Source organism: Nocardia sp. NPDC050697, assembly GCF_040654395.1.
Classification (GTDB): Bacteria; Actinomycetota; Actinomycetes; order Mycobacteriales; family Mycobacteriaceae; genus Nocardia.
Genome location: NZ_JBFAHY010000002.1, coordinates 453,331 through 510,303, shown reverse-complemented (window position 1 = coordinate 510,303; position 56,973 = coordinate 453,331). Strand labels below are relative to the sequence as shown.

Annotated in this window: 50 protein-coding genes and 4 pseudogenes (2 of these 54 cut by a window edge); 26 read left to right on the top strand and 28 right to left on the bottom strand. The window is 72.4% G+C overall.

Annotated elements, in window-relative coordinates; all coding sequences use genetic code 11:
- The 8 genes from AB0H71_RS09905 to AB0H71_RS09870 form a co-directional block, all read right to left on the bottom strand.
- A protein-coding gene (locus tag AB0H71_RS09905; RefSeq protein WP_357017384.1) for a hypothetical protein crosses the window boundary here: on the bottom strand, positions 1-422 show its 5' portion. 187 nt of this gene lie to the left of the window's left edge; the window shows 422 of its 609 coding nt (coding positions 1-422); its start codon is at positions 420-422; its stop codon lies beyond the left edge, outside the window.
- A gap of 203 nt (positions 423-625) precedes the next feature.
- The gene (locus AB0H71_RS09900) at positions 626-958 is read right to left on the bottom strand and encodes a hypothetical protein (RefSeq protein WP_357017381.1); all 333 of its coding nucleotides are present in this window, start codon (positions 956-958) and stop codon (positions 626-628) included.
- A gap of 52 nt (positions 959-1,010) precedes the next feature.
- The gene (locus AB0H71_RS09895; RefSeq protein WP_357017378.1) at positions 1,011-1,547 is read right to left on the bottom strand and encodes a hypothetical protein; all 537 of its coding nucleotides are present in this window, start codon (positions 1,545-1,547) and stop codon (positions 1,011-1,013) included.
- A 16-nt stretch (positions 1,548-1,563) separates the two neighbouring features.
- A complete protein-coding gene (locus AB0H71_RS09890) occupies positions 1,564-4,056 on the bottom strand; it encodes a hypothetical protein (RefSeq protein ID WP_357017376.1) in 2,493 nt (830 codons plus the stop codon).
- A 289-nt stretch (positions 4,057-4,345) separates the two neighbouring features.
- Positions 4,346-5,074 (bottom strand): hypothetical protein, encoded by a 729-nt coding sequence (locus AB0H71_RS09885; protein ID WP_357017374.1) that lies wholly within the window; start codon positions 5,072-5,074, stop codon positions 4,346-4,348.
- Complete coding sequence (locus AB0H71_RS09880; protein WP_357017372.1) at positions 5,071-5,853, bottom strand: PE-PPE domain-containing protein; 783 nt, start codon at positions 5,851-5,853, stop codon at positions 5,071-5,073. Before AB0H71_RS09880 ends, AB0H71_RS09885 begins: the two co-directional genes overlap by 4 nt.
- Position 5,854: 1 nt before the next feature.
- The gene (locus AB0H71_RS09875) at positions 5,855-6,106 is read right to left on the bottom strand and encodes a hypothetical protein (RefSeq protein WP_357017369.1); all 252 of its coding nucleotides are present in this window, start codon (positions 6,104-6,106) and stop codon (positions 5,855-5,857) included.
- Between the two features lie 128 nt (positions 6,107-6,234).
- Positions 6,235-6,366: a hypothetical protein gene (locus AB0H71_RS09870; RefSeq protein ID WP_357017366.1), complete on the bottom strand. Its 132-nt coding sequence runs from the start codon at positions 6,364-6,366 to the stop codon at positions 6,235-6,237.
- A gap of 234 nt (positions 6,367-6,600) precedes the next feature.
- On the opposite strand from AB0H71_RS09870, the gene AB0H71_RS09865 reads away from it, so the two are divergent.
- On the top strand, positions 6,601-6,861 hold the full coding sequence (locus AB0H71_RS09865; protein WP_357017363.1) for a helix-turn-helix transcriptional regulator: 261 nt from the start codon (positions 6,601-6,603) through the stop codon (positions 6,859-6,861).
- 40 nt (positions 6,862-6,901) lie between these two features.
- Here the strand turns inward: AB0H71_RS09865 and AB0H71_RS09860 are convergent, their stop codons facing one another.
- The 3 genes from AB0H71_RS09860 to AB0H71_RS09850 form a co-directional block, all read right to left on the bottom strand.
- Positions 6,902-7,144: a hypothetical protein gene (locus AB0H71_RS09860; protein ID WP_357017360.1), complete on the bottom strand. Its 243-nt coding sequence runs from the start codon at positions 7,142-7,144 to the stop codon at positions 6,902-6,904.
- A gap of 271 nt (positions 7,145-7,415) precedes the next feature.
- Positions 7,416-7,745 carry a hypothetical protein gene (locus tag AB0H71_RS09855; protein WP_357017357.1) on the bottom strand — a complete coding sequence of 110 codons (330 nt, stop codon included), beginning with the start codon at positions 7,743-7,745 and terminating at the stop codon, positions 7,416-7,418.
- Between the two features lie 295 nt (positions 7,746-8,040).
- Positions 8,041-9,990 (bottom strand): VanW family protein, encoded by a 1,950-nt coding sequence (locus AB0H71_RS09850; protein WP_357017354.1) that lies wholly within the window; start codon positions 9,988-9,990, stop codon positions 8,041-8,043.
- Positions 9,991-11,159: 1,169 nt separating this feature from the next.
- Here AB0H71_RS09850 and gnd point away from each other — a divergent pair.
- Positions 11,160-12,188: a phosphogluconate dehydrogenase (NAD(+)-dependent, decarboxylating) gene (gene gnd, locus AB0H71_RS09845; RefSeq protein ID WP_357017351.1), complete on the top strand. Its 1,029-nt coding sequence runs from the start codon at positions 11,160-11,162 to the stop codon at positions 12,186-12,188.
- A 36-nt stretch (positions 12,189-12,224) separates the two neighbouring features.
- Here gnd and AB0H71_RS09840 read toward each other — a convergent pair.
- From AB0H71_RS09840 to AB0H71_RS09830, 3 genes and pseudogenes are all read right to left on the bottom strand, one after another.
- Positions 12,225-12,416, bottom strand: a pseudogene (locus AB0H71_RS09840) (hypothetical protein); the annotation flags it as partial.
- Positions 12,417-12,685: 269 nt separating this feature from the next.
- A pseudogene (locus tag AB0H71_RS09835) lies at positions 12,686-12,871 on the bottom strand (hypothetical protein); the annotation flags it as partial.
- A gap of 130 nt (positions 12,872-13,001) precedes the next feature.
- Positions 13,002-14,300, bottom strand: coding sequence for an acetyl-CoA C-acetyltransferase (locus AB0H71_RS09830; protein ID WP_357017348.1), 1,299 nt, complete (start codon positions 14,298-14,300; stop codon positions 13,002-13,004).
- Between the two features lie 107 nt (positions 14,301-14,407).
- Here AB0H71_RS09830 and AB0H71_RS09825 point away from each other — a divergent pair, with 107 nt between their 5' ends.
- Positions 14,408-15,772 carry a 3-oxoacyl-ACP reductase gene (locus AB0H71_RS09825; protein WP_357017346.1) on the top strand — a complete coding sequence of 455 codons (1,365 nt, stop codon included), beginning with the start codon at positions 14,408-14,410 and terminating at the stop codon, positions 15,770-15,772.
- A 2-nt stretch (positions 15,773-15,774) separates the two neighbouring features.
- On the top strand, positions 15,775-16,647 hold the full coding sequence (locus AB0H71_RS09820) for a MaoC/PaaZ C-terminal domain-containing protein (protein ID WP_357018473.1): 873 nt from the start codon (positions 15,775-15,777) through the stop codon (positions 16,645-16,647).
- A 108-nt stretch (positions 16,648-16,755) separates the two neighbouring features.
- Here the strand turns inward: AB0H71_RS09820 and AB0H71_RS09815 are convergent, their stop codons facing one another.
- The 3 genes from AB0H71_RS09815 to AB0H71_RS09805 form a co-directional block, all read right to left on the bottom strand.
- Positions 16,756-17,895, bottom strand: coding sequence for a DUF5685 family protein (locus tag AB0H71_RS09815; protein WP_357017343.1), 1,140 nt, complete (start codon positions 17,893-17,895; stop codon positions 16,756-16,758).
- An 8-nt stretch (positions 17,896-17,903) separates the two neighbouring features.
- On the bottom strand, positions 17,904-18,503 hold the full coding sequence (locus AB0H71_RS09810; RefSeq protein ID WP_357017340.1) for a TetR/AcrR family transcriptional regulator: 600 nt from the start codon (positions 18,501-18,503) through the stop codon (positions 17,904-17,906).
- A 90-nt stretch (positions 18,504-18,593) separates the two neighbouring features.
- On the bottom strand, positions 18,594-19,745 hold the full coding sequence (locus tag AB0H71_RS09805) for a glycoside hydrolase family 3 N-terminal domain-containing protein (protein WP_357017338.1): 1,152 nt from the start codon (positions 19,743-19,745) through the stop codon (positions 18,594-18,596).
- Positions 19,746-20,072: 327 nt separating this feature from the next.
- Between AB0H71_RS09805 and AB0H71_RS09800 the strand changes: the two genes are divergently transcribed.
- The 11 genes and pseudogenes from AB0H71_RS09800 (at position 20,073) to AB0H71_RS09750 (ending at position 33,365) form a co-directional block, all read left to right on the top strand.
- Positions 20,073-20,612 carry an MSMEG_0572/Sll0783 family nitrogen starvation response protein gene (locus tag AB0H71_RS09800; protein ID WP_157103992.1) on the top strand — a complete coding sequence of 180 codons (540 nt, stop codon included), beginning with the start codon at positions 20,073-20,075 and terminating at the stop codon, positions 20,610-20,612.
- Positions 20,613-20,620: 8 nt separating this feature from the next.
- Positions 20,621-21,677: pseudogene (locus tag AB0H71_RS09795) on the top strand (MSMEG_0568 family radical SAM protein).
- Between the two features lie 37 nt (positions 21,678-21,714).
- Positions 21,715-23,136, top strand: coding sequence for an MSMEG_0567/sll0787 family protein (locus AB0H71_RS09790; RefSeq protein WP_357018470.1), 1,422 nt, complete (start codon positions 21,715-21,717; stop codon positions 23,134-23,136).
- Positions 23,133-24,035: a carbon-nitrogen hydrolase family protein gene (locus AB0H71_RS09785; RefSeq protein ID WP_357017336.1), complete on the top strand. Its 903-nt coding sequence runs from the start codon at positions 23,133-23,135 to the stop codon at positions 24,033-24,035. The genes AB0H71_RS09790 and AB0H71_RS09785 overlap by 4 nt, the downstream gene beginning before the upstream one ends.
- Positions 24,028-25,311, top strand: coding sequence for an MSMEG_0569 family flavin-dependent oxidoreductase (locus tag AB0H71_RS09780; RefSeq protein ID WP_357017333.1), 1,284 nt, complete (start codon positions 24,028-24,030; stop codon positions 25,309-25,311). Before AB0H71_RS09785 ends, AB0H71_RS09780 begins: the two co-directional genes overlap by 8 nt.
- An 8-nt stretch (positions 25,312-25,319) precedes the next feature.
- Positions 25,320-26,168: a carbon-nitrogen hydrolase family protein gene (locus AB0H71_RS09775; RefSeq protein WP_357017330.1), complete on the top strand. Its 849-nt coding sequence runs from the start codon at positions 25,320-25,322 to the stop codon at positions 26,166-26,168.
- Positions 26,168-27,220, top strand: coding sequence for an MSMEG_0565 family glycosyltransferase (locus AB0H71_RS09770; RefSeq protein WP_357017327.1), 1,053 nt, complete (start codon positions 26,168-26,170; stop codon positions 27,218-27,220). The genes AB0H71_RS09775 and AB0H71_RS09770 overlap by 1 nt, the downstream gene beginning before the upstream one ends.
- A gap of 30 nt (positions 27,221-27,250) precedes the next feature.
- Positions 27,251-27,718 (top strand): universal stress protein, encoded by a 468-nt coding sequence (locus AB0H71_RS09765; protein WP_357017324.1) that lies wholly within the window; start codon positions 27,251-27,253, stop codon positions 27,716-27,718.
- 29 nt (positions 27,719-27,747) lie between these two features.
- Positions 27,748-28,833 carry an isochorismate synthase gene (locus tag AB0H71_RS09760; protein WP_357017321.1) on the top strand — a complete coding sequence of 362 codons (1,086 nt, stop codon included), beginning with the start codon at positions 27,748-27,750 and terminating at the stop codon, positions 28,831-28,833.
- A 102-nt stretch (positions 28,834-28,935) separates the two neighbouring features.
- A complete protein-coding gene (locus AB0H71_RS09755) occupies positions 28,936-29,109 on the top strand; it encodes a DUF2613 domain-containing protein (protein WP_233015057.1) in 174 nt (57 codons plus the stop codon).
- Between the two features lie 110 nt (positions 29,110-29,219).
- A complete protein-coding gene (locus tag AB0H71_RS09750) occupies positions 29,220-33,365 on the top strand; it encodes an alpha-(1->3)-arabinofuranosyltransferase (protein ID WP_357018467.1) in 4,146 nt (1,381 codons plus the stop codon).
- Between the two features lie 73 nt (positions 33,366-33,438).
- Here AB0H71_RS09750 and AB0H71_RS09745 read toward each other — a convergent pair whose 3' ends face one another.
- Positions 33,439-34,608 carry an acyltransferase gene (locus tag AB0H71_RS09745; protein WP_357017318.1) on the bottom strand — a complete coding sequence of 390 codons (1,170 nt, stop codon included), beginning with the start codon at positions 34,606-34,608 and terminating at the stop codon, positions 33,439-33,441.
- 198 nt (positions 34,609-34,806) lie between these two features.
- Here AB0H71_RS09745 and AB0H71_RS09740 point away from each other — a divergent pair, with 198 nt between their 5' ends.
- Positions 34,807-35,964: a DUF3068 domain-containing protein gene (locus AB0H71_RS09740; protein WP_357017315.1), complete on the top strand. Its 1,158-nt coding sequence runs from the start codon at positions 34,807-34,809 to the stop codon at positions 35,962-35,964.
- A gap of 44 nt (positions 35,965-36,008) precedes the next feature.
- Here the strand turns inward: AB0H71_RS09740 and AB0H71_RS09735 are convergent, their stop codons facing one another.
- Positions 36,009-36,338, bottom strand: a complete 330-nt coding sequence (locus tag AB0H71_RS09735) for a TfoX/Sxy family protein (protein WP_357017312.1) — start codon at positions 36,336-36,338, stop codon at positions 36,009-36,011.
- 30 nt (positions 36,339-36,368) lie between these two features.
- Positions 36,369-37,598: a polysaccharide biosynthesis protein gene (locus AB0H71_RS09730; protein WP_357018464.1), complete on the bottom strand. Its 1,230-nt coding sequence runs from the start codon at positions 37,596-37,598 to the stop codon at positions 36,369-36,371.
- Between the two features lie 266 nt (positions 37,599-37,864).
- Between AB0H71_RS09730 and AB0H71_RS09725 the strand changes: the two genes are divergently transcribed.
- Positions 37,865-39,604 carry a hypothetical protein gene (locus AB0H71_RS09725; protein ID WP_357018462.1) on the top strand — a complete coding sequence of 580 codons (1,740 nt, stop codon included), beginning with the start codon at positions 37,865-37,867 and terminating at the stop codon, positions 39,602-39,604.
- On the opposite strand, the gene AB0H71_RS09720 is transcribed toward AB0H71_RS09725, so the two are convergent.
- Positions 39,561-40,742, bottom strand: a complete 1,182-nt coding sequence (locus AB0H71_RS09720) for a glycosyltransferase family 4 protein (RefSeq protein WP_357017310.1) — start codon at positions 40,740-40,742, stop codon at positions 39,561-39,563. The genes AB0H71_RS09725 and AB0H71_RS09720 overlap by 44 nt on opposite strands.
- A gap of 120 nt (positions 40,743-40,862) precedes the next feature.
- On the opposite strand from AB0H71_RS09720, the gene AB0H71_RS09715 reads away from it, so the two are divergent.
- A complete protein-coding gene (locus AB0H71_RS09715) occupies positions 40,863-41,657 on the top strand; it encodes a class I SAM-dependent methyltransferase (protein WP_357017306.1) in 795 nt (264 codons plus the stop codon).
- 10 nt (positions 41,658-41,667) lie between these two features.
- On the opposite strand, the gene AB0H71_RS09710 is transcribed toward AB0H71_RS09715, so the two are convergent.
- Complete coding sequence (locus AB0H71_RS09710) at positions 41,668-41,985, bottom strand: hypothetical protein (protein ID WP_357017303.1); 318 nt, start codon at positions 41,983-41,985, stop codon at positions 41,668-41,670.
- 206 nt (positions 41,986-42,191) lie between these two features.
- Here AB0H71_RS09710 and AB0H71_RS09705 point away from each other — a divergent pair, with 206 nt between their 5' ends.
- Positions 42,192-43,637: an aldehyde dehydrogenase gene (locus AB0H71_RS09705; RefSeq protein WP_357017301.1), complete on the top strand. Its 1,446-nt coding sequence runs from the start codon at positions 42,192-42,194 to the stop codon at positions 43,635-43,637.
- 6 nt (positions 43,638-43,643) lie between these two features.
- Here the strand turns inward: AB0H71_RS09705 and AB0H71_RS09700 are convergent, their stop codons facing one another.
- Positions 43,644-43,811 carry a hypothetical protein gene (locus tag AB0H71_RS09700; protein ID WP_357017298.1) on the bottom strand — a complete coding sequence of 56 codons (168 nt, stop codon included), beginning with the start codon at positions 43,809-43,811 and terminating at the stop codon, positions 43,644-43,646.
- A 137-nt stretch (positions 43,812-43,948) separates the two neighbouring features.
- The gene (locus AB0H71_RS09695; RefSeq protein WP_357017295.1) at positions 43,949-44,899 is read right to left on the bottom strand and encodes a helix-turn-helix domain-containing protein; all 951 of its coding nucleotides are present in this window, start codon (positions 44,897-44,899) and stop codon (positions 43,949-43,951) included.
- An 82-nt stretch (positions 44,900-44,981) separates the two neighbouring features.
- Here AB0H71_RS09695 and AB0H71_RS09690 point away from each other — a divergent pair, with 82 nt between their 5' ends.
- Positions 44,982-45,704 (top strand): phosphohydrolase, encoded by a 723-nt coding sequence (locus tag AB0H71_RS09690; RefSeq protein WP_357017292.1) that lies wholly within the window; start codon positions 44,982-44,984, stop codon positions 45,702-45,704.
- 52 nt (positions 45,705-45,756) lie between these two features.
- Here the strand turns inward: AB0H71_RS09690 and AB0H71_RS09685 are convergent, their stop codons facing one another.
- From AB0H71_RS09685 to AB0H71_RS09670, 4 genes are all read right to left on the bottom strand, one after another.
- Entirely contained in the window at positions 45,757-47,589 is a 1,833-nt protein-coding gene (locus AB0H71_RS09685; protein WP_357017289.1) for a phosphoenolpyruvate carboxykinase (GTP), read from the bottom strand.
- A 240-nt stretch (positions 47,590-47,829) separates the two neighbouring features.
- Positions 47,830-49,440 (bottom strand): hypothetical protein, encoded by a 1,611-nt coding sequence (locus tag AB0H71_RS09680; protein WP_357017286.1) that lies wholly within the window; start codon positions 49,438-49,440, stop codon positions 47,830-47,832.
- Positions 49,427-50,542: a hypothetical protein gene (locus AB0H71_RS09675; RefSeq protein WP_357017283.1), complete on the bottom strand. Its 1,116-nt coding sequence runs from the start codon at positions 50,540-50,542 to the stop codon at positions 49,427-49,429. The genes AB0H71_RS09680 and AB0H71_RS09675 overlap by 14 nt, the downstream gene beginning before the upstream one ends.
- A 73-nt stretch (positions 50,543-50,615) precedes the next feature.
- Entirely contained in the window at positions 50,616-51,398 is a 783-nt protein-coding gene (locus AB0H71_RS09670) for an SDR family oxidoreductase (RefSeq protein WP_357017281.1), read from the bottom strand.
- A 157-nt stretch (positions 51,399-51,555) separates the two neighbouring features.
- On the opposite strand from AB0H71_RS09670, the pseudogene AB0H71_RS09665 reads away from it, so the two are divergent.
- The 6 genes and pseudogenes from AB0H71_RS09665 to AB0H71_RS09640 all read left to right on the top strand — a co-directional run.
- Positions 51,556-51,636, top strand: a pseudogene (locus tag AB0H71_RS09665) (ethanolamine utilization protein); the annotation flags it as partial.
- Between the two features lie 32 nt (positions 51,637-51,668).
- On the top strand, positions 51,669-52,136 hold the full coding sequence (locus tag AB0H71_RS09660) for a dimethylamine monooxygenase subunit DmmA family protein (protein WP_357017278.1): 468 nt from the start codon (positions 51,669-51,671) through the stop codon (positions 52,134-52,136).
- The gene (locus AB0H71_RS09655; protein ID WP_357017275.1) at positions 52,133-53,494 is read left to right on the top strand and encodes a heme-dependent oxidative N-demethylase subunit alpha family protein; all 1,362 of its coding nucleotides are present in this window, start codon (positions 52,133-52,135) and stop codon (positions 53,492-53,494) included. The genes AB0H71_RS09660 and AB0H71_RS09655 overlap by 4 nt, the downstream gene beginning before the upstream one ends.
- Before the next feature lie 38 nt (positions 53,495-53,532).
- Positions 53,533-54,345, top strand: a complete 813-nt coding sequence (trmB, locus tag AB0H71_RS09650) for a tRNA (guanosine(46)-N7)-methyltransferase TrmB (RefSeq protein WP_357017273.1) — start codon at positions 53,533-53,535, stop codon at positions 54,343-54,345.
- A complete protein-coding gene (locus AB0H71_RS09645) occupies positions 54,342-55,052 on the top strand; it encodes an NYN domain-containing protein (RefSeq protein ID WP_357017270.1) in 711 nt (236 codons plus the stop codon). The genes trmB and AB0H71_RS09645 overlap by 4 nt, the downstream gene beginning before the upstream one ends.
- Positions 55,052-56,973, top strand: partial view of an MMPL family transporter gene (locus tag AB0H71_RS09640; RefSeq protein ID WP_357017267.1) — the 5' portion only. Its footprint extends 1,387 nt past the window's final position; the window shows 1,922 of its 3,309 coding nt (coding positions 1-1,922); it begins with the start codon at positions 55,052-55,054; its stop codon lies off the right edge, out of view. Before AB0H71_RS09645 ends, AB0H71_RS09640 begins: the two co-directional genes overlap by 1 nt.

Below are 56,973 nucleotides of genomic sequence, written 5' to 3'. Positions count from 1 at the left end.
TCCTCGACATCGGGGACCGGCCACTGGCCGTTCTCATCCCTGGTTACGTGGATGCCGATGTCGAAGGCACCGGGCTGGCCGCCCGGCGTCGGCGCCCAGCGGAGCTCCTCCAGCTCGGCGTGCACCCGGACACCGCGTCGCACCAGGTAGGCGGCCACTCTGGTGGCCTGCTTGATCCCGGTGACGGTCGGCTCGGCCCGTTTCCGCCCGACCTCGTCGTGCCACTCCGGCAGGTGGATCACCGACAGCTCCTCGGCCAGCGCCCGCACCTGCGGGTCGAGTTCGGTGACCCGGGTCTCGTCGAGCTTGCCGGTCAGCGCCTGCTGCAGGAAGGCCAGGAACTCCGGTGTCACCAGCTGCCGGTCGCCGGTGCCGGAATCCTGCGGTGGTGGTTGATGATTCGAGAAACTCACGGTTCTCACGACTTCGTCGTCGGACATGTCCGATTCCCAGACCTTCGTGTCGGGCGCCGCGGCGCGGGTTCGGCACTCCGGCGCCGCGCGCCGGAGGGGTCGGTAGGGCGGCCCCACCCCCCGGGGGTCAGGGGGTGGGGCCGGGGCGCCCCGCGGCTGGCGACCCTCAGCGGCCGTTTCCGGGCGAGGGGAGCCGGCGGGGCGAGCCGGGGTCAGCGCAGACGCGCCGAGTCGGGAACGATCCGGCCCGCTGCGATGAGAACGCGCAGGGCTTGGCGCTTCCGACCACAGTGGTCGATGCCGCAGCCGCGGTGTACCCGCATGGTGCGGTGCGCTTCCGCCACGGCCGGAGCTGTCGGATGGGCGTTGTGCGAGGTCATTTCGAGCAGACCGCGCATGATCTCATCCACAAGTGCCCCCTTCGGATCACCGATGGAACGGCCGCGGCCCCGCACGTTGGGCAACGTGCGGGGCCGCGGAAGAAAGTGGGAATTTCCGGCGATCTCCGGATGGAGGCGCAGCTCTGGCGCTGCACCGATCTTCACCTATCGCATCCGGCCTTGTCAACAGGTTTCGACGCGGCCGCGGGTTCACATATCACGGCAAACGATTCCACAGCGACATCCACGGCGCTATCGCCTCGTCGATTTCCACCGCGAATGGGGCAAGCCTTTTCAGTACGGACAGTTCGTTCTTGAGGAGACGCAGCTCGAGAATTCGGGCTCTGGGAAGGTCTCGCCACTGGCCGGCATCGGAATCGACCGAGTCGTATCGACCGGACCACCGCTGCGTGAATTTCCGCAGCACATCTCGGCAATCCAACAGAGAACTGTCCGATCGCGCTCCGTGTCGTTCCACCATCTCCGCACGCAACCGCACACCGCTCAGATACTGCCGCCTCTGCTCGGATTCCGAATCAGCCCGCCGCTCCAACCGGTTCCTTACAGCGAGAGCCACTTGAGCCCAAGCTAGATCTACCGCACGAGTACCCGCCATCGCTTCCGCTCCAGCAACTTCTGCCAGACCTTCCCAGTTGAACGTCGACAGCGGCCGATCGACGTCGAGCACCCACTTCTCGATCTCGGCCGGTGACATGGATATGACCGAATCGAAGAGTTCGGGTACATGTTCCATAACTCAGCCCTCCACGTCACTCAAAAAATATGATCCCATACCGCTGGAATGCTTCACGTCCGACTTCCAGGCTCTCCAGGCTCGGCTGGAAATGACCGGAATGCGGCGTTATCTCCAAACCGATGTATCCGTCGGTCGCATTTCCTGCTATCTGCGCTTCTCCCGCGGCCAGCACGGAGCCCTCTCGAACAAGAACAGAATGCGGCACCTCATCGTACCCAGGAATATCGTGCGGAATCACTCGCAGCTCGCCATTTGTTGTGACTGCCCATTTTATTCGCTCACCGCTGTTGATCATATCATCGAACTCTCGACCTTCGGGAGACCTCGGCCTGATCCCGGCTGCATCGGCCCGCGCCAGCTCATCGTCGAGTCGGTCCGCCATCTGATTGGGGAACGGGCCACGACCGTACCGGGCCACGTAGTCTTCGCCCTTACCCGGCACCATCTTCTGTCCGCTCGGGACGAGCTGCCGAGACCTGGCGTGAAGAAGTCTCGAATAATCCCGAATGCGCTGTGCGATGGCTCGGATCAGCACGGCTGTTTCAGCTGGGAACGTGCCCGGCGTACTGATTCCTGCCATAGCGGCGCGCTTGATCGCCACAGCGGAAGCCGCTCCACCGTCGACGATGGCGTGGTACCTGGTGGTCGTACTCCGCAAGACAACGATCGCTGCGTCCAAGGCGCCTGTCGGGGCATAGGCACCTGCGGGCGGCAGAGGTCGAATGAACCGAGTCAAATCGTCCGCCAGGCCGGTGCCGCCGCTGAGGGCAGACACCCCCCGGGCGCTGGCCGACCCGAGAAATGCGGTCTCGCTCCGTAGTCCGAGATTGCCCAATGCCAATTCGATGCCGGCTCGGGAGGTTCCCTGCGCCGCGAGTTGCCGCGTGAGCAGGCGGGTGGTGATTGTGCGGGCGAGTGCGGTTCCGAGCGAGGGCACGCCGGTGAACATGAAGATGGCCTCGAAGACCATGGCCGATTCGTCCTCGACGCGGCCCGAGTCGAGGAAGTTGGAGCTGCTGGGCACAGTGACCCCGTCGAAGGTCTCGAAGTTCCTGACCGCGAGCCCCGTGTAATCGAGCGTCTCCAGCAGGACGAGGTTGCCGGCCGCGTCGAACCTTGCAAGGCTCTTGCGCTCAGCGCCGTCCGCGTCGCGGGAGAACCACTCCTGCTCGCTGGTGCCGTCCGGCTTCGTGGTGATCGGGCCGCGCCGGTGGAAAGGGTCCGATCGCCAGGTTCCGGTGAACGGGTCGAACTGGTTTCCGTAGTTCGGGCTGCCGATGGCGTTGTTGTAGCGATCGATCGGCACGGCGGTGCCGTCCGGGTAGACGACGCTGCGGGACGAGTCGGGGCGGGTGACGATGCTCAACAACTCACCGTTCGTCAGACCGCGGACAGTGGTGACCGAGAAGCGGGAGCCGTCGGAAATCGCGATGTCGCTGGTCGGCGGGCCGGCGATCCCGGGCCTGAAGGCAATCGCGTAGGTCGTGCCGTCCGAATTGACACCTTCGGCCCTGCCGCTCAGCCCATCCGGCGAGAGCTGCACGACCTCGATCGGCGCACGGGCGCGCTCCCTAATGATCGTGCCGTCCGGGTACTGAACCGAATGCGTGCCATCGGGATTTGCGGTCCAGGTGGTGACTCCGCCGGCACCATTCGAGGCCGAGCGCACCTGCGACGTGCCCCTGGCATCGGTGATGACGGTGTCCCTGCTCATCCCGTTCGTGCCGGGCACCACCTGCGATACGGCCGTCGAGATGACGACGCCGTTGGACATGACGTCGGTGTGGATGGCGCCGGTCTTCGGATCGGATCGCGATACCGATGTGGTTCCATCGGGGTTGGCCGTCATGATGTAGCCGGTGGGCAGTACTCGGCTCTGCCCGGGCTCGAGAGGGGCTTGCACGCCGAGGAGGTCGAGGGTGGCCATCGAGGTCGAGCCGGGGGTGGCAGCAGGCGCTGGCTGCGCAGTTCCGGGGCCGGTACCCAGTGGTTGCGTCTGCGCGCCCGCACTGTTCGGCGCGGGGGGCGGCGGCGGCGGGGGAGTGCTCTGCTGGGTCGCCGGTGGCGGAGGGGTCGCCTTGGGATCACCCGGGGGCCGCGTACCGGCGCCCGGGTTCGGCACGGTGCCCGGCTGCGGCACCACGAAGCCCTCGTCGTCCAGTACCGACCCCGCTTCGGGATCGACGATCGGCTTGACCTGCGATGCCGTACCCGAAAGCTGGCTAGCGAGCGCCTCACCGAGCTTCGACCATGGCGTTCCAGGCGTACCCGAGGCCGCGGCAGCTGTCGGCAGGGCGCTGTGCGTCAACCGGCGACTCGCGTCGATCCGGTCGAGCGCGCGGGCCGCCGCCTGCGGCGTCATCTTGTAGAAGTCGTGCACCCGGGTCGGCTCGCCGGAACCGGTATTGTCTTCGGGCTTCAGCACCGGCGTCGCCGCCAGAATCCAGCCCACACGCTGCTCGATCCAGCTTTCCGGAGACCGACGGCTTGTGGCAGGAGTGGTCATGGGTCACCTCGAGGGTCGACGGGCTGAGTATGAAGGGCCCTGACCGGCGCCGGCAACGCGGAGGCCACGGCGGAGGGCCTCGGTGCCGCGGATGGAGCCGCCAGCTATGTGGGCGAGCCGGAGGCGGGCTCGACCTGCTTGCCGACAGACACCGCAGGGAATTCCGGAGTGTGTCGCAGGTTCGAACGACCGTGGCCCCGCACCTTGGACAAGGTGCGGGGCCACGGAGAAATCTGAGGATTTCCGGTGAGTTCCGGATCGAGGCGCAGCTCTGGCGCTGCACCAATCTTCACCTATCGCGACCCGCCCTGTCAACTATTTCCTCCGAAATAGAGTTTGAGCAGGCGTTTTTCGAGCCGGTGCGTTGCCGGACCGGATGCGCGAGGTGCTGATCGAGCACCGCGCCGACGACGAACATCTCCGGCCAGCCCGGCGCCCACGGGCCGGGCACCGGGGCAATCCGTCCCGCGTCGCGCAGTGTCTGCACCCGCCGCACGGTCAGCGTCCGGTACTCGGCGCCGAGTTCCTTGGCAAGCGTGGCGATGCCGGAGGCATTGAGCCGGCCGGCGCGGGCCCGCTCGATCATGCCCTCATCCCACTCGGTCGTGGCTACGGGCGGACAGACGACGTCGGTCGCGATTCGGACCGCTCGGCCGATCTCGAGCGGGGCGCCCTGCACGCCGTCGGTCATGGCGAGGGCGATCAGGTTGCGGTCCAGCCAGCGCGCGAGGTCGGCCGTAATCGGGGCGCCACGGTAGTCGAGGGCGCGCTGTTCGCACACCAGCCGGACCCAGCCACCGAGCACCGCATGCAGGTGGTCGGCGGCGGTGGCCGCCGCCGGGTCGTACGGCAGCGGCTGCTCGCCGGGGCGCCGGCGCATGCGGAAGTCGGTGCGGCTGCTTAGCTTCGCCTGCTTGGACCGGGCGATAACGAGATCGTCGGCCAGCTCGGGGATTTCGCGAAGCAACTCAGCCAGCTCGCGAAGTTCGGTGCGAGTCAGGAAGAGGCCGTCGGTCACGCCCGCCGCTCCGTCCGGAGCGTGTCGAGCTCGGTGCCGAGCCGTTCGGCGAGCCGGGCCACATGGCCGTCCCGCAGGTAGTCCGAGGTGTGCCTGCCGTCGATGAGGTAGCCGCGGGCGTAGGCGGCGGCCCCGGCCCAGCTGCGCCGATGCTCGGGCGACCACCAGCGCTGCAGTTGCCGATGGGTCGCCGCGTCGAGCAGGCTGCGGCCCCAGCGCCAGGCGGCGCGGGTGCTGCTCAAGCTGAAGTAGCCGCTCAGATCGGCGACGGTCCGGAGTGGGTTTCCCGCGGGCAACGCGGTAATCGGGTCACCCGGTGCGGCCGCCCAGAAGGTGGGGATCCGCGGGACCGGGCGCTGCCCGGCGATCCCGTAGCCACCCGGGTCGGGGCCGACGGCCATGCCCTGCGGCCGGAGCGGGTCGGCGATGAGCGCGCAGGCGAGCACGGCCGGGCAGTCGAGATCGTTTCGGCCGATCGCGCCGGCGACGTTGCCCGCGACGGCGGCGCCCTGGGAGTAGCCGGCCAGGATCAGGTCGCCGGGCGTGGACCGGATCGCCGCGATCAGCGCGGCCTCCCCTGCGGCGACGCTGTCGGCGTAAGGGACGGATCGGCCGTAATCCGCTGGATACTCAACGATTCGGGTGACGAATCGGGCGGTGTCGAGGTGCTCGGCGAAGGCGGCGCCGATGGCGTCGCCGCGCGGATTCCAGGTGCCGCCGAGCAGGAGAACCGTCACCTTGCCGGTGCGCAGCCGCCTGAGCCTCGGGAACAGTCGCATGTCAGACCTCCGTACTCGGGGCGCAGCGCGGGCAGTGGGCGTCGGCGGCGGTCCCGAACCGCAGGTTGGCCGGGTGCGTGGCAATCGCATTGCCCAGTTCGGGCCGGACTGGATTTGGGTAGCCGTAATCGACGAAGACGACGCGGTCGTTCACCGCGATCACCACTCCGCGCTCGGTCGGGCCGCCCGGCCCCGAGCCGGGGGCGCTGTAGCAGACCTCACGGCCGATAGCGCTCCGGAAGCGATCGAGCATGTGCGAGATCGCGGTAGCTGATCGATCGCTAAACACCGGACACGGCGCTTCAAAGCTCAAGTGATTTGCATCACAACGATGTTGGGAAGATCCGGTTGCGAAATGTCCGAAACCGGGCGCGGGCGCCGTCACCGCGTCGAATCCGTCGGCGGAACAAGGGCGGCGGGCTCCAGCCCGAGCGCCGTGGCGATGCGGACCACCTCGTCCAGCAGGAAGGGGCTGCGTAGCTCCAGGCGATCTTGCAGCACGGAAGCCGGCATCTGCGCACGCTCGGCGAGCTCGACACCTTCCATCCCGGCCTCGCGAAGTAGCATCGCGACGCGTTGCGCTACCCATGCACTCAAACACTCCATACGGAGCAGATTATGGTCCGTATGGACCTGTTGCAACTCCATGCGGACGCTGCGGTCACGTCGGCCACTTGCGTGAGGTTGCGAAGCTCGTCCTCGACTCGGCGTTTGCCAGGTAGCCGTTCGGACCTCAGAATGGTCCGTATGGGTGCTAATGATTCGGTGGGCAGTATCAATCGTGCGGTCGGGAACGAGCTCCGAGCCGCGCGGGCGCGGCGTGCGCTCACCCGTCAGCAGCTGGCGGAGCTGACCGGGCTGGCCGTCAGCACGATCCAGCGCTTCGAGAACGGCGACCGCTCACCGGATATGCAGCAACTGCACGCGCTCTGCCAGGCACTGGAGATCCCGATGCGGGACTTCGTGTCGCTGGCCATGAAAGATATCGAGCGGCCGCCGGTCGAGTGACCATCCCCCTGTGCCCACTCGACCACTCGTTGCCGTTTCGTCAGGCGCAGCGCGAATCTTTGCCGTTCGGAATCACCGCGCCGAGCACAATGTCGGCGTAGTCCATGACCGCCTGCACCGAGTCCGCACCGACCACCCATGAGGCCAGTACTACGTCGCAGAGTGTCCCGGCACCCTGCTGAATTCGGTGCGCTGCTTCTTCACCGATCGCCGTTCCGAGCGTCACCACAACCCCTGCACTCTCGGCTACCGGCAACGTCGCCACCGAGTCGATCCGTTTCACAACCACAATCCCCCTGACGTCCTCGCTGCTCAATCCGAGCAAGAATCCGGGGTAGTTATATCCCATCGGTTGCCCCGAAGCGTGTCAAAGTCGCGGTGCTACAGCGTGGTTCGCACGAGGTCCGTTGCTATCGGTTACTTCCGAGTGGTAGCTGATCATTCGCGGCAAACGGCGGATGCCCCGCTCTCGAATCGAGAGCGGGGCATCCGGATGATCGCCCACCGCCTGCCGTGGGGGCCCTCCGCGGCAGGCGGGGATCGGGGTATGCGTTCTACTCGCCGTCGCCCGTCGGGGTGTCGGTGCCCGCGGAGCCGGTGATCAGCGCCTGGATGAGCGCGGGGAGGCCCTCGGCGGAGCCGGTGCCGGGCTCCTCGTCCTGAATGGCTGCGGCCGTGCTGGTCGTGGTCGTGGTCGTGGTCCCGGTGCCGGCGCCGGTACCCGCGCCCGCCGAGCCGGTGGAGAGGAGTTCGATCAGCGCGGGCAGCGCCTCGGCCGAACCGGTGCCCGGGGTCTCATCCTGCGCGGCCGCCATCCCGCTTCCCGCGATCGCGATGCCCGCCGCAGCGGCGAGAGCGAATCCGAACGAACGAATCTTGGTCATGTCCTGTGCCCCTCGAAGGTTGCCCTGAACGCCCGCCGTGTGCGGGCGACGAGCTTTTCTACCACGAAGTTTCGACAAAATCGCCAGCTCTTCAACCGTCGATTGCCGGTCAGTAACCAAGGGTTCGGAGTGAAATCTTTCAGATCGATGAATCCGGCTTCTTCGAAAGCTTCGAAAATCGATCTACCAGCGGTTTTTCAGCTCCGCCCCGAATTCGGGGGGCAGCAGGTAGTCAAACCAACTCGGAGTTCACTGCGAACCGTGCCCCAATAAGTCATGGCCCCCGGCAAATCCCCTACTCCCCCTCTTTGTCCTCGTCCTTCTTCTCACACTTGACCACGGGAACCGGGTCGTACTTCACGGTACGGGTGTGCCGGGAGATCTCCTGACCAGTCTTGGCATCGCGAATGATGCGGGTGTCGGAGATGGTGAAGCCGGGGGCGCCGGCGGAGGCGATGCAGTCCTTGCCCTCGGGGAGGGTGACGGTGGTCGGCTCGGTGGGCTTGCTGCGGTCGCCGGTGATGGATTCGACGTTCACGGTCTTGGTGCCCCAGAGGCGGACGGTGATATCCGAGCCGCCCGCGAGAGTTTCGATATAGATACCGTTTTCGGTGTTGTTGCGGAATTGCAGATCGATGGCGCCGTCGAAGACGGTGGCTTCGCGGGCGGCGGGGTAGCGGGAGATGTAGTAGCTGTGCTCGGTGTGGCCCGCGTCCTCCATTCCGGCGAAGTACGCGGCGTTGTAGAGGGTGGTGGCGAACTGGCTGATGCCGCCGCCGACGGCGGTGCTCGGCCTGCCGTGGTCGATGATGCCGGATTCCACATAGCCCTCGGCGGCGCCGCGGGGGCCGGTGAATTCATTGAGCGAGAAGGTGTCTCCGGGTTTCACTACGGCGCCGTTCACCTTCGCGGCGACGGTGCGGATATTCACGCCGGAGGGGCCGCTGAAGCCGCTGGTGGTGAATTGGCCGACCGGCTCGACGATGCGCAGTGCCTCGGCGGCCTGCGTCGTGAGTTTCGGCTCGACCTTCTCGTACACCGCCTGGCCGGTGCGGCCCTGGCCGGAGGCGACTGCGAGGGCGGCGAGCTGCTCGAGGGTCTTGGGCCAGTTCACCTTCTCGCCCACGATGCCGGGGACCACCCTGGCGGTGCCGCCGCCGACGGCGAACGAGGCGTCCTTCGGCTCCACCTCGGACTTGGCCAGCTGCGGGGCGAGCAGGCCGGTGAGCGCGGGCACGTCGAAGACCGGGGCGAGGCCGCCGGAGCCGTCCGGGGCGAAGGTGAGGACGGTGGCGGTCTGGGCGGGGGTGAGTTCGGCGTCGCCGTCGCGGCCCTTGAAGTGGATGGGGGCGCCGACGGCCGGCTGCGCGAAGGCGCGCAGGGTCTCGTCGACGGCTTCGGGCCGGACGGTGAGGGGGGCGGGCATGACGGGGAGGTCGAGGGTCTGGGCGGTGACCCAGCCGGCGAGCAGGGTGTCGCGGGCGCCTGCGCCGTCGAGCACCCGGCCCTGGACCGGAGGGACGCCGATCGGGCGGGTGCCCTCGAAGCGGATGGTGCCCTCGACGGTCGGGATGTCGTGGACCCGGATCTCGGTGAAAGTGCGGTCGAGGGCGGCCTCGTCCACGGCGGTGGCCATGGGGACCTCGCGGGTGGTGAAGAAGGAGGCGAGGCGGGTGAACGGGTTCGCCGGTTGGTCGCCGACCCGGGCCCAGGTGCCGTCCCAGTCGATCTCCAGGCCGGCTTCGGCGGGCACGATCTGCTCGCGGACGTCGGCGATGGTCAAGTCGAGCGGCTGGGTGGAGCGGGCCTCGAAGCGGGAGCGGAGGACGACGTCGGCCTTGGCGGTGTCCATGCCGCCGACGTCGATGCCCGCGACGACGGTGCCGCGGGGGACCTGGCCGGAGGAGAGGAACCAGTCCGCCGCGTAGGCGAGGGCGGCGACGGCCAGTACCGCGCCGGCGGCTACGCCCGCTTTGCGGGCGGCGTTGGACTTCAGGAAGTCGGTGAACGTTTTGGGGGTTTGGCCGTTGCGCGGGGGGCGCTGGTTGGGGGTGCGGGAGCGGGTGGGGGCGCCCGGGCGGTTGTTGCCCGGGGCGGGGCGGGGCGAGGTGGGGCGGGCTTCGCCCGGGCGCGGGCGGGTGTCCGCGTGAGGGCCGGCATCGGCGCGAAGCGCGCTGTTCGCGCGGGGATTGCCGTCCGCGCGCGGGCCACCGTCCGCACGCGGACCGTCTGCGTAGAGACCCACCTCCGAGCGGAGACCACCGTCTGCACGAGGACCACCATCGGTGCGCGAGCCGTCCGCGTAGGGACCCGAATCCGCGCGAAGACCACCGTCTCGAGGACCACCCTCCGCGCGCGGAGCGTCCGTGTAGGGACTCGCGTCCGCGCGAAGGCCGCCGCCCGCGCGCGGGCTGTTGTCTCTGCGAGGGCCGCCCTTGTAAGCACCGGCCTCCGCGCGGAAGCCATCGCCCGCGCGCGGGCTGCTGCTTGCGCGAGAGCCGTCCGCAAAAGGACCACCGCCTGCGCGAAGACCACTGTCCGGATGGGTACCGTCCGCGTAAGAACCGGCATCGAAGCGCGGGCCGTTCTCGGGCTGTGCACCGCCGTGCGAACGCAGGCCCGCAGCCTCGGCGCCCTGCGGACGACCACCTGCGGCGGAGCCACCGTCACCACGAGCGCCGGGCCTACCAGCACCGTCCGCCCCACCGGCCCCCTCCGGCTCCCCCCAGAAGGCGAACCCGGCCCCGGCACTCCGCACCGGCGCCCCACGCCGCGGGCCCTGCACGGGCTGCGTGGAAGCCCGCGGATTCCACGCCTCCAGCTCCTCGGTCTCCGGTTCCCCGGCGATCGGCGGGCCGTCGACCCGCCCGCGCGGCACCTGCGTCGGATTCCGAGGGTTGGCGAACTGCTCGGTCGGGTATTGATCGGTGGGTGACACCGGAGCGGAGGGAGCACCCGGATCGGGCACCTGGGTACCTTCGAGGAGCCTGCGCAACCCCACTTCGGTCCCGGAACGGCGGTCGCGCCGCCCCGAACTCGACTCGTCGGTCACGAACGGTCCTCCCCGCTGGGATGCACTTGTGGGCCCCGCACGGCGCGGGTCCTCGCCCACGATAATGGGCCACCCCGACGTCAGCAGCACGGGCGAGCGGTGGCAAATCACCCGCAACGCCGGTGGCCGACACGCCGAAGGGCTCCGCGCAGTTGCCGGGTCGGGGGTCTGGCAACTACGCGGAGCCCACCTGCATATCGGCACCCCACACGGGGCGTTACACCCCGGCGCGAAATTTCTTCGGGTTCCGCTCGATCACACCGGCGTGCGAGTTCCCGCCCCCGCGCGGAAGAATCGAGGCCACGGCCCCGGTGGTGGTCGCAGCGCGGACTTCGGCACCGACGAACGAGGAGTGGAACGGCATGCAGCTGGGAATGATCGGCCTCGGCCGGATGGGGGCGAACATCGTCCGCCGGGTCGTCGCGGACGGGCACACCGCCGTCGGCCTCGACAAGCAAGGCAGCAACATCGAGGCGCTCACCGGCGAGCTCGGTGCCGACTTCGTCGGGACCACCGAGTTGGCCGACTTCGTCGGTGCGCTGGAGGCGCCGCGGGTGGTGTGGGTGATGATCCCGGCCGGTGCGACGAGCGCGGTCATCGACCAGGTCGCCGAGCTGCTGGAGCCGGGTGACATCGTCATCGACGGGGGCAACAGCCGGTATCACGAGGACATCGTGCGGGCCGCCAAGCTGCGGCCGCTCGGGCTGCACTACGTGGATATCGGCACCTCGGGCGGGGTCTTCGGCCGCACCCGCGGGTTCTGCCTGATGATCGGCGGTGAGGCGGAGGCGGTCGCGCACCTGGACCCGCTGCTGAAGTCGATCGCGCCCGGTTTCGAGACCGCCGAGCGGACGCCGGGGCGCACCGGTGCGCCCGCGCCCGCCGAGCAGGGGTACCTGCACTGCGGTCCGGCCGGGGCGGGGCACTTCGTGAAGATGGTGCACAACGGGATCGAGTACGGGGCCATGGCGGCGTACGCCGAAGGGCTGAACATCCTGCACCGGGCGAACCTCGGGGCCACCGAGGCCGGGGAGTTCTCCGCCGAGGAGACGCCGCTGGAGCGGCCCGAGCTGTACCGGTATGACCTGGACGTGCCGGAGATCACGGAGGTGTGGCGGCGCGGGTCTGTCGTCGCCTCCTGGTTACTCGATCTCACCGCCGCGGAGTTGCACGGCGATCCGAATCTGGACGCGTTCGGGGGGCGGGTCTCCGATTCCGGGGAGGGGCGGTGGACCCTCGATGCCGCGATCGATACCGGTGTTCCGGTCCCGGTGCTGGCCTCGGCGTTGTTCGCGCGGTTCTCCTCGCGGGGGGAGGCGCAGTATGCGGACAAGGTGCTTTCCGCTATGCGGAAGGCGTTCGGGGGGCATGAGGAGTTGGCCGGAGGGTGATTCCGGCGGTTCCGCTGACCGCTCTCAGCTCGCCCTGGTACCGCTCGGGCGACCGGGGCGACGATCCCAGGTCTTCGCGAAGGCGGCGATGGCGACGGCGTCCCAGACCGGGCCGGTTCGGAGGCGGTAGAGCGGGGCAGGGAAGCCTGGTGCGCTCTGCAGCTGGTGGACCCGCTGGCGGGAGACGCCGAGCCGGACGGCGACGTCGGGAGCCGAGACGAGGTCGGGGAGGTTGGCGCGGTACGCGGCTTCGAGGTGTGCGTCCTCATCGGTGACGGCGACGCCGATGGGAGTCTCGGCGGTGACCGGCGCGGCCAGAGCGGCCGCTTCGCTCGCTGCCGCGATCGGGTCGGTGGTGTCGACGTACAGCGTGAGCGTGACCCCCGCTCCTCGCTCGACAGCGGTGGCGGCATCGAACGCTTCCAGCGCGTCAGCCCAGCTCTCCAGGACCTCGGGGTCACCGGCCGACCGGTAGCGCAATGTGACTGCCCACATCGTCATGCCTCCTCCGTGCTGTTCGCCCGCCGCAGCGCGCGGAGTTCCTTCTTGCTCGGCGGCGGCATCAGCAGACCGGCCCGCTTCAAGGCGACGCGGAGGTCGGCCATTCGGCGGCGCGGATTGCTCGGGGTCGCCGGGTAGCTCGCGATGTATTCCCCGCCGGGATCGTAGAACCGGGTGTAGCCACGCGTCGTGTCCTCTGCGGTATGTCAATGATTAATCAGTGATACCGAGGGAGCATCGTGCCAGGCGGGCCGAGGAACGAAAACGGCACCCGGGCGAGAACCCGAGTGCCGCAACGAGAAAGGCGATGAGCTAGCGCTCGATGATCGCCACGACCCCCTGCCCACCGGCAGCACAGATGGAGACCAGCGCCCGGCCCCCACCGTTCTCCGCGAGCAACTTGGCGGTAGAGGCCACGATCCGCCCGCCGGTGGCGGCGAAGGGATGCCCGGCGGCGAGCGAGGAGCCGTTGACGTTCAGCTTGCTGCGGTCGATGGAACCGAGCGCACCGTCGAGGCCGAGCCGCTCCTTGCAGTAGGCGTCCGACTCCCAGGCCGCGAGGGTGCAGAGCACCACGGAGGCGAACGCCTCGTGGATCTCGTAGTAGTCGAAGTCCTGCAGGGTCAGGCCGTTGCGGGCGAGTAGCCGGGGCACGGCGTAGGTGGGGGCCATGAGCAGGCCGTCGGGGCCGTGGATGTAGTCGACGGCGGCGACCTCGCTGTCCACCAGGTGCGCGAGGACGGGCAGGTTGCGCTCGGCGGCCCACTCCTCGCTGGAGAGCAGCACGGCGGAGGCGCCGTCGGTGAGCGGGGTGGAGTTGCCCGCGGTCATGGTGGCGCCGCCCGCCTTGACGCCGAAGACCGGCTTCAGGGTGGCCAGCTTCTCGACGGTGGAGCCGGGGCGCAGGTTGTCGTCCCTGGTCAGGCCGAGGAAGGGGGTGATGAGGTCGTCGAAGAAGCCGCGGTCGTAGGCGGCGGCCATGTTCCGGTGCGAGAGGTACGCGAGCTCGTCCTGCGCCTCGCGGGCGATGCCGAACTCCTTCGCCGTGATGGCGGCGTGCTCGCCCATGGAGAGGCCGGTGCGCGGCTCGGCATTGCGCGGGATCTCGATGCCGACCATGCCGGGGCGCAGCTGGCCGACGAGCTTGGCGCGGTCCTTGCCGGTCTTGGCGCGGTTGATGTCGAGCATCCACTCGCGCAGCCCCTCGCTGACGCCGATGGGGGCATCCGAGGTGGTGTCGGTGCCGCCGCCGATGCCGGCCTCGATGCGGCCGAGCGCGATGGCGTCGCCGACGGTGACCACGGCCTGCAGACCGGTGCCGCAGGCGAGCTGCAGGTCGTGCGCGGGGGTGTACGGGGAGAGGGTGCTGCCGAGCACGCTCTCCCGGATCAGGCTGTGCTCGCCGACCCGCTTGAGCACCGCGCCGCCCGCCACCATGCCGAGCCGCTCGCCCTGCAACCCGAACCGGCTGACCAGCCCGTCCAGCGCGGCGGTGAACATGTCCTGGTTCGAAGCGTGCGCGTAAGCCTTGTCGGAACGGGCAAACGGAATGCGGTTGCCGCCCACGATCGCGACCGGGCGCGTGGACGTGTTCTTGGCTGAGGTGGTCACTCGAGTCTCCCCGGGGTGGTCGGTGTTTACACTAAACTTACTCTGGAGTAAGTTATTTGTCGAACAGCAGCCAAACACGCCGACACCCGAGAGAATAGGTAGGAACAGTGGCCAAGTCCTCTGCCGCCAAAGGTGCGCCCAACCTCTACGGCTCCTTCGTCCACTCCGGCCCCGGCAAGTTCCTGGCGGGGAAGCTCGGGCTGCCGCAGCCGGAGGCGCTGCGCCGCTACCAGCAGGGTGAGCCGGCGCTGCCGGGCCCGGTGCTGCTCGGCGGCAAGGGCCGGGTAGCCGAGCCGATCCGCGCGCTGCTCACCGACTACACCTTCGCCGACACGCTCGCCCAGGGCACCAAGTACGGCGCGCTGGTCTTCGACGCCACCGGCATCGGCACCGTGGAGGAGCTGTCGCAGCTCTTCGAGTTCTTCCAGCCGGCCATGCGCAGCATCGCGCCGTCCGGCCGGGTGCTCGTCGTCGGCACCACCCCGGAGTTGACCGCTTCGGCCGACGAGCAGATCGCGCAGCGCGCGCTGGAGGGCTTCACCCGCAGCGTCGGCAAGGAACTGCTCCGCGGCGGCACCGCCCAGCTGGTCTACCTGCACCCGGAGGCATCCCCGGCCGCGACCGGGCTGGAGTCGACGCTGCGCTTCGTGCTCTCCGCCAAGTCCGCCTTCGTGGACGGGCAGGTCATCCGGGTGGGCAAGGACGACGCCGCGGTCACCGGGCTGGACTGGGATCGGCCGCTGGCGGGCAAGATCGCCGTGGTCACCGGTGCGGCGCGCGGTATCGGCGCGACCATCGCCGAGGTCTTCGCGCGGGACGGCGCCACCGTGATCGTGGCCGACATCCCGGCCGCGGGCGAGGCGCTCTCGCAGACCGCCAACAAGGTCGGCGGCACCGCGCTGGCGCTGGACGTCACCGCGCCGGATGCCGCCGAGAAGCTGGCCGAGTTCGTCACCGGCCGCTTCGGCAAGCTCGACATCATCGTGCACAACGCCGGCATCACCAGGGACAAGCTGCTCGCCAATATGGACGAGGGCCGCTGGAACGCCGTCATCAACGTGAACCTCGCGGCGCCGCACCGGATCACCGAGGGGCTGGTGGCGAAGGGCGCGCTCGCCGAGGGCGGCCGGGTGATCGATGTCTCCTCGATCGCCGGCATCGCGGGCAACCGCGGCCAGACCAACTACGGCGCCTCCAAGGCCGGCGTGATCGGCATGGTGAACGCCGAGGCGCCGAAGCTGGCGGAGAAGGGCATCACCATCAACGCGGTGGCGCCCGGCTTCATCGAGACCGCCATGACCGCGGCCATCCCGGTCGCCACCCGCGAGGGCGGGCGGCTGCTCAGCTCGCTGCTGCAGGGCGGCCAGACCGTCGACGTCGCGGAGGCCATCGCCTACTTCGCCGGCCCGGCCTCGAACGCGGTGAACGGCAATATCCTCCGCGTCTGCGGCCAGGCCATGATCGGGGCGTGACGGTGCCCGTGAGCAAAGGGACCCACGTGATCACCCTGGACCAGCCGAAGTCGAACGGCAGCCTCTACCTGAAGGCGGCGCTCGGCACGGTGCCACTGGGCAAGCGCAGCTCGAATATCCCGGACCGCGCGATCAAGCTGGACGGCCTCCGGGTCGATCCGGAGCACCTCGCCGCGTACTGCCGGGCCACCGGGCTGCGCTTCAGCGACGCGCTGCCGCTGACCTACCCGTTCATCCTCACCTTCCCGGTGGTGATGCAGCTGGTGGTGGCGCGCGACTTCCCGTTCGTCGCGGTCGGCGCGGTGCACGCGGAGAACCTGATCGAGCGGACCAGGGACATCTCGGTCGCCGAGCCGCTCGACGTCACCGCGCACATCGAGAACCTGCGCGAGCACCCGAAGGGGCTGCTGGTCGACGCGATCAGCGAGCTCCGGGTGGGGCGCGAGCTGGTCTGGCGGCAGGTCACGACCTTCCTGCACCAGCAGCGCACCTCGCTCTCCGGCGGGCCGAAGGCCGAGCCGAAGCCGGACGAGGTCCCGCCGCCGCCGCTGCTCACCTGGCGGCCGGATCAGCAGCAGATCAACCGGTACGCGGCCGCCTCCGGTGACCGCAACCCGATCCACGTCTCGGCGCTCGGCGCCAAGGCATTCGGGTTCCCGCGCCCGATCGCGCACGGCATGTGGTCGGCGGCCAAGATCCTCGGTGCGGTCGAGGGGCGGGTGCCGGGCAAGGTGGCGTACGCGGTGAAGTTCGGGAAGCCGATCCTGCTGCCCTCGTCGGTGAACGTCTACGCCGACCGGGCGGAGGGCGGGTGGGATCTCGCCCTGCGGCACCCGAAGAAGGGGTATCCGCACCTGACCGGCACCCTGCGCTGAGTTTCGCCGCCGGTCCGGGCGGCGAGAGACGAAGGGCCGCACCTCCAGGGGGAGGTGCGGCCCTTCGCGGTCGGTGCGAAGCGGCCGGGGCGGCGGGGAGCGGCCTGGTCAGCAGTCGCAGCCGCAGCCGCAGTCGCCGCAGTCGCAGCAATCGCAGTCGCAGCAGCAGTTGCTGCAGTCGCAGCACTCGCAGCCGTCGCCGCAGTCCCCGCAGTCCATGCGGGAGAGCCAGGAGTCCTTGCGCTCGCCGCTGCACGGGCGCCGGTGCGAGGCGAAACAGGCGTAGCCCGAGGGGTATTGGAAGAGCAGGCCGATGCCCTCGAGGAGGTTGGGCTTCTGGCCGGGCGCCTCGGGGAAGACCGCGACCGGGTTGTGCCGGGGCGCCCGCTTGGCGTGCAGCACGCCGAGTTCGTGGCCGAGGCGGTGCAGCAGCCCCTCCAGCGGGTCGAGCAGCACCCAGCGCACCGCCGGGGTGGTGTCGAGGCCGGCGTCGGTGACGGCGGTGTGCAGGCCGCGCTCGGCCTCGCGCATAGCGCGGTACGCCTCGACGCGGCTGGTTCCGGTGGCGGCGAGCGGGTTGAACTTGCCCGCGGCGAGGTCGTCGTCGAGGTCCTCGACGGCGTCGGCGAGGTGTGCCAGCGCGCCGAAGTGCCTGCCCGCGGCGCGCAGCGCTTCGGCGTTCTCCGGCTTGCCCGCCAGCACGGCGGTGTGCGCGACGAGCTCGCCCGCGCAGAAGGCGCTGGGCGCCAGCAGATCCTCCAGGGTGAGCTGCGAGTGTGCCTCCAGCCGGCCCTGTTCGGCGATGGCCGCGACCATCGGCCCGATATCCAACCCGATCGACCCCGCCTGCGCGGCGGCCCGCTTCGCCCAGCGATTCGAGACCGCGGCGACCGGCCGCCGGGCACCGCGCCGGATATCACCGTCGCGGACGTGGTCCTCCAGCTTGGCCGAGCCGAGCAGCAGCGAGGCGGTGCTCGCCAGCCGCACCCCCGGCGACACAGCCACCTCGGCCTTCCGCATACCGCGCAGCGCGCACGGCCCGACCCCGGTGCGCACCGGAGCGACCCCGGACTGCGCCTCGGTGAGCACGGTGAGCGCCATGGCGTCGGTATTGGTCGCGGTCCTCGCCAGCTGGCCGTGCTCGTCGCGCAGCCCGAGGCAGAGGCCGCAGAGCTGGGCGTACCACTCGCCGGGAGCTATCCCGTGTCTGACCGCGCCGTGCGGACACGGCGTGAGGACTCCGAACATCGCAACCTCTACTCGGACTTCTTGCGGCCCGCCAGGCCGCGCCAGGCCAGGTCGTCGAGGAGGTCGACGGCCTCGGCGACCTCGATGCGGCCCCCGGCGACGCGGTCGGCGATGGCCTCGCCCGCACCGATCACGGCTGCGGCGACGATATCGAAGTTGGTGCCGGGTTCGGCATACCTGGCACTGGATTCGAGCAGTTTCGCGGTGAGTTCGATAACCCGTTCCCTGGCGTTCTCGATCTCGGAGGCGAAGGACTCCTGCCCGATCGCCTGCCGGTAGAGCACCTGCCAGGACTTGCGGTTGCTGTCGACGAAGCCGAGAAAGCCCTCGAGCGCGGTGCGGAGCTGCTCGTGCGGAGTGAGCTGAGGATTTCCCGCGGGCACGACCGACTCGATGAAGCGCAGCCCCTCGCGCTGGATGCAGGCGCGGAAGAGCTCGTCCTTGGAGCCGTAGTAGAGGTAGAGCATGGGCTTGGAGATCTTCGCCTCGGCGGCGATGGCATCCATCGAGGTGTCGTGGAAGCCCTTCCGCGAGAACACCTCGACCGCGGCGTCCAGCATCTGCTGCTCCCGTACCGCCCGAGGGAGCCGCTTCGTTCCGCCCGCCATCCACTCTCTCCTACCGCATGGTGAGGCTCCTATATTACTCCAAGGTAAGTTCGCGCGAACCCGGAATAGCCCAGCATTCGCCGGGCGCGCTCAGCAGGCCGGGAGCGCGCCCTTGTAGGCGGCCATGCGGAGCACCGAGGCATCGACCCGGGAAATCGGGAGCGTTCCCGCGGTGACGGCCTGCTCCAGCCGGTCCAGCACCGAGGGGACGGCGTCGGTGCTGATCCACAGGGCATTGTCGGCGCCGGCGACCAGGGCGGCCTCGACGGCGTCCTCGATCGACATCCGGTCGGTGATGGCGGCCATGCCGCCGAGGTCGTCGGTGAAGATCGGGCCGGTGAACGGGGCGGCGCCGTAGCCGGTGCCGTTGCGCAGCAGCGCCATCACCTCGGGGCTGATGCTGGCGGGGACGTTCGCGGTGGTCAGCCCGGGCACGTCCAGGTGGCCGATCATGACGCCGAGGCCGGAGCCGACCAGGGCGCGGAACGGCACCAGGTCGCTGGCCTGCAGCTGGGCGAAGGGCGGGGTGCGCACGGCGCCGGTGTGCGAATCGCCGGAGCCGGAGCCGTGGCCGGGGAAGTGCTTGAGCACGCCGCCGACGCCGGTCTCGTGCAGCGCGCGGATGTAGGCGTCGGCGTAGGCGGTGACGGTCTCCGGATCGGCGGAGAACGAGCGGTCGCCGATCACCGAGTCGTCCGGCTGGCTGCTCACGTCGACGTCGGGGGCGAAGTTCACGGTGACGCCGAGGTCGCGCAGCTTGGTGAGGCGCTGCACCGAGGCGGTGTAGAACTCGTCCGGGCTCATGGTCTGCGCGACCACGCGGGAGGACGGCGCCACGCCGATGAGGTCCTTCACCCGGGAGACGCGGCCGCCCTCCTCGTCGATGGTGACCATGAGCGGGATCGGCGATGCCGCCTTGACCGGCTTGATCTGCCCGCCCGCGAGCAGCGCGCGGTCGGTCCAGCCGCCGATGAAGATGCCGCCGACCTGCTCGGTGCGCACCACGTTGGCCGCGTCCGCCGCGTCGGTGACGCCGACGGTGAGCAGCTGGGCCAGCTTCTGCCTGGTGCTCAGGGTGGCGAGGAACTCCTTACCGCAGTCGCGGGCGACGGTGGTGGCCGCCGGGGGCGCCGGGGGCGCGACGGAGGTGGTGGTCTCGGTGGCGGTGCGGGTGACGTCGCCGCTCGCGCAGGCGGTGGTGACCGCGGCGACGAGGGCGAGAAGGAGCAGTGGTCTCCGCATGGGGGTCCACGGTAGTGGGGAGTGCCGCCACGGCCCGCGGCGGGTGGATTTCGGGGACGTTTCGCGCGGGGGCGCGGGCGTGACATTCGAGTCCGCCGGGGCCGGGGCCGGTGTTTCGCGGTCGTTTCCCGCGGGTCGGCGGTGGTCACGCCCTACGGGCGGGGATGCACGAGAAGCGTTGCTGTGCAGCGCAATTACTAACCTCCGAGGCTCCGTGTGGCGGTGAGATAGCGGCAATCGGCACTTGTTCCCGACGTAACCATTCGGCAATGCCGCGCTCGTGTACTCGATGTCATCCCGACCCGCACTATTCCCCGAGGAGTCCCGGTGTCCGCACCCACCACCACCGATATCGACAAGGCCATCGAGGCGAATATCGCCGCCTCGCTGGCGGAGATTCCGCACCCGGCGCTGCCGAAGGGCAGCAATATCTACGGCGCCACCAAGATCTTCCCGGATTACAAAGCCGAGGCGGGCGAGACCTACTTCACGCTGGTGCACGGCATCGCGCACGAATCCTCGGTGAGCTTCGTGGCGATCCTGCAGGCCACGCGGGCGCTGCGCAAGGGGTTCGAGTCGGCCATCTACTTCTACGGGCCGGGCGCGATCAACGCCATTGCCACCCGCGGCTTCCCGACCACGGGGGACAGCGGCTTCCCGGGCGAGCAGAACATCAACGACGCGCTGGCGACCTTCATCAAGGAGGGCGGCAAGGTGTTCGCCTGCCGGTTCGGGCTCGCGCTGCACGGTGCGCGCGAGGAGGACCTGATCGAGGGCGTGATTCCGGCGCATCCGCTGGACGTGCAGGACGCGCTGATCCACTACGCCCGCAAGGGCGCCATCATCAACTCCACCTACCAGCTGTAGGGCCTGCGATGAGCAATCTGTCCACCCGGATCGATCTGGCGCTGCTGGGGGTTCGCGTCGACGCGCCGGTCTCGCGGCGCGCGGGGGCCGGGCCGAGCGACGACGGCCACGTGCTCATCGGCGGTGTCGGCGCGGCGATCCCGCTGCGCTCGGACAGCCCGTATCTGGTGCGGGACAACAGGTTGCTGCTGGACGGCGCCGATCTGGGGCTCGAGGTCGAGCCGGTGCGCAGGCCCGCCTTCTACGACCTGCGCACCGCCGACGGCGTGGGCTACGACAAGATCGCGCGGCTGCACGGCAAGGACGTGCTCGCCACCACCGTGGTGCAGACCTGCATCCGGTACGGGGCGGAGCAGCGCTGCCGGTTCTGCGCCATCGAGGCGTCGCTGGCCGCGGGCGACACGATCGCGGTGAAGCGGCCGGAGCAGCTGGCCGAGGTCGCGGCGGCCGCGGTGCGGCTGGACGGGGTGCGGCAGCTGGTGATGACCACCGGCACCTCGGCGGCCAGGGACCGCGGGGCGCGGCACCTGGCCCGCTGTGTGCGGGCGGTGAAGGCGGCGGTGCCGGAGCTGGCGATCCAGGTGCAGTGCGAACCGCCCGGCGACCTGGCGACGCTCACCGAGCTGCGCGCGGCGGGAGCCGATGCCATCGGCATCCACGTGGAGTCGCTGGACGACGCGGTGCGCGCCCGCTGGATGCCGGGCAAGGCGACGGTGCCGCTGGCCGAGTACCGGGCCGCCTGGGCCGAGGCGGTCCGGGTCTTCGGCCGCAACCAGGTCTCGACGTATCTGCTGGTCGGGCTGGGTGAGGATCCGGACGAGCTGGTGGCGGGGGCGGCCGAGCTCATCGAGCTCGGGGTGTACCCGTTCGTCGTCCCCTTCCGGCCGCTGGCCGGGACGCTCGCGGTGGAGGTCGACCGGGCGGTCGCGCCGCCGGCCGAGCTGGTGCGGGAAGTGACCGTGCGGGTCGGGGCGCTGCTGGCGGCCGCGGGGATGCGGGGGTCCGGGCAAGCGGCGGGCTGCCGCCTGCGGGGCGTGCAGTCTCCTGCAGAACGCGGGTGGGTGAGATGACCGCCGTCTCCGACCGCGTAGCGGGCCGCGCGATGAGCTGGAGCGACCTGCTCACCGGGCAGCACCCGGCCAACGCGCCCGACTTCAGCGTGCTCACCGGCCCGGCGCCCGACCCGTTCCTGATCCACCCCGCCGACCGAGCCGACCTACTCGCCTACCGGACCCTGCGCCGCGAAGCCTTCGTCCACGACCAGGGCCTGTTCACCGGCTCGGATCGCGACGACCTGGACGACGACCCGCGCACCATCGTGCTGGTCGCCAAGGCCACGGACGGCACCGTCCTGGGCGGCGTCCGGCTGGCCCCCGCCACCGACCCCGATATCGGCTGGTGGACCGGCAGCCGCCTGGTGGTGCACCCCCGACTGCGCACCGCGGGCGTCGGCGCTGCCCTGGTCAACGCCGCCTGCGCACACGCCGAGACCGCCGACGTCCTCCGCTTCGAGGCCACCGTCCAAGCCGCGCACGCGAAACTCTTCGCCCGCCTCGGCTGGGAACGCCTGGGCACCACCGCGATCAACGGCCGCCCGCACGTCGCCATGCGCTGGCCCATCGACCGCGTGGAACGGCTCACCAACTCTACGAAAGCGCTGCTCGCCGACGTCCTGGCCCCGCTCGACAGCGCGACGAACCTCGGCGGCACCGGCTTCCGCGGCGACGACGGCGCCCCGGTGCCGGGCAGCGACCTGATCGCCGCCTGCGACGCCATCCTCCCGTCCATGGCCGAGCGCGACCCGGAGTGGGCGGGCTGGTGCGCGGTGCTGGTCAACCTCAACGACCTCGCCGCCATGGGCGCCGAACCGGTCGGCCTGCTCGACGCCGTCGCCGCCCCGACCCGGGCGACGCTCACCGCCATCATGCGCGGCCTCGCCGCCGCGGCGACCGCGTGGGACGTCCCGGTGCTCGGCGGCCACACCCAGCTCGGCGTCCCGGCGGCGCTCGCGGTGACCGCGCTCGGCCGCACCGCGAAACCGGTGCCGGGCGGCGGCGGCCGGCCCGGCCACGAACTCCGGCTCACCGCCGACACCGAGGGCGGCTGGCGCCCCGGATACCACGGCAGACAGTGGGATTCGACCTCCCGGCGCACCGGCGCGGAGCTGCGCGCGCTGAACCGGGTGGTCGCCTGGGCCGCACCGGCCGCGGCGAAGGACGTCAGCATGGCGGGCATCGCGGGCACCACCGGGATGCTCGCCGAGGCGAGCGGGCTCGGCGCGGAGCTGGAGGTCGCCCGGATTCCGCGGCCCGCGGGCGCCGCGCTCGGCGCCTGGCTCACCTGCTTCCCCGGCTTCGCCGTGCTCACCGCCGATCGGCCCGGCACCCCCGCCCCCGCCACCGGCCCCGCCCGCTCCGCCGTCTGCGGACGGCTGCTCCCCGGCGCCGGGGTGCGGCTGCGCTGGCCGGACGGCGCGACGACATCGGCGGTGCCAGGCACCGTCACTGGATTGGGAGAATCATGAACGACATCACCATCTCGGTGGCGGCCGCCGAATTCGGCCGCGACCTGGAGACCTGCTACCGCACCATCGCCGAACTCGCCGACACGGCGCGGGCACGCGGCAGCAGCCTGCTCGTGCTGCCCGAGGCCTGCCTCGGCGGCTACCTGCCCAGCCTCGGCGGCGGCGACGAGAGCGCGGAGGCCAGGGAGCGCCGCCTGCGCAGCCTGCCGCCCGCGCTGGAGCTGGACGGCCCCGAGCTGCGCCGGGTCGCCGAGATCGCCGGCGACCTGGTGATCACGCTCGGGTTCTGCGAGGCCGACGGCGACACCAGGTACAACGCCGCGGTGACGCTGTACGGCGACGGCGTGCTCGGCAGCTACCGCAAGGTGCACCAGCCGCTCGGCGAGAACCTCTGCTACAGCGCGGGTTCGGAGTACCGCGCCTTCGATACGCCGGTCGGCCGGATGGGGATGCAGATCTGCTACGACAAGGCCTTCCCCGAGGCCGCGCGGGCGCTGGCGCTGGACGGCGCCGAGATCGTCACCTCGCTCTCCGCCTGGCCCACCGCGCGCACCGCGACGGTGGCGAACCTGGAGGACGACCGCTGGCTGCACCGCTTCGACATCTTCGACCGGGCCCGCGCGGTGGAGAACCAGCTGGTCTGGGTCGCCTCCAACCAGGCGGGCACCTTCGGCTCGCTGCGCTTCGTGTGCAGCGCGAAGATCGCCGGGCCGGGCGGCGAGATCCTGGCCACCACCGGCGTGCACCCCGGGCTGGCGACCGCCACCGTCGACGTGGCCGAGGCGCTGGAGCGGGCGCGCGGCGGCGGCATGTACAACCTGCGCGACCGGCGGCCGGAGCTGTACCACAGCGTGGTGCGCGAGCACGGCGTCACCGGACGGCTGGCCGTCCATGTCTGAGCAGCTCGCCCCCACGCTCTGCCCGCCGCGGGTGCGGCAGCACGAGGTGATCGTGGTCGGCGCGGGCCAGGCCGGGCTCGCGGTGAGCTGGCACCTGACCCGCCGCGGCATCGACCACCTGCTGCTGGAGCGCGACACCGTCGCGCACGAGTGGCGCGACGGCCGCTGGGACAACTTCACCCTGGTCACCCCGAACTGGCAGTGCGTGCTCCCCGGCTACGCCTACGACGGTCCCGACCCGGACGGCTTCATGGCCCGCGACGAGGTGTACCGCTTCGTCCGCGGCTACGCCGACAGCTTCGGCGCGCCGGTGCTGGAGCACGCCGGGGTGCACGCGGTGACCAGGGCGCCGCGCGGCGGCTACGACCTGGAGACCGCGGCGGGCAGCTTCCACGCGAACCAGGTGGTGGTCGCGACCGGCGGCTACCACGTGCCGACCATCCCGCGGTTCGCCGAGCGGCTGCCCGCGGCGATCACCCAGCTGCACTCGGCCGAGTACCGCAGCCCGGCGGCGCTGCCCGCGGGGGCGGTGCTGGTGGTCGGCACCGGGCAGTCCGGCGCGCAGATCGCCGAGGACCTGCACCTGGCGGGACGCGAGGTGCACCTGGCGGTCGGCAACGCGCCCCGGGTCGCCCGCTTCTACCGGGGCCGCGACTGCGTGGCCTGGCTGCACGACATGGGGCACTACGACGTCCCGATCGAGGACCAGCCCGGCGGCATCGGCAAGCGGGAGAACACCAACCACTACGTCACCGGGCGGGACGGCGGCCGCGATATCGACCTGCGCCGCTTCGCGCTGGAGGGCATGGCGCTCTACGGCCGGATGATCGGGCTCGACCCGGACGGCACCGCCCGCTTCGACAGCACGCTGGAGCGCTCCCTCGACGCCGCCGACGCGGTGGCCGACGGCATCAAGAACGCCATCGACGGCTATATCGACCGCGCGGGCATCGACGCGCCGATCGAGCCGCGCTACACCCCGGTGTGGCGGCCGGAGCACGAGCGCACCGCGCTCGACCTGCGCGCGGCCGGGATCTCGGCGGTGGTGTGGTCGGTGGGGTTCCGCACCGATTACCGCTGGCTGCGCGCGGGGGTCTTCGACGGCGAGGGGCACCCGTGCCACAACCGCGGCGTCACCACCTCGCCCGGGCTCTACTTCGTCGGGCTGCCCTGGCTGCACACCTGGGGGTCGGGGCGGTTCGCGGCGATCGCGCGGGATGCCGAGTACCTGGCCGAGCGGATCGTCGTCGCCGCCACCACCACCGCCGCGGCCTGAGGCGCACCGTGCCGACCACCAGGATCGCCGCGCTCGCCGGGCATTTCGGCGCCGATATCGGCCGCGCGCTGGAGAAGCTCCACGGCATCGTCGAGCGGCTGCACGCCCAGCGCGTCGAGCTGCTCGTCCTGCCGGACGCCACGCTCGGCGGCTACATCGGCGACCTGCGCAACCCGGACCCGGCGACCGGCCCGGAGGCCATCGACCCGGACGGCCCCGAGCTGCGCCGAATCCGGGAGATGGCGCGGCACATGACCATCTGCGTCGGCTACGCCGAGCGCGACGGCGAGCGCAGGTACAACGCCGCCGTCTGCCTGACCGGCGACGGCATCCTCGGCAGGCACCGCAAGGTGCACCAGCCCGCCGGCGAGCACCTGGCCTACGCCCCCGGCGACGGCTTCCACGCCTTCGACACCCCGGTCGGGCGGATGGGGATGCTCATCGACTACGACAAGACCTTCCCGGAGGCGGCGCGCACGCTGGCACTGGACGGGGCGCAGCTCATCGCGGCGCTCTCCGCCTGGCCGGCCAGCGTCACCGACCGCGCCTCCCGGCTGCCGAACGACCGCCAGGCCCGGCTCTTCGACCTCTACGACCAGGCGCGGGCGGCGGAGAACCAGGTGGTGCTGGTGTCGTCGAACCAGACCGGGGTCACCGGGAACCTGCGCTTCCTCGGGCAGGCCAAGGTGGTCGGGCCGGGCGGCGACGTGCTGGCCAAGACCTGGTCCAAGGGCGGGCTCGCGGTGGCCGACATCGACGTGGCCGGCGAGGTGGAGCGGGCCCGCCGGGTGCTGCACCACCTGGCCGAGCGGCGGGTGGGGAGCTATCCGAACCTGCTCTGGGAGAAGGCATTCTGATGCGGGTCGCGCTGCTCACCTACTCGACCAAGCCGCGCGGCGGGGTCGTGCACACCCTGAACCTCGCCGAGGCGCTCGCCGACGCCGGGGCCGAGGTCACCGTCTGGACCCTCGGGCGCGGTGGTGACCAGGCGTTCTTCCGGCCGGTGCGGCCGGGGGTGCGGGTCGAGGTGGTGCCGCTCGCGGCGCGCGAGGGCGAGGGCGTCGGGGCGCGGATCCTGCGCTCGATCGCGGTGCTGCGCGGCGCCTTCGACCCGGCCGGGTACGACGTGGTGCACGCCCAGGACTGCATCACCGCCAATGCCGTCGGGCGCTGCGTGCGCACCATCCACCACCTGGACACCTTCAGCACGCCGGAGCTGGTGCGCTGCCACGAGCGCGCGGTGGTGGAGCCGTACGCCCGGATCTGCGTCTCCCGCGCGGTGGCCGACGAGGTGCGGGCGGGGTGGGGGCTGACGCCGACGGTGATTCCGAACGGGGTGGAGTACGGGCGCTTCGCCGCGGCGGTGCCGGATCGGCGGCTCGGGCGGTACGTGCTCGCCGTCGGCGGGATCGAGCCGCGCAAGGGGAGTATCGATCTGCTCGAGGCGTTCGCGCGCATGCCCGCGGGCCCGCGGCTGGTGTTCGCCGGGGGCGAGACGCTCTTCGACTACCGGGCGTACCGGGCCGAGTTCGACCGGCGCGCCGCGGAACTCGGGGTCGAGCCGCTGGTACTCGGGCCGGTGCCGCACGACGAGCTGCCCGGGCTGGTGGCGGGGGCCGAGGTGCTCGGGTTCCTCTCCACCAAGGAGGGATTCGGGCTGGCGGCCATGGAGGCGCTGGCGGCCGGGGTTCCGGTGGTCGCCCGCGAGCTGCCGGTATTGCGGGAGGTGTTCGGTGCCGCGGTCACCTACGCGCGGGACGCCGCCGAGGCGGCCGTGCTGCTCGATCAGGCGCGCGAGCCATCGCCGGAGCGGCGGGCGGCCGGGCGCGCGCTGGCCCGGAGCTACGACTGGGCGGCCGCCGCCGCGGCGCACCTGGCGTTCTACCGCGAGCTGGTGCCGTCGATGTAATCTGGATCACACAAACACCGGGAGGTCCCCGTGCCCTGCGATCGGATGCTCATCGCCTACGACGGTTCCGAGAACGCCAAGCGCGCCATCACCTACGCGGGCCGCTTCCTCAGCGCCGAGCGGGCGGTCGTGCTCACGGCGTGGGAACCCATGGTGCGCCAGGCCGCGCGGCTCTCCGGGCTCTCCGGCGTCATGCAGCCGGAGTGGGTGCCGGAGGACGAGATCGAGGACATCGCCTACCGGGAGGCCAGGGCGGTCAATGCCGAGGGGCTGCACCTGGCCGAGCTCGCCGGGCTGAATGCCGAGGCGCGCACCGAGGAGTGCGGCACCACCATCTGGAACGCCATCGTGGAGTGCGCCGACGAGCTCGACGTCGACATCATCGTGGCGGGCACCCGCGGCTCCACCGGGCTGCGCGCGCTGCTGCGCAGCAGCGTCGCCGACGCCGTGCTCAGGCACTGCCACCGCCCTGTGTTGCTGGTCCCACCGGGGCGGTGACCCCTTCCGGCCGTTCTAAGGTCGGAGCTATGACATCGTTCCTGCTCGCCACCCCGAGCGAGGTGCTGCGCGCGCACGGGACGCGTGCCGGGTTCACCGACCCGGCGGCGGCCGCGGCGGCGCTGCGCGGCGGTGACCCGGTGGTCGGCGCGCTGCCCTTCGACCCGCGCAGGCCGGCGGCGCTGATCGTGCCGGAGCGGCTGGAGCGCGGCGCCCCCGGCCCGGTGCCGCCGGTGCGGCTGCCGCGGCTGCGGGTGGTGGCCGAGCTGCCGTCGCCGGACGAGCACATCGCGCGGGTGACCAAGCTGATCGAGCAGATCGGCGACCCGGCCGACCCGCTGCGCAAGGTGGTGGCGGCGCGCTCGGTGCTGGTCGGCAGCGAGACCGAGCGGATCGACCCGCAGGACGTGGCCGCGCGGCTGCGGCAGCGGCATCCGGGCGCGCACGTCTTCGTGGCGGATCTCGCGGTGGCGGGGCGGCCGGGGGACGCGGTGGTCGGGGCCTCGCCGGAGGTGCTGGTGGCGCGGCGCGGCGGGGTCGTCTCGCTGCGGCCGCTGGCGGGCACGGTGCCGAGGCTCGCCGATCCCGAGGCCGACGCCGCGCGGGCCGAGGCGCTGCGGGCCGATGCCAAGAACCTGGAGGAGCACGCCTACGTGGTGGAGTGGATCCGGGAGCGGCTCGCGCCGGTCTGCCGCACGCTGCGCATCCCGGAGCGGCCGGAGCTGGTGCGCACCGACGCCGTCTGGCACCTGGCCTCGCCGATCGACGGCACGCTCGCCGACCCGGCGCCGAGCGCGCTCGACCTCGCGGTGCTGCTGCACCCGACCCCCGCCGTCTGCGGCACCCCGACCCAGGCCGCGCTGGACCGGGTGGTCGACGCCGAGGAGGATCGCGGGTTCTACGGCGGGGCGGTCGGCTGGTGCACGCCGGACGGGGACGGGGAGTGGGTCGTCGCCATTCGCAGCGCCGAGATCGCGGCCGGTGGGCACACGCTGCGCGCCTTCGCCGGCGGGGGCATCGTCGCCGGCTCCGATCCGCGCACCGAGCTGGACGAGACCACGGCGAAACTGCGCACCCTGCTCGGCGCGCTGGACTGCCCGGTGACGACGGGCTGACGGGGAACGCGGGCAAAACCGGCCCGTATCCCCGCGCGAACGCCACGGGCTGCTAGGTTGACCCGGAACACGTGCCTGCCCCTGTCGTATTGGAGTGCCGCGATGAAGTCCTTTGCCGTTCCCGGTCTCGTGAGTGCGGTCGCGGGCGCCATCATCGGCGCGATCGCGGTCTTCGTCATCACCGCCGCGGCGCAGCAGAACTCGCGGCCGGAGATCGACCGCAGCGGTGACGCCGATTCCTCGCTGCTCAACAACGTCGAGTACGGCAGCCGCTGACCTCCGCTCCACCCGTCGTCGGCACCCGCGCGCCCAGCGCCGCGGGCGCCGCCGACGACACCGCGCCGCTCGGCAGGCGCTGGTTCCTCGGCACCGTCGTCGCGGCGTTCCTGCTCTCCTTCCTGCAGACGCCCGGCCTGACCGTCGCCGACACCAAGTACGACCTCGCGCAGAACCCGCTCGGCTTCCTCGACCGGGCCGCGCACCTCTGGAGCAGCCAGGCCCCGATGGGGCAGGTGCAGAACCAGGCCTACGGCTACTTCTTCCCGCACGGCGCCTTCTTCTCCGCCGGGCACTTGCTCGGGCTGCCCGCCTGGGTGACCCAGCGGATCTGGTGGGCGCTGCTGCTGCTCGCCGGGTTCTGGGGGGTGATCCGGCTCTGCCAGACGCTCGGCATCGGCAGCCGCGGTTCCCGGGTGATCGCCGCGGTGGCCTTCGCGCTGAGCCCGCGGGTGCTGACCACGCTCGGCTCCATCTCCTCCGAGACGCTCCCCATGATGCTGGCGCCGTGGGTGCTGCTCGCCCCCGCCGCGCTCGGGGTCGCGGTGGTGCGGCGCCGGGCGGGCGGCGCCACCTCCCCCGCGGGCAGCGCGCTCGCCCTCGCGCTCATGGGCTCGGTGAACGCCGTCGCCACGGTCGCCGCCTTCCTGCCCGCCCTGCTCTGGTGGGCCTCCTACCGCCCGGACCGGCGCTGGCTCCGCTTCACCGCCGCCTGGATCCCGCTGCTCGTACTCGCCACCCTCTGGTGGGCGGTCCCGCTGCTGCTGCTCGGCCGGGTGAGCCCGCCGTTCCTGGACTACATCGAATCCTCCGGCGTCACCACGCAGTGGGCCTCGCTCGCCGAGGTGCTGCGCGGCACCGACAGCTGGACCCCGTTCGTCTCCCCGGAGCGGATCGCGGGCGCGGTGCTGGTGACCCAGCCCGCCGCGGTCCTCGCCACCGGGCTGATCGCCGCCGCAGGCATCGCCGGGCTGGCGCTGCGCTCCATGCCGCACCGCGGCAGGCTCACCCTGATCCTCTTCGCCGGGCTGGCCGGGATCTGCGCGGGCTACCTCGGCACCATGGGCGGCCCGTTCGCCGAGCCCATCCGGGTCTTCCTCGACTCCGGCGGCGCCCCGCTGCGCAATGTGCACAAACTGGAGCCGCTCATCCGGCTGCCGCTGGTGCTCGGGCTGGCGCACCTCTTCGCCCGGATCCCGCTGCCCGCCTCGGTGCCGCTGCGCAGCTGGCTGAGTGCGTGGGCGCACCCGGAGCGGGACCGGCGGGTCGCGGTGGCCGCGCTGGTGCTCACCGCCATCGCGCTCGCCACCTCGCTGGCCTGGACCGGCAAGCTGGCCCCGCGCGGCGCCTACGACGCCGTGCCGCCGTACTGGCAGGAGACGGCCGAATGGCTCGCCGCCAATGCCGCGGACACCAGGGCGCTGGTCGTCCCCGGCGCGCCCTTCGGCAGCCAGGTCTGGGGGCTGACCAGGGACGAACCGCTGCAGGCGCTGGCATCGACGCCGTGGGCGGTGCGCGACGCCGTCCCGCTGAACCCGCCGGGCACCATCCGCGCCATGGACTCCGTGCAGCGGCTGATCGCCGACGGCAGGCCGTCGGCCGGGCTGGCGCCGACGCTGGCGGCCCAGGGCATCGGGGTGCTGGTGCTGCGCAACGACCTGGACCCGGAGACCTCCCGCTCCACCCGGCCCATGCTGGCGCACCGCGCGCTGGACGGCTCGCCGGGGCTGCGCAAGGTCGCCGAGTTCGGCCCGGCGATCGAGGCCACCGCGATCGCCGAGGGGCTGGTGGTCGACGGCGACCTGCACCCGGCGTACCCGGCGATCGAGCTCTACGAGGTGGATACCCCGGGCACCGGAACCCCGGAGCGGGTGGAATCCGGTGCCGGGGCGCCGGAGTCCTTCCCCGGCGCGTACAGCGTGGCGCTCGCCGACGTCCCGGTGGTGCAGGGCGGCCCCGAGGTGCTGGAGCGGCTGCGCCGCGATCCCGGCGCCCCGGTGCCCGCGCTGCTCGCCGCCGACGCCGCCGCGGCCGGGCTGCCCGCCGGGCCGGTGACCGTCACCGACACCCCCGTGGCGCGGGAGACCGACTTCGGCCGGGTGGACAACCACAACTCCGCCGTCCGCGCCCCGGACGACGCGCGCCGCACGCACAACCTGGTCCCCGACTACCCGGTGCCGGGCGCGGCCCCGGTCGAGGGCGCCTGGAGCGGCGCCACCGTGACCGCCTCCGGCTCGGCGGCGGACGCCACCCAGATCGGCGGCGCCGCGCCGGGCAGCTCCACCGCCGCGGCGGTGGACGGCGACCCGTCGACCGCCTGGCTCAGCAATGGCGGCGAGTACGCGCTCGGCCAGTGGCTGCGGCTGGAGCTGGACCACCCGATCAGCACCGGGCTGCTCCGGGTGACCACCAGCCCCGCCGCGCTCGGCGACCCGGTGAAGTGGATCGAGGTGCGCACCGAGCGCGGCAGCGTCTCCGCGCGGATCACCGAACCCGGTGCGCCGGTCTCGGTCTCCCTGCCCGCCGGGAGTACCGGGTGGGTCAGCGTGACGGCGATCCGCACCGAGGGCAGTACCCGCGGCGGGCAGTTCGGGATCAGCGAGATCGCGCTGGACGACTACTCGGTGCGGGAGGCGCCGGTGCGGGTGCCGATCCGGCACACGGTCGCGCTGCCGCCGGTCGCCGGCACCCCCGCCGCCTGGGATCTCGGCCAGGAATTCCCCGGCCGCAGCGCCTGTTTCGACGCGCCGGACCGGATCCGCTGCCACAAGGGGCTGGCGCTGGCGCCGGAGGAGCCCGGCGCCTTCCAGCGCACCCTCGCGGTGCCGGCGCCGACCGAGGTGACGCCCCGGCTTACCGTGCGCACCAGGCAGAGCCCGGAGCTGGAGGCGCTGCTCACCGACCCGGCCCGGCCGGTCGCGCGCGGCACCGGCGACGTCGGCGACCTGCGCGGCTCCGCCTTCGCCGCCACCGACGGTGATCCGAGGACCAGCTGGACCGCACCGGAGAACACCGTGCGGGACAGCCCCGACGGGCCGCCCACGCTCACCCTCGAACTGCCGGAGCCCGCGCTGGTCACCGGGCTGAACATCACGCCGTCGCGCGGCGCGCTGCCCGCCGCGCCCACCGCGGTCACGGTGAATCTCGGCAACGGCCCGCAGGTGCGCACGCTGCCGGGCAGTGCCGGCGAGGGGCAGGCCGAGCCGAGCCGGATCGAGCTGTTCCCCACGGTCACCGACCGGATCGAGGTGAGCGTCACCGCCTGGCGCGCGGTGCTCGACCGCACCGCGCTCGGCTTCACCCTGGCCCAGCCGGCCGGGTTGGCCGAGGTCGATGTGCTCGGCCCCGACTACCCGGCCCCCGCCCCCCTCGACCGGGTGATCACGGTGCCGTGCGAGCTGGGTCCGGTGATCGCGGTCGGCGGGCGCGTCCTGCAGACCTCGGTCACCGCCACGGCGGCGGAGTTGCGCTCCGGCGCCCCGGTTCCCGCCGAGGTATGCGGGGCCGATGCCGCGCCGGGCGCAGCGGTCGACGACGCGGAATCCCCCGTCCCGGTTTCGGTACCCCTCCCCCAGGGCGCGACCGAGGTCAACGTCGCCCCGACGGCGCTCTTCACCGTCGACCGCCTCCGCCTGGACAACACCACCCCGCCCCCGCCGCCCCCCGGCGACGGCACCCGCCTCCTCGTCCTCCCGCTCAGCACCAATATCGGCTGGTCCGCGCAGACCCCCGACGGCACCGAGCTGCGCCCAATCGTGGTCGACGGCTGGCAACAGGGCTGGCTCGTCCCCCCGGGCGAGACCGGCCCGATCACCGTCTCCTTCCCGGCGGACCGCTGGTACCGCCTCGGCATCTTCGGCGGCCTGCTCCTCCTGATCCCGCTCCTGCTCCTCGCCCTCCCCCGCCGCACCCCGGCCGCGGCCGCGGAACCCTGCTCGCCCTACAACTCCCGGATCGCCGCGGGCATCGGCGTCCTCGCCGTCACCGGCCTGATCGCGGGCCCGATCGCCCTCGCGCTCGCCGCCACCGCCTGGGCCGCCCTCGAGTTCGCGGACCGACGCGGCCTCGAAACCGCCCGCACCCTCGCCGTAATCGCGGGCACCGGCACCCTGCTCTCGGCCGCCGCCCTCTCCACCGGCCCGTGGCGCCACCCCGACGGCTATATGGGCGGCGCCCTCCTCACCCAGCTCCCCGCGGTGCTCGCGGTGATCGCGCTCGGCCTCGCCGCCCTGCCCGCCCGCCGCCCCCGCCGCTAGCCATTGATATAGCCCGCCAATTGATCCCCGCACGCCGCCACGCGCCGCGGCACCACCCGCTCGATATCGAGCGTCAGGGCCTCGGCCGGTCGAAGCGCCGGGCGAACTGCCGGCACGGCTCCTCGATCAGCGCGTAGCTCGCCGCCGCCACCGGAAGCGTGAAGGCGACGGTGAGCAGCAGGATCTTCGGGAAACTGCCGCTGAACGGCAGGATGCCGAAGACCGGGAAGATCACCCACAGCACCGCGAGATGCCAGATGAAGATGCCGTAGGACCAGCGCCCCACCGCCAGCGCCACCGGCGAGGAGAGCAGCGGCCGCGGCGAATCGCGCAGCACCAGCGGCGCGAGCAGGCCGAAGCCGATGAGCGCCCCGAGCGCCATCTTCACCACGTACTGCCACGGCTCGGCGCGCACCAGCCCGGCCGGGCCGGCGAGCTCGGTGGCCGAGAGCAGGAAGGCGAGCAGCGCCAGCGTCCACATCCAGCGTCTGCGCCCGGCGTACCGATCCCAGCGGGAACCCGGCTGGACGACGAAGACCAGTTCGGCCAGCAGCATCCCGACGGCGAACCACGGCAGGTAGCCGGGCAGCCAGTTGTCGGCATTGATGGCATCCGGGGTCGGCACCGGGAGGAGGTTCCAGCTCAGCGTCACCAGCCCGAGCGCGAGCACCGCAGGAACGCGGCGGCGAGCGGCCGCGCCGCGCAGCCGCACCAGCGCGAGCGCGAGCGCGAGCAGCGGAAGCACCAGATAGAAGGCCACCTCCACCGAGAGGCTCCACATCTGGGTCAGTCCGTCGGTGAGTGTCAAGGGGACGAACACCTGCAGCAGCAACAGGTTGGAGACCCAGACCCGGAGCCCGGCGGTGGCCGCCGCGTTCGGCAGCAGCACCAGCACCACCGCGACCACCACCCAGTAGGCGGGCAGGATCCGGGCGGCCCGGTGCCGGAAGTAGTACCCGGCCGTCGGCGCGGCGCCGAGCCCGCGCGCGGCGGCGGCGTGCGGGCGCCAGAGCAGGAAGCCGGAGAGCCCGAAGAACAGCGCCACCGCCATGTCGAAGCGCGACAAAAGCGGCCCGACCACCGGAATCGCGGTGGTCGCGGTCTGGAACGCCACGTGCGTGAGCAGCACGCCGAGCGCCGCGAGGCCGCGCACGCCCTCCAGCGCGGGGACGAAGGACCGCGGCCGCGCCGGCGCGGGCGCGGCGGCGTCCGGGGCCGGATCGGTGCGGGCGGTGGCGGTCACGGCACTCCAGTCTGCCCGGCGGCGGGGCACTCGGCATCGCCCGATTGATCCCGATTACGCGACTAGCACGTTTTCTCCGTCCAATCCGGGCTCGGCACCGCATGGTAAGACATCGGGCTGTTAGTGTCTGGGCTCACGAGCAACGCGGCCCGCCTCGCTGCTCGGCCGGAACGTCTGTTCTACGACGAGGAGAGTTGCATGGCACTGAGTGCCGGAACCCGAAGGACGGTGGCCTGCCTGCTCGTGGGTCTCGGCGCGTTGCTGATCGTCGCGGCGCTGCTGATCCCGACCTACACGGTCGGCAAGGTCGCCAAGACTCCCCTCGACCTGGAGATCACCACGATCGCGGCGAGCCAGGAGGGCGAGGAGAGCCTGGTGCTCGACTCCAAGTCGCTCACCGCGCCCGAGGGATCGGCCAAGGTGGACAGCAACGTTCCGCTGATCTCGCAGCGCTTCCTCACCGTCGAGGACCCGTCGAACGCCGACGAGATGACGGTGCAGGCCGGCCAGACGCTGCGGCGGATCGACAAGCAGGGCGACACCGGCCTGCTCACCGCCACCGTCGACCGGGTCACTATCGACCGCGTCACCGGTGAGCCGGTCAGCACCGAGCCGAACGGCTCGATCGCCGTGACCACCACCAAGGAAGGCGAGAGCATCGCCGACCCGGTGCAGCACACCGGCCTGCAGTACCGGTTCCCGATCGGCACCGAGAAGAAGACCTACCCGTACTTCGATCTCAACGCGCGCAAGACCTCCGACATGAACTTCATCGAGGAGACCGAGATCAACAACACCAAGGTCTACCACTTCCAGCAGGTCGTCCCGCCGACCAACCTGAACGATGTGGTCGCGTCGCCGACCAACAAGCTGACCCTGCCCGCCGCCAAGTGGGGCGTCGAGGGCGGCGACACCCCGGTCACCATGTACCGCTGGTACAGCAACACCCGCGACGTGTGGGTGGAGCCGGAGACGGGCACCGTGGTCAAGGGCGGCGAGGCGCTGAACATCTTCTACGGCCGCACCGGCGACAAGCCCGAGGTGACGGCGCTCAAGACGCACGTGGTCTTCGACGAGAACACGGTCGAGTCGCAGCTCGCGGTGGCCAAGGACAATATCGACCGGCTCTCGCTGTACGGCCGGATCCTGCCGATCGTCTTCGGCGTGCTCGGCGTGATCGCGCTGATCGCCGGTGTGCTGCTCGGCCTGCGCAGCGGCGGCAACGCCCAGCCCGCGGTGCAGCGCGCCGCGCCGTTCGGCGGAGCGGGGCCGTCCACCGCGCCGCTGGCCGGCGGCAGGCCGCGCGGCAACCCGGATGCGCCGACCGAGCGGATCGACATCAACAAGCGGCCCTGAGTTCGCGGTAGGAAGGCCCCCGGTGCGCGCACCGGGGGCCTTCCTCATTTCGGGGGCAGGGTGGCGACGAAATCGGTGCCGCGCGCCACCCAGGTGCGCAGGGCGGCGTCGTCGGCGACCGCCGCGGCGGTGACCCGGAGCCAGCCGTCCAGTTCCCGGCCCGCCATGACCATGGGGGTCACCGCGGCGCCGTCGAGCAGCCGGTGGCCCTCGTGCGGGTCGACCCGGACCATGATCCCGCCCTTCCCGCTCACCGCCACCGCCATGTGCCCGCGGATCAGGAAGGCGAGGCCGCCGAACATCTTCTTCTCGGTGAACGGCCCCGGCTCGAGGAGCGCGCGGACCCGGTCGGCGAGTTTCTCGTCGTACGCCATCGGCCCAGTGTGCGCCTCGGCACCGACACCTCAGGTGGTGTTCCGCGCGGCGGTGCGCAGGACCACCGCCGCGACCAGCGCCGTCGTCACCGCCGCGGTGCAGGCGGCCACGGTGACCAGCGCGGGCACCGAGTGCGCGAGCGTCGCCATGAGCACCACCTCGGCCGCGAGCCCGACCCAGGTGAGCGCGGCCGGGGCGGTGCGGTCCACCGCGATGGCGGAGAGCAGGGCGCCCTGCAGTACCGCGAGGATCGCGCCGTGCAGCGCGAAGAGCCAGAGCAGGTTCTGCACCGGGGCGTAGTCGGCGCCCGCGAAGAGCGGGGCGAGCGGCGCGGCGAGCGCGGCGCCCGCCACCGCGGCGACGCCGATCCCGGAGAGCACGGCCAGCGCGTCCCGGATAGCTTTCGCCGAGTGCGCGGGCTGCGCCATTCGCGGGTACAGCACCACGCCGACCGCCTGCGGGAGCCAGAAGGCGATCTTCGTCGCGATGGTGCCGAGGGCGTAGCGGCCGGCGTCCGCCTCGTCCAGGACGATGCGGGCCAGGATGAGGTCCGCCGAGGAGAGTGCCATGAGCGCCGCCTGCACCTGCGCCGCCCGCAGGACCGCGGTGACGCCCGCCGTATGGTCCCGGACGGCGGTCCGGGCCCCTCCGATCGCGGAAACGGCCGCTCCGGCGGTGGGGATCGCGGCCACCGCCGCATCCGTCACGCCGCCGGCCCCGGACTCGCCCGGCTGGACCGGCACCCCACCGCCCGCGGTGTAGCGGGCGTAGGCCGCGGCGGCGGCGAGGCCGAGGGCGGCCGCGGCCAGGGCGGCCGCGGCTCCGGCGCCGAGCGCGAGGACCGTGAGGGCGGGGACGACCCGCGCGATCCCGGTGCAGCCGAGCACCACGGCGAGCGCGCGGAACCGGCGCTGCCCCTGCAGGATCCCCTGCTCCCCGGAGACCAGGACCAGCGCGGGCGCGGCGACCAGCGCCGCCGCGCAGGCGAGCGCGCCGATATCGAGCGCCACCGACACCACCGGCACCAGCAGCGCGGCGAGCACCGCCACGATCACGGCGCACCGGGTGCGGGTGGCGCGCAGCGCGGCGACCGGAGCCCCGCGCACCAGCTCCCGCGCGATCACGTTCTGCAGCGCCAGCGCGGGCACCGCGCACAGCAGCTGCACCGCGAGCAGGCTCGCGAACTCGCTGTACCCCGCCGCCCCGAGCCACCGCCCGGCCAGCAGCTGCAGCAGGTACCCCGCCGCATTGGCGATCATGGCGCCCGCCGTCACCAACGTCAGATCCGCCACCAGGGGAGGACGACGCGCATCGGACACGGCCCCATCGTCGCACCCGCCCCGCGGCCAGTGCCGCCCCGGCCCACCGCCGGACCGTAGGGTGATCCGGCGTGAGCGAGTCAGGGCCGGAAGCAGGGGCGCAGAGCCCCGGTGGGGCGCCGCCCCCGCCCGGGGAGCGCGAGCCGAGCGCCGACGCGCGCCCCAGCTCCGCGACATCCGGCGCGGAGGCGCCCGCTCGCCCGCGGCTGCGTGCCGCGGCGGTACCGGCCTACAGCGCCCTGCTCACCCTGCTGATCCTCGCCCCGCTACTCGCCCCGGGGCACCTCCTGCTGCGCGACGCCGTGAGCACACCGCGCTCGTACCTGACCGATTCCGCACTCGGCCTCGGCGACGCGGCACCGCGGGCCGTCCCGCAGGATGCCGCGCTGGCGGTGCTCTCCACCGTGGCCGACGGCGGGCTCGTGGTGAAGGCGGTCCTGCTGCTCGCGCTCTGGGCGGCGGGAATCGGCGCCGCCGCGCTCGCACGCCGGCTGCTGAACGCACCCCTGTACGCGCAGCTGGTCGCGGTGACGGTGGCGATCTGGAACCCCTACGTGGCCGAACGGCTCCTGCAGGGCCACTGGAGCCTGCTCACGGGCTACGCCGCCCTGCCGTGGACGGTCCTCGCGGCACTGCGCCTGCGCGACCGGCACGTCACCGGCCGAGCTCGGTTCGCCGCCTGGGCCGCGCTCACCCTGTGCCTGGCGGCGGCGGGCCTCACCCCGACCGGCGCGCTGCTGGCGGGCGTCCTCGCCCTGCTCACGGTGGGCCCGCGCCGCATCCCGGGCACCGCCCTGCTCTGGCTCGGCACCGCCGCCCCGTGGCTGGTGGCGGCGGCGCTTTCCGGTTCGGCGGGCGAGCACTCCGACCCCGCCGGAATCGCCGCCTTCGCCGCCCGCGCGGAGCCGGGGCTCGGCACGCTCGGCGCGCTGGCCGGGCTCGGCGGCATCTGGAATGCCGACGCCGTCCCGGTCACCCGCACCGGCCCGCTCGCCCTGATCGGCACCGCGCTGCTGCTCCTGCTCGTGCTGTGCGGCCTGCGCCGCCTGCTCGGCGCCGGGCTGCGCGACGAGACGGTGCTGCGCCGGACCCTCGCCGGCGTCGCGCTGGCCGCGATCGCGCTGCCCGCCCTCGGCGCCACCGCCTTCGGCCTCGACCTGGGCGAAGACCTGGTGACGGCGATCCCCGGCGCCGGGCTGCTCCGCGACACCCAGAAGTACGTGGCGCTGGCCGTCCCCGCCTACACCCTCGCGGCGGCGGCGGGCGCGGTGGTGGTTGCCCGGCGGGCACCGGCCGCCATCGCGGCGCTGCTCATCGCCCTGCTCACCCTGCCGCTCGCCGATCTGGCGTTCGGCGCGAGCGGGGCGCTGCGCCCGGTGCGCTACCCGGCGGGGTGGGCACGCGCGGCGGCGACGATCGACGGGGCCGGGCACCCCGGCGATATCGCGGTGCTCCCCGGCGGCATGTTCCGCCGCTTCCCCTGGTCCGGCGAGCCGCCGGTGCTCGACCCCGCCCCCCGGCTGCTCCCGGCCGACGTGCTGCAGACCGGCGAGCTCCCGGTGCGCGGCGGCACCGTCACCGGCGAGGGGCGGCGGGCGGCGCGGGTCGAGCGGGCGCTGCTCGCCGGTGCGCCTGCGGCGGAGATCGCCGGCTCCGGCGTCGGCTGGATCCTGGTCGAGCACCGCACCCCCGGCCCGCTCGGCGCCTCCGCGGGCACCCTCGCGCAGCTCGGAGCCCCGGTCTACACCGACGCGGACCTCACCCTCTACCGCGTCCCCGAGCCCGCCGCCATCGACCGGCCCGACCCGAACGCCCGCCGCATCGCGGGCTTCGCCCACCTGCTCTGGGCCGCCCTCCTCGTCGGTGGCGCCGCGGCCACCGCCGCACTCCACCCGAAACGGGTCACCCGAACTCGGACGTCTCCCGCGTCCCGATCAAGCCACTGACATACCCACCGCGAGCCGCCGCGTCCAGCACGGTGTGCACCCCGTCCCCCGTCTGCTCCCAGGAGAACTCCCGCGCCCGCGCCCGCGCCTTCTCCCCCATGACAGCCCGCCCCGGCCCGTCCCCGAGCAGCTCCGCCGCGGCCTCCGCGAGCTGCTCGGCATCGTCGACCAGCACCCCGGTCACCCCGTCGACGATGGAGTCGGTCAGCCCGCGCGAACTCCGGTACCCGATGGTCGGCACCCCGTGCTGCGCCGCCTCGATGACGGCCAGCCCCCACCCCTCCTTGCGCGAGGGCAGCACCTGCACCCAGGCCCGGCCGAGCAGCTCGTGCTTGCGCTCCTCGTCCACGTGCCCGTGGAAGGTCACCGCGTCGGCGATGGCGAGCTCGCGCGCGTACGCCTCCAGGTTCTCCGCCCACCAGCCGCCGCCGATGACGTCGAGCCGCAGCCCGGGGAAGCGGCTGCGCAGCGCGGCGGTGGCGGCCAGCGCGTCCTCGATCTGCTTGTGCGGCACCAGCCGGGAGAGCACCACCAGCCGGGGCGCCGCCGCCCTGGTCTCCCGGTCGCCCGGCCGCACCCCGGCGGGCACCGGCTCGGCGCCATTGCGCACGACCGCGATCCGCTCGCGCCGCACCCCGAGCGTGGCGAGCTCCTCGGCGGAGGGCAGCGAGACGGTGAGGTACTGATTCCGCCGGTGCACCCGCGGCGAGAGCCGGGACTCGATCCACCAGCCGATCCGCCCGACCAGCGCACCCGCCACCGGCCACTGCTCGCGGTGCCCGTGGTGCACCAGCACGACGGCGGGCGCGCCCGCGGCGAGGGTGGCGAAGAAGGGGATGCCGTTCTGGGTGTCGATCACCGCGTCCGGCCGCAGCCCGCGCAGCGGCCCGAGCCCGACCCGGCCGAGCAGGATGGCGGCCAGCGCGCGCGGGTAGACGGTGTAGCGCCCGCCGCCGCGGCTGATCTCGATCCCGTCGACCCGTTCCCTGCGCTTCGCACCCCGGTACTTGGCGGTGCGCAGCGTGACCTTGACCCCCTGCGCCGCCAGCCGCGCTCCGACCCGCTCCAGGTACCGCTCGCTGCCGCCGCCCTGCGGGTGCCCGGTGTCGCGCCAGCAGAGCAGGAGCACTTCGCGCACGATGGAGCTTCTCTCGTCGTCGTCGGCCGGGAATGTCGAACCACCCTATATCCCCGGCTCCGCCCCGGACCGGACATCTCCCGGGCGGCCGCCGCGCGCCGCTGTGCGAGACTCGGCGCCGTGCTCCGAGCCGTGAACACCGACCGCGCCCCCCGCTTCGCCCGGCGCGCGACGCTGCGCCGCTCCCTGCGGCTGCTCGGCAGTTTCCGCTTCGAGCAGTCCGACCCCGCCGTCTTCTACGGCGGCCTCGCCACCGACACCGCGGCGCTGATCGCCGACTTCTACCTGGACGCCACCGGCCGCGACCTGGCCGGAAGGACCGTGCTCGACGTGGGCGGCGGCCCCGGCTACTTCGCCGACGAGTTCGACCGCGCCGGCGCGCGCTACCTGCCGGTGGAGCCGGACCCCTCGGAGCTGCACGCCGCCGGGCTCTCGGTGCCGGGCGCGGTGCGCGGCTCCGGCATGGCGCTGCCCTTCCGGGACGGCGCGGTGGATATCTGCCTGTCCTCGAATGTGGCCGAGCACGTCCCCGACCCGTGGCTGATGGCGGACGAGATGGTCCGGGTGACCCGGCCGGGCGGGCTGGTCGTGCTCTCCTACACCGTGTGGCACGGCCCGTTCGGCGGCCACGAGACCGGGCCGTGGCACTACCTGGGCGGCGAGTACGCGGCGCGCAGGTACCGGCGCAAGCACGGCCGGGAGCCGAAGAACCGCTTCGGCCGATCGCTCTTCGCGGTCCGCGCGGCGGCCGGGATCCGCTGGGCTTCCCGGACTCCCGCGCAGGTAGAAGCGATTTTTCCGCGCTACCACCCACACTGGGCGTGGTGGCTCGTCCGCGTTCCCATAATCCGAGAGCTACTCGTCAGCAATCTGGTGGTGGTGGCCATTGCACCGGACCGACCGGACGGTCGCTGAAAGTTGGCTGTCAGGCCCGCTGGGCCACCGCGGAGACCAGCCCGCGCAGCCGCGCCGGGCGGACCGCGGGCTCGGCGGCCGGGGCGGGCCACGGCGGCTCCTGCATCGCCAGCCCCACGGTCTCCATGGCGGTGAGGCCGACGTGACCGGCCAGAGCGCCGACCGTCACCACCGCCTCGGCCGCCTGCATCGCCGCGGTCGCCTGCTCCAGCGTGAGGGTGCGACCGGGCAGAAACGAGACCACCCACCCTCCGGTGCCGACGGACTTGGCCTGATGGTCGGTCCGGTCGCTGGTCATCAGCGACCGTCCGATCACGTGCACCGCCATGTCGCGATCTCCCCAATCGGTCTCGGTTGTGTCTCGATCGAGCGGACTTTCAGTTACCAGCATCCATCGATCAGCAACAAAACGCAATAGTGCGTTTGACGAAAAGCGAACCGGGAGGTCGGAATTCACACCCGCCGGAGCTGCGACGAAACGAGAAACTAGAACACGTTACAGACAATCCGGACCCGGAAATGTAACGTGTTCCCATGCATTACGACAGCCTGTTCATCGGCGGCCAGTGGACCGCTCCGGCCGGTTCCGAGCGGCTCCAGGTCATCTCACCGGCCACCGTCGAGCCGGTGGGCAGCGTTCCCCGCGTCACCACGGAGGACGTCGACAAGGCGGTCGCCGCCGCGCGCGCCGCCTTCGACTCCGGGCCGTGGCCGCACACGCCGCCCGCCGCCCGCGCCGCCGTCCTGACCAGGGCGGCCCGGCTGATCGAGCAGCGCTCCGGCGACCTGCTCGCCGCGCTCACCGCCGAGATGGGCGCCACCGCGCTGGTCGGCGGCACGCTGAACCAGATCCCCGCGGTGGCCGCGCTGGACGCCTACGCCGGGCTAGCCGAGACCTTCCCCTGGAAGGAGACGCGCACCGGCGCCTTCGGCACCTCGCGGGTCTCGCGCGAGCCGCGCGGGGTGGTCGCGGCGATCACCGCCTGGAACGTGCCGCTCTTCCTGGCCGCGAACAAGCTGGCCCCCGCGCTGCTGGCCGGCTGCACGGTCATCCTCAAGCCCTCCCCGCTGACGCCGCTCAGCGCGAATATCGTCGCCGACATCTTCACCGAGGCCGGGTTGCCCGACGGCGTCCTCTCGGTGCTGCCGGCCGAGCCGGAGGCGGCGGAGTACCTGGTGACCCACCCCGGCGTGGACAAGCTGACCTTCACCGGAAGCACCGCCGTCGGCCGCAGGCTCGGCGCGCTCGCCACCGAGCAGCTCAAGACGGTCTCGCTGGAGCTGGGCGGCAAGTCGGCGGCGATCGTCCTGCCCGATGTCGACCTGGCCGCCAGCGTACCCATGCTGACCTTCGCCGGGCTGATGAACAGCGGCCAGGGCTGCGTGGCGCAGACCCGCATCCTGGCTCCGCGCAGCCGGTACGACGAGGTCGTCGACGCGGTGGTGGAGAACGTGCGCGCCATGAAGACCGGCGACCCCACCGACCCGGCCACCGTGCTCGGCCCGCTCATCTCCGAGCGCCAGCGCGACCGGGTGGAGAACTACATCGCCATCGGGCAGAAGGAGGGGGCGCGGCTGGTGCTCGGCGGCGGGCGCCCCGCCGGGCTGGATCGCGGCTGGTACGTGGAGCCGACCATCTTCGCCGACGTGGACAACTCCTCGACCATCGCCCAGGAGGAGATCTTCGGCCCGGTGCTCGCGGTGATCCCGTACGAGACCGAGGACGAGGCGGTGGCCATCGCCAACGACTCCGACTACGGCCTGGCCGGTTCGGTGTGGACCACCGATATCGAGCACGGCGCGGAGATCGCGGGCCGGGTGCGCACCGGCACCTACGCGATCAACTGGTACGCCTTCGATCCGGGCGCGCCCTTCGGCGGTTACAAGAATTCCGGAATCGGCCGGGAGAATGGACCGGAAGGTTTGGATTCCTTCTGCGAACAGAAATCCGTTTTGATGCCGCTCGGTTACACGGAGTAGCCGAACTCAATCCTCCAGCGTGACCACGCGGAGGACGGGGGCGGGTTCCGGGTCGGAGTCGACGATCTCCACCCGGAACCCCGGGGGCAGAACGGAATCCAGGCGAGAGGCGGCGCGGCGCAGCGGGGTGCTCGGCAGAATGTCACGCATTGCACCGGTATCCAGATCGGTCATGTCCCGACACCTTCCGCGCGCCCGTATTTCATTGACCCAGGTCGAACGCGAGAAGCATATGCCACCGAAGCCCGACCTCATGGCAACCCGGGAATTCCCCTCGAACGTGTCCGGTAAACACAAACGACCGGAATTCCTCACCGCCGCAGCGCCCGGCGGTACCCGGCGGGCGTGCTCCCGGTGGCGGCCCGCAGGTGGCCGCGCAGCGCGGTGACGCTGCCGAAACCCGCCTGCGCCGCAACGACTTCCACCGGCAGGTCGGTGGTCTCCAGCAGCTGCCGCGCGCGCAGCGTGCGCTGCGCCTCCAGCCAGCGCCGCGGGGTGCCGCCGACCAGCGCGGCGAAGCGCCGGGCGAAGGTGCGCTCGCTCATCAGCGCGTGCGCCGCGAGCGCCGGAACATCGCGCACCGCAGCGGGATTCGCGGCGGCCCAGCTCAGGGTGGCGGCCAGCGCGCCGGCCTCGGTGCGTGGCGGCGGCGCGGCCGGGATGTACTGCGCCTGCCCGCCCTCGCGGTGCGGCGGGGTGACGTTCCAGCGCGCGAGTTCGGCGGCGGCCTGCGCGCCGAGTTCGCGGCGCACCAGGTGCAGGCAGAGGTCGAGCCCGGCGGCGAGCCCGGCCGAGGTCAGCACCGCGCCGTCGTCGACGTAGAGCGCCTCGGGTCGCAGCCGGACCGTGGGGAACATCCGGGCGAACTCGGCGCAGTAGCCCCAGTGCGTGGTCGCGCTCCTGCCGTCGAGCAGCCCGGCGTGCGCCAGCACGAAGGCGCCGACGCAGATGCTCACCAGGGTGGCGCCGCGCGCGGCCGCGGCGCGCAGGGCGTCGAGCACCTCGGGCGGCGGTGTCGCGGTTGGCAGCGCGATGCCGGGGATCACCACGATGTCGGCCGTCTCCAGCTCCGCCAGCCCGTGTTCGACGCGCAGATCGAAGCCGTTCGGCGTCCACACCGGGCCGGGCCGCAGCCCGCAGGTGCGCATCTCGAACCCGGCGGACTGCCCGGTGGCGTCGGGGCCGTGCCGGAAGGCCTGCACCGCGCAGCCGAGGTCGAAGGTCATGACGCCGTCCAGCGCCAGCGCGACCACCTGCCTCATGCCGCCCAGTTTGGCAGAAATCCACGCATCCGTGGCATCCGTGCCACTCGTCCCCGGCGCGGGTCGCCGCTGTACTTGAGCGATGGATGTGGAGATCAGGGCGAACGGCGGGGCGCTCACGCCCGCGCAGCGCAGGCGGCTGCGGGCCGAGATCGCGCGCCAGCTGCCCGGGCTGCTCGCCGGGCGGGTGGCCTGGGCGGCGGGGCGCGGGCGGGGACGAGCCGAGCCGGCGCGGGTGCCGGATTCGCGGGCGGCGCGGGCGGCGGAGGAGTTGGCGCGCGCCGAGCTCTCCGCACCGGTGCTCGAGCACTCCTTCCGCACCTACCTGTTCGGGAAGGCGCTGGCCGGGCTCGACGGCGCCGCCTACGACGACGAGGTGGCCTATATCGCCTGCCTGCTGCACGACCTGAACCTCGGCACGCCGACGGCGGGGCGGTGCTTCGCGGTGGCGGGCGGGGAGAGGGCCGCGGCCTTCGCGCTCGGCGCCGGGCTCGCCCCGGAGCGGGCCGACGCGGTCGGGGCGGCGGTGGCGGCGCACATCACGCCAGGGGTGGCGGCGAATACCGGCGACCCGGGGGGCTTCGTCTCCGCGGGCGCCGCGGTGGACGTGATCGGCGCGCGCATCGGTGAGCTGGACCGGGGCTGGGTCGGCGAGGTGCTGGCCGAGCACCCGCGGCACGGCTGGAAGAAGGTGGCGCTCGCGGCCTTCCGCGCCGAGGCCGCCGCCGTCCCGCAGGGGCGCACCGCACTCCTGATGGCCTCCGGTTTCGCGCTCACGGTCCGCTTGGCGCCGTTCCCGGAATAGCGGAATGCGCGGCGCCCGGAATACTCCGGACGCCGCGCATTCGACGGTCGTATTACCCCAACCGCTGCTTGAGGGCCTCGAACTCGTCGCGCACGCCGGAGGGCAGCTTGTCGCCGACGTACTCGAACCACTCCTCGATGAGCGGAATCTCCTTGCGCCACTCCTCGGCGTTCACCGCGAGCGCCTCGTCGACATCGGCCGCCTCGACATCGAGGCCGTCCAGGTCGAGCTGACCGGCGGTCGGCACGTGGCCGATGGCGGTCTCCTCGGCGCCCGCGGTGCCCTCGATCCGGCCGACGATCCACTCCAGCACGCGGGAGTTCTCACCGAATCCGGGCCACAGGAAGCGGCCGTCCTCGCCCCGGCGGAACCAGTTCACGTAGAAGATCTTCGGCAGCTTCCCGGCATCGGCGTTCTTGCCGATGTTGATCCAGTGGCCCAGGTAGTCGCCAACGTGGTAGCCGAGGAAGGGCAGCATGGCCATCGGGTCGCGGCGCACGGTGCCGACCTTGCCCTCGGCGGCGGCGGTCTGCTCGGAGGAGAGCGTGGCGCCCATGAACACGCCGTGCTGCCAGTCGAAGGACTCGCTGACCAGCGGGACGGTGGTCTTGCGGCGGCCGCCGAAGAGGATCGCCGAGATCGGGACGCCCTGCGGGTCGTCCCACTCGGGGGCCAGGATCGGGCACTGCGACATGGGGGTGCAGTAGCGCGAGTTGGGGTGCGCGGCCAGCGTCTCCGTCTCGCGGAGGTACCAGTCGTTGCCCTTCCAGTCGATCAGGTGGTCGGGCTCGCCCTCCAGCCCCTCCCACCAGACGTCGTTGTTGTCGGTGAGCGCGACGTTGGTGTAGACGGTGTTGCCCGCCTCGACCGTGGCCATGGCGTTCGGGTTGGACTTCTTGTTGGTGCCCGGCGCGACGCCGAAGAAGCCGAACTCCGGGTTGACCGCGTACAGCTGCCCGTCCTTGCCGAACCGCATCCAGGCGATGTCGTCGCCGAGGGTCTCGGCCCGCCAGCCGGGGACGGTGGGCTGGATCATGGCCAGGTTGGTCTTGCCGCAGGCGCTCGGGAAGGCGGCGGCGATGTAGTAGGCCTTGTTCTCCGGGGAGATGAGCTTGAGGATCAGCATGTGCTCGGCGAGCCAGCCCTCGTCGTGCGCCATGGCCGAGGCGATGCGCAGCGAGTAGCACTTCTTGCCGAGCAGCGCGTTGCCGCCGTAGCCGGAGCCGTAGCTCCAGATCTCCCGGTCCTCCGGGAAGTGCGTGATGTACTTGGTGTCGTTGCACGGCCACGGCACGTCGGCCTGGCCATCGGCGAGCGGGGCGCCGACGGAGTGCAGCGCCTTCACGAACGGCCGGTCGGTGCCGAGCTTCTCCAGCGCCGCGCTGCCCATCCGGGTCATCACCCGCATGGAGACCACCACGTACTCGGAGTCGGTCAGCTCCACGCCGAGCTTCGGATCCTCGGCGCCGAGCGGGCCCATGCAGAACGGCACCACGTAGAGGGTGCGGCCGCGCATGCTGCCGCGGTACAGCTCGGTCATGGTGGCGCGCATCTCGGCCGGGTCGACCCAGTTGTTGGTCGGCCCCGCGTCGTCCGCGGTCTTGGAACAGATGTAGGTGCGCGACTCCACCCGGGCGACGTCCGAGGGGTCGGAGAGCGCGAGGAAGGAGTTCGGCTTCTTCTTCGGATCGAGCTGCTTGAACGTGCCCGCCGCGACGAGCTGGCTGGTCAGTCGATCCCACTCTTCGTCGGAACCGTCCGCCCAGACCACGCGCTCCGGCTGCGTGAGTTCTGCGACTTCCTGCACCCAGGCGAGCAGTTCGGCATGTTCGGTCGGCGCCTTGCCGTCGGATCCACGAAGACCGGGAATGGTCGCTGAGGTCATGAAAACTCTCCTGAGACGGGCAGCCGCCCCGATGCTCCGCCGCCTGGCCCTAGGCCCGTGACCAGCGCGAACACACCGAGCGCCACCATTGGCGGTAAAGCACCCGCTACGACCGATCGGCGGATCGCCCAACCGGGCGGCGTGTACGGACGAAGCGGACGCCCAGGTTCCTGATAAGAGGTTAACGCGATGTGACGATCGGTACGGCATCGGGATGGCTATGGAGTACCCAGGAGAAACCTATTTCACAACCGGAATCCATCGGTTCAGGCTTTCGATGTCGCGCTCGCAGGCAAGGAGCTGACCAGGGCGTTCGGCGGCTGACCGGCGAATCCTGGCCTCCAGCTCGGCCACCCGGCGGTCGGTGTCCACCACCCTGGCAGCTGTGGCCTGTACCACATGATCGGAGAGCGCCGTCTCCGCGGTCACCAGCGCGGTGGCGACCCGCTGCTCCAGCTGTGCCTTCACATTGACGAGCGCGTCCGCCGCCCACTGCCGGACGTGGTTGCGCTCGGCCACCTGGCCGCGCGCCCGCACCACCCAGGCGGCGGCGCCCGCGCCGAGCAGCAGGGTGACCGGGACGCTGGCCGCGTCCAGCGCGGGCAGCAGCGAGAAGGGGGCGACCACGAGCCTGCCGAGCCCGACGCCCGCGGAGGCGCCGAGCGCGATCATCAGGTGGTCCTCGACGCCGCGGTGCCTCGGCTCGGGGTCGGGGCCGACCCGGGGGGCCGGTTCACGGCGGCGCAGCGGGACGGTCGCGCCCTCGCCGTCGACCCGGGTCGCCAGCTCGGCGGTGCGCTGCTCGATGGCGGCGTCCAGCGCGGCGGTGAGCTCGTTGACCGACCACTGCAGGTGGTCCGGGTAGGTGGCGAGGTCGGCGCGGGCCAGCTTGTCCAGCTCGGCGCGGGCCGCGGTGTGCAGCGCGCGGACCCGGGCGCCGACCTCGGTGAGCAGGTCGACCCGCGCCAGGTGCAGCTGGCCGCGCAGGGTGGCGATGGCAGTGGTGCGGCCGCCGTCCCGCGCCGCGATCAGCGCGGTGCGCTCGGCGCGCAGGGCGAGCTCGTCCGAGCCGGTCCGCACCACGGTGACCTGGTCGGTGATGCGCTGCCTGGTCTCGGTGAGGACCCGGGTTGTCACCGCGGCCACCCGCTCCGGACCGCCCGCGCCAGCGGCGGCGGCGCAGAGCTCGGCGTGCAGCGCGGCGAGGCCGGAGCGGTCGAGCAGGGCGGGGTCGCCGCCGCGGGCGGCCGCGGCGAGGCGGGCCGAGACCGGGAGGATCGGCAGGTCGAGGCCGGCCGCGCGGAGTAGAGCTTCATCGCGCTCGGCGACGGCGCGCCAGTCGCGGTGGGCGTGGGTTCCGTTCAGGGCGAGCAGGACGTGGGTGCCGTCGGCGCGCAGCCGGCGCAGCAGGTCGATGGTGTCGTTGCCGAGCACGGTGCCCGCGTCCAGCAGGACCAGCGCGACCGGGCCGGGCGCGGCGCCGCGCGGGGAGGTGGTCTCCACCGAGGCGGCGATGCCGGGCACCGGGTCGGCGAGCGCGATGCGGGGCTCGAAGCGGGCCAGTTCGGTGCGGAGCACGGTGGTGTTGGCGTCGTCCGGGCCGATCAGGGTCACCCTGGAGCCGCCCCCGGTGCCGCGCACCGCGCGCAGCAACGCCATGCCCTGCGGGTTCCAGCGCGCGATCAGCGCCTCGATCTCGTCCGAGAGCACGACCTCCTGCCCGGGCTCGGCACCCGGCTCCGGGCCCGCGGTGCTGTCCACAGCCGCGGCGGGCACCGGAGGTGTGGCGGGCGGCGAGTTCGCGCCGGGGGGCGCGACCGCGGGCGCTGCTTCGGGCTCAGAGTCCGGCACCGCTGAGCCGTTCCCAGAGGCGGACGTAGCCGGCGTGCACGCGGAGCGCGGCGCGGCGGGCGGGGGCGGGCAGGTCTCCGCCCGCGACGGCGCGCCAGCGGCCGGCGCGGGCGAGGGCGTCGTCCGCGTCGGCGGGGGCGGGGGCCGGGTACCCGGCGGCGAGGTGCGCGACCTGGGGGCAGGCCAGCCCGGCGCGCAGGCCGAGCCAGCGCGCGTCGTCCCCGTCGAGGTGGCGCTCGAGCAGGTCGCGGGCGACGCTCCCGCCGATCGGCACCGCGCGCGCCGCCAGCCGGGCGATCTCGTCGAGCAGCTCGCCGCCGCGCAGCGCCCCGATCTGCTCGTAGCGCCGGTGCAGCAGCCCGTGCAGCGGGTCGATCCCGGACGCCGCGTGCAGCAGCTGCAGCAGCGCCCTTGTCCCGAGCCGGGGATCGCGCCGGAGCGCGGCCAGCGCGCAGTTCACCCCGTACAGGTCCCAGTCCCGGAGCAGCCGCTCGCGCACCGCGAGGTCGGGGCCGGGCGCGAGGAAGAGGTCGGGGGCGAGGGTGAGCGTGGGATCGTCGCGCTCGGCGAGCGCGCGCAGCGCGGCGAGGTCGTCGGCGGAGACGGTGCCCGCCCGGGTCCGCACCGCCAGGCTCGCGACCACGGGGACGGTGGCGATCCCGAGCTCGGCGGCGCACCGCTCGGCCGCCGCCACCGCGTCCGACCAGCGGGTGCCGATGGCATCGGCCTTGTTCAGCACCACCACGGCGCGCTGCTCCGGCACCGCGTCCAGCGCGCGCCGGTCGGCGGGCAGCGGCGCGCCCGCGAGCACGTACACCACGATGTCGCCGTCCAGCACCGGGTCGGCGCCGCCCGGCTCGTCCACCGGCCCGGTCTCCACCGCGGAGAGCAGCGCCAGCGCCGCCGCCACCGTGCTGCGCCCGGCCCCGGAGCGGCCGGTGATCTGGATGACCGGCGCCCGCCGCGCCTGCCGCGCCGCCGCGCCGAGCCGCTCCCCGATGCGCTGGTCGGCCGCGGTGCCGATGGCGAGCGTGCGCACCAGCTCGTCCAGTGGATCCGGCGCCCCCGGCACCGGGCCGGTGCGATCGACGGCCGTCGTCATCTGTCCTCGCCCCCTCGCCGGGGCGGCCCCGCGCCCCGCTGCCCGGCATTGTGTCAGAGCCGGGGCACCGCGGTCAGGTGCCGCTGAAGAACCGGTTGACCCGGCGCACCGCCCAGGACGGCGCGTACTTGGCGGTGGTCGCCAGCACCTTGGCCTGCACCCCGATCTCGTAGTGCACCTTCTCCGGCCGCAGCCGGGTGCCGCGCCGGGTGGCCGCCCAGATGCCGTCGGCGACGTCGTCGGAGGTCAATCGGATGCCGAGCGAGCGGGTGCTGCCGATATCGAGCCCGTCCACCATGCCGGTGGCGACGAAGAGCGGCCAGATGGCGAGCACCCGGATGTCGTGCTTGCGCCACTCCAGGTCCAGCGCCTCGGTGAGGCTCTTCACCGCGGACTTGCTGGCGCCGTAGGTGGCGAGCTCCGGCTGGCCGTAGATGGCCGAGGCCGAGCAGAGGTTCACCACCTGCGCGCCCGCGGTGTCGCGCAGGTACGGGAAGGCGGCGTGCGTACCGGTGACGACCCCGCCGATATTGACGTCGAGCAGCGCACGGTGCGCCGCGAGGTCGATGCCCTCGAACGGGCCGGAGCGCAGCAGCCCGGCATTGTTGACCAGCACGTCGAGCCGCCCGGCGCGCTCGTCGAACTCGCGCAGCCGCAGCTCCCACTGCTCCCGGTCGGTGACGTCGAGCACCGCGGTGTGCACGCTGCCCGCGGGCAGCTCGGCGGCGAGCCGGGAGAGCCCGACCTCGTCCACGTCGTAGGCGCCCACCAGGTAGCCGCGGGCCGCGAAGAGCGCCGCGGTGGCCCGGCCGATGCCAGCGGCCGCGCCGGTGACGAAGACGGTGGGTTTGCTCATGCCGCGCAGTCTAGTGCCGGGGCCGCGCGGCGCGAATGACGTGCCGGTGGCGGCCGGATTGCGGGAGTGTTCCCAAAACCCCTGTACAGCAGCGGAAATCTTGTTCAACCCAGGCGTAACCGCCCACCGCTTGTTTCCTGTCATTCACTGACGTTTCTACTTCGAGCTGCGTCACACCGACGCCCCGCTGGACTACCTGTACGAGTACGACGAGATGAAGGTGGTGCTGGCGGGCGACGCCTTCTACGTCGGGCTGCGCTCCTTCGCGCCGTGACGGTGAATCCGGCGACTACCAGCGTCCCGCACTGGTCGCCGACGCCGGCGCTCGATCCGGGCGGGGCGCGGCGGCTCGTGCTCGCGGCCGGCGCCGCGGGCGAGTTCGCGCTCGGCCCGGACGGCTCGGTGCCGGAGGCGGCGTTCGCCACGGCCGTGACCGGCGACCGCTTCGTGCTGATCGGGAACGCGGCCGAGATCGCCCGCGCCCGCGCCGAGCTGCTCGCGGCCGGTGCCATCCCGGCGGAGATCACCGAGGTGCTCGCCGGCGCGCCGGACCCGCACGCCGCCCAGCCGCGCACCGTCTACTGCCCGCACTGCCACACCGGGAGCACCGGCGCGGTGGCGATCGGGGCCACGCTGCCCTGCGCGAACTGCGGTCTCGAACTCGTCGTCTACCACCGTTATTCGCAGCGCCTCGGAGCCTTCCTCGGCTACTGCGCCGATGCCGAGGAGCGGCCGTGAGCGCGGAGCTGGTCGTCACCCGCGCGGCCGCGCTCTGCCCGGACGTGCGCGAGGTCGTGCTGGCCCGCCCGGACGGCGGCCTGCTGCCGTCGTACGCGCCGGGCAGCCACATCGGGCTGCACTGCGGCCCCGAGCTGCGCAATGCCTACTCGCTCACCGGCGACGGCCTCGACCCGAGGCACTACGCCGTCTCGGTGCGGCTGGACCCGGCCGGGCGCGGCGGCAGCCGGTGGGTGCACGGGCTGCGCCCCGGCGACCGGGTCCGGGTGGAGCCACCGCGCAGCGCCTTCGCCCCGGTCGCGGCGGCGCGGCACCACCTGTTCGTCGCGGGCGGGATCGGGGTGACGCCGCTGCTCGCGCACGTGCGCGCCGCGCTGACCTGGGGCCGCTCCTTCCGGCTGCACTACGCGCACCGCCCCGGGCACGGCGCGCACCTGGACGAGCTGCGCGCGCTCTGCGGCGACCGGCTCGAGGTCGTGCACTCCGCGGCGGCGCTGTGGGCGACGCTCGGCCCGGCACTGTCACGCCAGCCGCTCGGCACCCACCTCTACGTCTGCGGCCCGGCCGCGCTGAACGCCGCCGTCACCGCGGCGGCCGCGGCGGCGGGCTGGCCGGAGCAGCAGGTGCACACCGAGGCGTTCGCCGCGCCACCGGCCGCGCCGGGCACCCCGTTCACCGTGCGGCTGGCGCACAGCGGCCGGGAGTTCCCGGTCGGCGCCGAGCAGACCATGCTGGACGCCCTGCTCGCGCAGGGCGCCGCGGTGCCGAACCTGTGCAGGCAGGGCGTCTGCGGCGAGTGCAGGCTGGCCGTGCGCTCCGGCCGCGCGCTGTGGGCGGACGCCGGGCTGGTCACCTTCGCGGCCGACTGGTCCCTGCGGTTCGACGTCGTCATGAGCTTCCTGCAGCTCCACGGCCCGGTGCCGCGGGTGCACACCGAGCGGGTGCTCCCGCGGGCGCACGACTTCCTGCTCCGGCTGCCCGCCGGCCCCGGCTTCCGCCGTACCAACTGGACGCTCACCGTCGACGGCAGGCTCGACACCAGCACCGAGACCTACCCGGAGTGGGGCCGCGACCGCACGGCCGTGGCCGATGGCCCGCTCGCCGAGGTCGGCGACCGGCTCTTCCTGCGCACCGAGGTGCAGCACCTGATCCGGCTGCCGTACTCCGGCGCGGTGATGTTTCTCATTCGCACCTACCTGCTCTCGCTGCGCGAGCTGGTCGCGGTGCCCGCCTGGGCGGCCCGGCTGGCCGCCGTGCTCGCCGAACTCCCGCCCGACATGGCCGATTACAAGGGGCTGACCCGGACCCGCGGCGCCGCGGTGGAGTGGTTGCGGCTGCACGGCGGCGTGCCGCGCTGAGCGCCGCGAGCGCGGTCGGCTGCCGACGTGCTCGCGGGATGCTGGACAATGGGGGCGTGAACGACGCCGCCAACCACACTGCCGAGTCGGTTCCGGGCCTGCCGTCCACAGCCCCGGCCCGCGAGCCACGCCACGGTGCCGCCTCCCGGCTCTACCCGCGGGTCACCAGCTTCCGCTCCCGCCGCGGCGCGCTGACCCCGAATCAGCAGCTGAGCTGGGATCGCACCTGGCCGGTGATCGGCCGCGAGGTCGCCGACGAGCCGCTCGACGCCACCGCCTGGTTCGGCAGGGAGGCGCCGCTGGTGGTGGAGATCGGCTGCGGCACCGGCACCGCGACCGCGCTCATGGCGCAGGCCGAGCCGGAGCTGAACCTGATCGGCATCGAGGTCTACCGGCCCGGGCTGGCCCAGCTGGTGCAGCGGGTCGAGCAGGAGCGGATCCCGAATATCCGGCTGCTCCGCGGCGACGCGGTGGATGTGCTGGAGAACATGATCGCCCCCGCCTCGCTCACCGGGGTCCGGGTGTTCTTCCCGGACCCGTGGCCCAAGGCCAGGCACCACAAGCGGCGGCTGCTGCAGCCCGCCACCGTCGCGCTGATCGCCGACCGGCTGATCCCGGGCGGCACCCTGCACGTCGCCACCGACCACGCCGAGTACGCCGAGCAGATCGCCGAGGTCGGGGCCGGCGAGCCCCGGCTGACCGGGCTGAACGACGCCACCGGCGGCGATTCGGCGCGGCTCGCCGAATCCGCCCTGATCGGGGTGGAACGCCCGGTCACCAAGTTCGAGAGCAAGGCACATCGCGCCGGTAGCGCCATCACCGAGCTGGTGTGGGGGAAGATCGGGTCATGAGCGTCAGCGACACGACCCACGACGAGGTGGAGGTTGCCGGCGGCGCCAAGGGCGGTGACGCGCCCGCCGCGGTCCGCCGGGTGCTGCTGGTCTGGGACGCGCCGAACCTGGACATGGGGCTCGGCGCCATCCTCGGCGGCCGCCCGACCGCCGCCTACCGGCCCCGCTTCGACGCGCTCGGCCGCTGGCTGCTCGCCCGCACCGCGGAGCTCTCCGCCGGCGGCCCGCAGCGGGTGGAGCCGGAGGCGACGGTCTTCACCAATATCGCGCCGGGCACCGCCGATGTGGTGCGGCCGTGGGTCGAGGCGCTGCGCAACGTCGGATATGCGGTTTTCGCCAAACCCAAGATCGACGAGGATTCCGACGTCGACGCCGACATGCTGGCCCATATCGAGCACCGCAACCGCGGCGGCGGGCTGGCCGGAATCATGGTCGCCTCCGCCGATGGTCAGGCGTTTCGGGAGCCGCTGGAGCGGCTCGCCGCAGCCGGGGTCCCGGCCCAGGTGCTCGGCTTCCGGGAGCATGCGAGTTGGGCCGTCACATCCGATACCCTCGAGTTCATCGACCTCGAGGACATCCCGGGCGTGTTCCGTGAACCCCTGCCCCGGGTGAGCCTCGACTCGCTGCCCGACGAGGGTGCCTGGCTGCAGCCGTTCCGGCCGCTCTCGGCATTGCTCACCTCTCGCCCCGCCCAAGGAGTCGCTTAGTGTTCACACGCTGGGGCGATCTGGTCTTCAAGCTGCGCTTCCTCGTTCTCGGAATCGTCAGCGCGGCGCTGCTCGCCCTCGGCGGGTACGGCCTCGGCCTCGGCGATCACCTGAGCTCCAGCGGGTGGGACGACCCCACCTCGGAATCGGCTCAGGCCGCGCGCATTTCGGACGAGGCCTTCGGCCGCGACCACAACAGCGACGTGATCGTGCTGTACACCGCCCCGGAGGGGACGACGATCGAGGACCCGGCCTTCCGGGACAAGATCGTCGAGAGCCTGAACCGGCTGCCGCGCGAGCACCCGGAGCAGATCGCGAAGATCAACGGCGCCTACTGGCAGACCGAGACCGGGCAGGCCTCGCCGCTCACCTTCGGCTCCAAGGACAAGAAGTACACCTTCGCCTCGGTCGCCATCGTCGGCGACGACGACACCACGATGGTGCGCAACTACCGCACCGTCAAGGACGCTTTCCAGATCGACGGCATCGATGTCCAGGTGGCCGGGTTGCAGCCGGTGGCCGGCACGCTGAACGACACCATGGCCGAGGACCAGAAGCGGATGGAGCTGCTGGCCATCCCCGCCGTCGGCGTGCTGCTCTTCTTCGTCTTCGGCGGGCTCGTCGCGGCCGCGCTGCCGCTGGTGGTCGGTGGGCTCACCGTCATCGGCGCGTGGGGCATCGTGCGCTTCCTGACGCACTTCACCGAGGTGAACTCCTTCGTCTCGCCGGTGGTCTCGATGATCGGGCTCGGGCTGGCGATCGACTACGGGCTCTTCATCGTGAGCCGGTTCCGCGAGGAGCGCGCCGAGGGGTACGACACCAGGGCCGCCGTGCGGCGCTCGGTGATGACCGCGGGCCGGACCGTCGTGTTCTCCGCGACCATGATCATCGCGAGCCTCGGCGGCATGCTGCTCTTCCCGCAGGGCTTCCTGAAGTCGGTGGCCTACGGCGCCATCGCCACGGTGTCGCTGGCCGCGGTCACCGCGCTCACCGTGCTCCCCGCCATGCTCGCCATCCTCGGCAAGCGGGTCGACGCGCTCGGGCTCAAGCGGTTCCGCGCCACCAAGACCGCGGAGGAGGTGGAGAACAGCCTGTGGGGCCGCACCACCCGCTGGGTCATGCGGCACCCGCTGAAGATCGCCATCCCGATCACGATCATCCTGCTGCTGCTCATCATCCCGGTGAAGAACCTGGCCTTCGGCGGCATCAACGAGCGCTACCTGCCGCCGGACAACGCGACCCGGCTCGCGCAGGCCGAGTTCGACCAGATCTTCCCGCTGCGCAAGTCCGATCCGATCCAGATCATCTTCGTCTCCGAGGACACCACCGCCATCGGGCGGGTGCTCAAGGAGGTCAACCAGGCGCCGGGGCTCGGTGCTCCGTTCGAGATCCCGACCAAGTCGCAGACCCACGCGGATGTTTTCCGCACCAACGCGACCCTGGCCGACTCGGAGAACGCCGACCCGACGATCGAGTACCTGCGCTCGATCGAGGTCCCCGACGGCGTGACCATGCTGGTCGGCGGGCAGCCGACCATTCAGAAGGACAGCATCGACGCGCTGCTCGGCACGCTGCCGCTGATGATCGCGCTCGTACTCTTCGTGACCACGCTGCTCATGTTCCTGACCTTCGGCTCGCTGGTGCTGCCGATCAAGGCCGCGCTCATGAGCGCGCTCGGCCTCGGCTCCACGCTCGGCATCCTGACCTGGATCTTCGTCGACGGCCACGGCGCCGAGCTGCTCAACTTCACCCCGCAGCCCATCATGTCGCCGGTGCTCGTGCTGATCATCGCGATCATCTACGGCCTCTCCGTCGACTACGAGGTGTTCCTGCTCTCCCGCATGGTCGAGGCGCGCAGCAAGGGCGCCTCGACCACGGAGGCGGTGCGGGTCGGCACCGCGCACACCGGCCGGATCATCAC

Coding starts and splice junctions, on each gene's coding strand:
- AB0H71_RS09895 (WP_357017378.1), bottom strand. CDS start 1,547: ATGGAACATGTACCCGAACTCTTCGATTCGGTCATATCCATGTCACCG.
- AB0H71_RS09890 (WP_357017376.1), bottom strand. CDS start 4,056: ATGACCACTCCTGCCACAAGCCGTCGGTCTCCGGAAAGCTGGATCGAG.
- AB0H71_RS09880 (WP_357017372.1), bottom strand. CDS start 5,853: ATGCGACTGTTCCCGAGGCTCAGGCGGCTGCGCACCGGCAAGGTGACG.
- AB0H71_RS09875 (WP_357017369.1), bottom strand. CDS start 6,106: ATGCTCGATCGCTTCCGGAGCGCTATCGGCCGTGAGGTCTGCTACAGC.
- AB0H71_RS09870 (WP_357017366.1), bottom strand. CDS start 6,366: ATGCCGGCTTCCGTGCTGCAAGATCGCCTGGAGCTACGCAGCCCCTTC.
- AB0H71_RS09865 (WP_357017363.1), top strand. CDS start 6,601: ATGGGTGCTAATGATTCGGTGGGCAGTATCAATCGTGCGGTCGGGAAC.
- AB0H71_RS09855 (WP_357017357.1), bottom strand. CDS start 7,745: ATGACCAAGATTCGTTCGTTCGGATTCGCTCTCGCCGCTGCGGCGGGC.
- gnd (WP_357017351.1), top strand. CDS start 11,160: ATGCAGCTGGGAATGATCGGCCTCGGCCGGATGGGGGCGAACATCGTC.
- AB0H71_RS09815 (WP_357017343.1), bottom strand. CDS start 17,895: ATGTTCGGAGTCCTCACGCCGTGTCCGCACGGCGCGGTCAGACACGGG.
- AB0H71_RS09810 (WP_357017340.1), bottom strand. CDS start 18,503: ATGGCGGGCGGAACGAAGCGGCTCCCTCGGGCGGTACGGGAGCAGCAG.
- AB0H71_RS09805 (WP_357017338.1), bottom strand. CDS start 19,745: ATGCGGAGACCACTGCTCCTTCTCGCCCTCGTCGCCGCGGTCACCACC.
- AB0H71_RS09790 (WP_357018470.1), top strand. CDS start 21,715: ATGAGCTGGAGCGACCTGCTCACCGGGCAGCACCCGGCCAACGCGCCC.
- AB0H71_RS09785 (WP_357017336.1), top strand. CDS start 23,133: ATGAACGACATCACCATCTCGGTGGCGGCCGCCGAATTCGGCCGCGAC.
- AB0H71_RS09780 (WP_357017333.1), top strand. CDS start 24,028: ATGTCTGAGCAGCTCGCCCCCACGCTCTGCCCGCCGCGGGTGCGGCAG.
- AB0H71_RS09770 (WP_357017327.1), top strand. CDS start 26,168: ATGCGGGTCGCGCTGCTCACCTACTCGACCAAGCCGCGCGGCGGGGTC.
- AB0H71_RS09760 (WP_357017321.1), top strand. CDS start 27,748: ATGACATCGTTCCTGCTCGCCACCCCGAGCGAGGTGCTGCGCGCGCAC.
- AB0H71_RS09755 (WP_233015057.1), top strand. CDS start 28,936: ATGAAGTCCTTTGCCGTTCCCGGTCTCGTGAGTGCGGTCGCGGGCGCC.
- AB0H71_RS09740 (WP_357017315.1), top strand. CDS start 34,807: ATGGCACTGAGTGCCGGAACCCGAAGGACGGTGGCCTGCCTGCTCGTG.
- AB0H71_RS09735 (WP_357017312.1), bottom strand. CDS start 36,338: ATGGCGTACGACGAGAAACTCGCCGACCGGGTCCGCGCGCTCCTCGAG.
- AB0H71_RS09730 (WP_357018464.1), bottom strand. CDS start 37,598: ATGATCGCCAATGCGGCGGGGTACCTGCTGCAGCTGCTGGCCGGGCGG.
- AB0H71_RS09710 (WP_357017303.1), bottom strand. CDS start 41,985: ATGGCGGTGCACGTGATCGGACGGTCGCTGATGACCAGCGACCGGACC.
- AB0H71_RS09705 (WP_357017301.1), top strand. CDS start 42,192: ATGCATTACGACAGCCTGTTCATCGGCGGCCAGTGGACCGCTCCGGCC.
- AB0H71_RS09700 (WP_357017298.1), bottom strand. CDS start 43,811: ATGACCGATCTGGATACCGGTGCAATGCGTGACATTCTGCCGAGCACC.
- AB0H71_RS09695 (WP_357017295.1), bottom strand. CDS start 44,899: ATGAGGCAGGTGGTCGCGCTGGCGCTGGACGGCGTCATGACCTTCGAC.
- AB0H71_RS09690 (WP_357017292.1), top strand. CDS start 44,982: ATGGATGTGGAGATCAGGGCGAACGGCGGGGCGCTCACGCCCGCGCAG.
- AB0H71_RS09685 (WP_357017289.1), bottom strand. CDS start 47,589: ATGACCTCAGCGACCATTCCCGGTCTTCGTGGATCCGACGGCAAGGCG.
- AB0H71_RS09675 (WP_357017283.1), bottom strand. CDS start 50,542: ATGACGACGGCCGTCGATCGCACCGGCCCGGTGCCGGGGGCGCCGGAT.
- AB0H71_RS09670 (WP_357017281.1), bottom strand. CDS start 51,398: ATGAGCAAACCCACCGTCTTCGTCACCGGCGCGGCCGCTGGCATCGGC.
- trmB (WP_357017273.1), top strand. CDS start 53,533: ATGCTGGACAATGGGGGCGTGAACGACGCCGCCAACCACACTGCCGAG.
- AB0H71_RS09645 (WP_357017270.1), top strand. CDS start 54,342: ATGAGCGTCAGCGACACGACCCACGACGAGGTGGAGGTTGCCGGCGGC.